Source organism: Halobacillus alkaliphilus (assembly GCF_900113125.1).
In the GTDB taxonomy this organism is placed as follows: Bacteria; Bacillota; Bacilli; order Bacillales; family Halobacillaceae; genus Halobacillus; species Halobacillus alkaliphilus.
This window is the reverse complement of the sequence record NZ_FOOG01000005.1, coordinates 57,672-115,342: the sequence shown is the minus strand read 5'-3', so window position 1 is coordinate 115,342 and position 57,671 is coordinate 57,672. Positions and strand designations below refer to the sequence as shown.

General features: G+C 41.4%; 52 protein-coding genes (1 of these 52 only partly in view). 11 read left to right on the top strand and 41 right to left on the bottom strand.

Annotated features, from left to right (window positions below; genetic code table 11):
• Positions 1 to 196 precede the first annotated feature (196 nt).
• The 6 genes from BMZ06_RS04995 to pgsB form a co-directional block, all read right to left on the bottom strand.
• Positions 197 to 1,078, bottom strand: coding sequence for a COX15/CtaA family protein (locus tag BMZ06_RS04995; protein WP_089750729.1), 882 nt, complete (start codon positions 1,076 to 1,078; stop codon positions 197 to 199).
• Between the two features lie 108 nt (positions 1,079 to 1,186).
• Positions 1,187 to 1,741: a metal-dependent hydrolase gene (locus tag BMZ06_RS04990; protein ID WP_089750727.1), complete on the bottom strand. Its 555-nt coding sequence runs from the start codon at positions 1,739 to 1,741 to the stop codon at positions 1,187 to 1,189.
• A gap of 156 nt (positions 1,742 to 1,897) precedes the next feature.
• On the bottom strand, positions 1,898 to 3,724 hold the full coding sequence (locus BMZ06_RS04985; protein WP_089750725.1) for a gamma-glutamyltransferase family protein: 1,827 nt from the start codon (positions 3,722 to 3,724) through the stop codon (positions 1,898 to 1,900).
• Between the two features lie 13 nt (positions 3,725 to 3,737).
• The gene (locus BMZ06_RS04980; protein WP_089750723.1) at positions 3,738 to 4,994 is read right to left on the bottom strand and encodes a CapA family protein; all 1,257 of its coding nucleotides are present in this window, start codon (positions 4,992 to 4,994) and stop codon (positions 3,738 to 3,740) included.
• Positions 4,995 to 5,007: 13 nt separating this feature from the next.
• Positions 5,008 to 5,457, bottom strand: a complete 450-nt coding sequence (gene pgsC / locus BMZ06_RS04975; protein WP_014644287.1) for a poly-gamma-glutamate biosynthesis protein PgsC — start codon at positions 5,455 to 5,457, stop codon at positions 5,008 to 5,010.
• A gap of 32 nt (positions 5,458 to 5,489) precedes the next feature.
• Positions 5,490 to 6,764, bottom strand: a complete 1,275-nt coding sequence (pgsB, locus tag BMZ06_RS04970) for a poly-gamma-glutamate synthase PgsB (protein ID WP_089750722.1) — start codon at positions 6,762 to 6,764, stop codon at positions 5,490 to 5,492.
• 305 nt (positions 6,765 to 7,069) lie between these two features.
• Here pgsB and BMZ06_RS04965 point away from each other — a divergent pair, with 305 nt between their 5' ends.
• Complete coding sequence (locus BMZ06_RS04965) at positions 7,070 to 7,315, top strand: hypothetical protein (protein ID WP_089750720.1); 246 nt, start codon at positions 7,070 to 7,072, stop codon at positions 7,313 to 7,315.
• Between the two features lie 377 nt (positions 7,316 to 7,692).
• Here the strand turns inward: BMZ06_RS04965 and BMZ06_RS04960 are convergent, their stop codons facing one another.
• The 28 genes from BMZ06_RS04960 to BMZ06_RS04825 all read right to left on the bottom strand — a co-directional run bounded on the left by BMZ06_RS04960 (position 7,693) and on the right by BMZ06_RS04825 (position 34,158).
• Positions 7,693 to 8,532: an ABC transporter ATP-binding protein gene (locus BMZ06_RS04960; protein ID WP_089750812.1), complete on the bottom strand. Its 840-nt coding sequence runs from the start codon at positions 8,530 to 8,532 to the stop codon at positions 7,693 to 7,695.
• Between the two features lie 429 nt (positions 8,533 to 8,961).
• Positions 8,962 to 10,155, bottom strand: a complete 1,194-nt coding sequence (locus BMZ06_RS04955) for a PDZ domain-containing protein (protein WP_245755957.1) — start codon at positions 10,153 to 10,155, stop codon at positions 8,962 to 8,964.
• Positions 10,156 to 10,233: 78 nt separating this feature from the next.
• A complete protein-coding gene (locus BMZ06_RS04950) occupies positions 10,234 to 11,739 on the bottom strand; it encodes a S41 family peptidase (RefSeq protein WP_089750716.1) in 1,506 nt (501 codons plus the stop codon).
• A 475-nt stretch (positions 11,740 to 12,214) separates the two neighbouring features.
• Positions 12,215 to 12,901, bottom strand: a complete 687-nt coding sequence (ftsE, locus tag BMZ06_RS04945) for a cell division ATP-binding protein FtsE (protein ID WP_089750714.1) — start codon at positions 12,899 to 12,901, stop codon at positions 12,215 to 12,217.
• 178 nt (positions 12,902 to 13,079) lie between these two features.
• A complete protein-coding gene (gene cccB, locus BMZ06_RS04940) occupies positions 13,080 to 13,442 on the bottom strand; it encodes a cytochrome c551 (RefSeq protein WP_089750712.1) in 363 nt (120 codons plus the stop codon).
• A 46-nt stretch (positions 13,443 to 13,488) separates the two neighbouring features.
• Positions 13,489 to 14,328, bottom strand: a complete 840-nt coding sequence (locus tag BMZ06_RS04935; RefSeq protein WP_425431752.1) for a YitT family protein — start codon at positions 14,326 to 14,328, stop codon at positions 13,489 to 13,491.
• A gap of 248 nt (positions 14,329 to 14,576) precedes the next feature.
• On the bottom strand, positions 14,577 to 15,458 hold the full coding sequence (gene galU / locus BMZ06_RS04930) for a UTP--glucose-1-phosphate uridylyltransferase GalU (protein WP_089750706.1): 882 nt from the start codon (positions 15,456 to 15,458) through the stop codon (positions 14,577 to 14,579).
• A gap of 125 nt (positions 15,459 to 15,583) precedes the next feature.
• A protein-coding gene (gene prfB / locus BMZ06_RS04925) for a peptide chain release factor 2 (protein WP_139205801.1) occupies positions 15,584 to 16,691 on the bottom strand; the annotation gives its coding sequence in 2 pieces (ribosomal slippage) (positions 15,584 to 16,618 and positions 16,620 to 16,691; 1,107 coding nt in all).
• Between the two features lie 94 nt (positions 16,692 to 16,785).
• On the bottom strand, positions 16,786 to 19,302 hold the full coding sequence (gene secA / locus BMZ06_RS04920; protein WP_089750704.1) for a preprotein translocase subunit SecA: 2,517 nt from the start codon (positions 19,300 to 19,302) through the stop codon (positions 16,786 to 16,788).
• Between the two features lie 159 nt (positions 19,303 to 19,461).
• Entirely contained in the window at positions 19,462 to 19,656 is a 195-nt protein-coding gene (locus BMZ06_RS04915; RefSeq protein ID WP_089750702.1) for a hypothetical protein, read from the bottom strand.
• Positions 19,657 to 19,874: 218 nt separating this feature from the next.
• Positions 19,875 to 20,438 (bottom strand): ribosome hibernation-promoting factor, HPF/YfiA family, encoded by a 564-nt coding sequence (gene hpf, locus BMZ06_RS04910; RefSeq protein ID WP_014644304.1) that lies wholly within the window; start codon positions 20,436 to 20,438, stop codon positions 19,875 to 19,877.
• Between the two features lie 213 nt (positions 20,439 to 20,651).
• Entirely contained in the window at positions 20,652 to 21,035 is a 384-nt protein-coding gene (locus tag BMZ06_RS04905) for a DUF8042 domain-containing protein (RefSeq protein ID WP_089750699.1), read from the bottom strand.
• Positions 21,036 to 21,046: 11 nt separating this feature from the next.
• Positions 21,047 to 21,400, bottom strand: a complete 354-nt coding sequence (gene fliT, locus BMZ06_RS04900) for a flagellar protein FliT (RefSeq protein ID WP_089750697.1) — start codon at positions 21,398 to 21,400, stop codon at positions 21,047 to 21,049.
• Complete coding sequence (gene fliS / locus BMZ06_RS04895) at positions 21,400 to 21,789, bottom strand: flagellar export chaperone FliS (protein ID WP_089750695.1); 390 nt, start codon at positions 21,787 to 21,789, stop codon at positions 21,400 to 21,402. Before fliS ends, fliT begins: the two co-directional genes overlap by 1 nt.
• 26 nt (positions 21,790 to 21,815) lie before the next feature.
• On the bottom strand, positions 21,816 to 23,360 hold the full coding sequence (locus BMZ06_RS04890) for a flagellar hook-associated protein 2 (RefSeq protein ID WP_089750693.1): 1,545 nt from the start codon (positions 23,358 to 23,360) through the stop codon (positions 21,816 to 21,818).
• A gap of 455 nt (positions 23,361 to 23,815) precedes the next feature.
• Positions 23,816 to 24,046: a carbon storage regulator CsrA gene (gene csrA / locus BMZ06_RS04885; RefSeq protein WP_089750691.1), complete on the bottom strand. Its 231-nt coding sequence runs from the start codon at positions 24,044 to 24,046 to the stop codon at positions 23,816 to 23,818.
• Complete coding sequence (gene fliW, locus BMZ06_RS04880; RefSeq protein WP_089750689.1) at positions 24,033 to 24,488, bottom strand: flagellar assembly protein FliW; 456 nt, start codon at positions 24,486 to 24,488, stop codon at positions 24,033 to 24,035. Before fliW ends, csrA begins: the two co-directional genes overlap by 14 nt.
• A gap of 18 nt (positions 24,489 to 24,506) precedes the next feature.
• A complete protein-coding gene (locus BMZ06_RS04875) occupies positions 24,507 to 25,058 on the bottom strand; it encodes a DUF6470 family protein (RefSeq protein WP_089750687.1) in 552 nt (183 codons plus the stop codon).
• A gap of 64 nt (positions 25,059 to 25,122) precedes the next feature.
• The gene (gene flgL / locus BMZ06_RS04870) at positions 25,123 to 25,992 is read right to left on the bottom strand and encodes a flagellar hook-associated protein FlgL (RefSeq protein WP_089750685.1); all 870 of its coding nucleotides are present in this window, start codon (positions 25,990 to 25,992) and stop codon (positions 25,123 to 25,125) included.
• A gap of 9 nt (positions 25,993 to 26,001) precedes the next feature.
• Positions 26,002 to 27,561, bottom strand: coding sequence for a flagellar hook-associated protein FlgK (flgK, locus tag BMZ06_RS04865; protein WP_089750683.1), 1,560 nt, complete (start codon positions 27,559 to 27,561; stop codon positions 26,002 to 26,004).
• A 17-nt stretch (positions 27,562 to 27,578) separates the two neighbouring features.
• Positions 27,579 to 28,079, bottom strand: coding sequence for a flagellar protein FlgN (locus tag BMZ06_RS04860; RefSeq protein WP_245755956.1), 501 nt, complete (start codon positions 28,077 to 28,079; stop codon positions 27,579 to 27,581).
• A gap of 6 nt (positions 28,080 to 28,085) precedes the next feature.
• Entirely contained in the window at positions 28,086 to 28,352 is a 267-nt protein-coding gene (gene flgM, locus BMZ06_RS04855; RefSeq protein WP_089750810.1) for a flagellar biosynthesis anti-sigma factor FlgM, read from the bottom strand.
• A gap of 80 nt (positions 28,353 to 28,432) precedes the next feature.
• Positions 28,433 to 28,843, bottom strand: coding sequence for a TIGR03826 family flagellar region protein (locus BMZ06_RS04850; RefSeq protein WP_089750679.1), 411 nt, complete (start codon positions 28,841 to 28,843; stop codon positions 28,433 to 28,435).
• Between the two features lie 77 nt (positions 28,844 to 28,920).
• Complete coding sequence (locus BMZ06_RS04845; RefSeq protein ID WP_089750677.1) at positions 28,921 to 29,583, bottom strand: ComF family protein; 663 nt, start codon at positions 29,581 to 29,583, stop codon at positions 28,921 to 28,923.
• Positions 29,580 to 30,995 carry an ATP-dependent helicase ComFA gene (locus BMZ06_RS04840; RefSeq protein ID WP_089750675.1) on the bottom strand — a complete coding sequence of 472 codons (1,416 nt, stop codon included), beginning with the start codon at positions 30,993 to 30,995 and terminating at the stop codon, positions 29,580 to 29,582. Before BMZ06_RS04840 ends, BMZ06_RS04845 begins: the two co-directional genes overlap by 4 nt.
• Positions 30,996 to 31,054: 59 nt before the next feature.
• Positions 31,055 to 31,900, bottom strand: a complete 846-nt coding sequence (locus BMZ06_RS04835; protein ID WP_089750673.1) for a DegV family protein — start codon at positions 31,898 to 31,900, stop codon at positions 31,055 to 31,057.
• A 257-nt stretch (positions 31,901 to 32,157) separates the two neighbouring features.
• Positions 32,158 to 32,835 (bottom strand): response regulator, encoded by a 678-nt coding sequence (locus BMZ06_RS04830; protein ID WP_089750672.1) that lies wholly within the window; start codon positions 32,833 to 32,835, stop codon positions 32,158 to 32,160.
• A 183-nt stretch (positions 32,836 to 33,018) separates the two neighbouring features.
• Entirely contained in the window at positions 33,019 to 34,158 is a 1,140-nt protein-coding gene (locus BMZ06_RS04825; protein ID WP_175477801.1) for a sensor histidine kinase, read from the bottom strand.
• Between the two features lie 170 nt (positions 34,159 to 34,328).
• Here BMZ06_RS04825 and BMZ06_RS04820 point away from each other — a divergent pair, with 170 nt between their 5' ends.
• Positions 34,329 to 34,979, top strand: a complete 651-nt coding sequence (locus BMZ06_RS04820) for a YigZ family protein (RefSeq protein ID WP_089750667.1) — start codon at positions 34,329 to 34,331, stop codon at positions 34,977 to 34,979.
• Positions 34,980 to 34,987: 8 nt separating this feature from the next.
• Positions 34,988 to 36,007, top strand: a complete 1,020-nt coding sequence (locus BMZ06_RS04815) for an LCP family protein (protein WP_089750666.1) — start codon at positions 34,988 to 34,990, stop codon at positions 36,005 to 36,007.
• Between the two features lie 141 nt (positions 36,008 to 36,148).
• Here BMZ06_RS04815 and BMZ06_RS04810 read toward each other — a convergent pair whose 3' ends face one another.
• Positions 36,149 to 37,195 carry a glycosyltransferase family 4 protein gene (locus BMZ06_RS04810; protein WP_014644325.1) on the bottom strand — a complete coding sequence of 349 codons (1,047 nt, stop codon included), beginning with the start codon at positions 37,193 to 37,195 and terminating at the stop codon, positions 36,149 to 36,151.
• A 538-nt stretch (positions 37,196 to 37,733) separates the two neighbouring features.
• On the opposite strand from BMZ06_RS04810, the gene BMZ06_RS04805 reads away from it, so the two are divergent.
• Positions 37,734 to 39,194, top strand: coding sequence for an APC family permease (locus BMZ06_RS04805; RefSeq protein ID WP_089750664.1), 1,461 nt, complete (start codon positions 37,734 to 37,736; stop codon positions 39,192 to 39,194).
• A gap of 39 nt (positions 39,195 to 39,233) precedes the next feature.
• Here BMZ06_RS04805 and BMZ06_RS04800 read toward each other — a convergent pair whose 3' ends face one another.
• Entirely contained in the window at positions 39,234 to 42,509 is a 3,276-nt protein-coding gene (locus BMZ06_RS04800; RefSeq protein WP_089750662.1) for an FN3 associated domain-containing protein, read from the bottom strand.
• A 241-nt stretch (positions 42,510 to 42,750) separates the two neighbouring features.
• On the opposite strand from BMZ06_RS04800, the gene BMZ06_RS04795 reads away from it, so the two are divergent.
• Complete coding sequence (locus tag BMZ06_RS04795; RefSeq protein ID WP_089750659.1) at positions 42,751 to 43,788, top strand: LCP family protein; 1,038 nt, start codon at positions 42,751 to 42,753, stop codon at positions 43,786 to 43,788.
• Between the two features lie 118 nt (positions 43,789 to 43,906).
• Here the strand turns inward: BMZ06_RS04795 and BMZ06_RS04790 are convergent, their stop codons facing one another.
• From BMZ06_RS04790 to BMZ06_RS04780, 3 genes are all read right to left on the bottom strand, one after another.
• Positions 43,907 to 44,170 carry a hypothetical protein gene (locus BMZ06_RS04790; protein WP_041601400.1) on the bottom strand — a complete coding sequence of 88 codons (264 nt, stop codon included), beginning with the start codon at positions 44,168 to 44,170 and terminating at the stop codon, positions 43,907 to 43,909.
• 143 nt (positions 44,171 to 44,313) lie between these two features.
• Positions 44,314 to 44,820 (bottom strand): hypothetical protein, encoded by a 507-nt coding sequence (locus BMZ06_RS04785; RefSeq protein WP_089750656.1) that lies wholly within the window; start codon positions 44,818 to 44,820, stop codon positions 44,314 to 44,316.
• A 96-nt stretch (positions 44,821 to 44,916) separates the two neighbouring features.
• Positions 44,917 to 45,126, bottom strand: coding sequence for a YkvS family protein (locus BMZ06_RS04780; RefSeq protein ID WP_014644330.1), 210 nt, complete (start codon positions 45,124 to 45,126; stop codon positions 44,917 to 44,919).
• A 364-nt stretch (positions 45,127 to 45,490) separates the two neighbouring features.
• Here BMZ06_RS04780 and BMZ06_RS04775 point away from each other — a divergent pair, with 364 nt between their 5' ends.
• Positions 45,491 to 48,256, top strand: a complete 2,766-nt coding sequence (locus tag BMZ06_RS04775) for an alpha-amylase family glycosyl hydrolase (RefSeq protein WP_089750654.1) — start codon at positions 45,491 to 45,493, stop codon at positions 48,254 to 48,256.
• 159 nt (positions 48,257 to 48,415) lie between these two features.
• Positions 48,416 to 49,861, top strand: a complete 1,446-nt coding sequence (locus tag BMZ06_RS04770) for an S-layer homology domain-containing protein (RefSeq protein ID WP_089750652.1) — start codon at positions 48,416 to 48,418, stop codon at positions 49,859 to 49,861.
• A 367-nt stretch (positions 49,862 to 50,228) separates the two neighbouring features.
• Here BMZ06_RS04770 and galE read toward each other — a convergent pair whose 3' ends face one another.
• Both galE and BMZ06_RS04760 read right to left on the bottom strand, forming a co-directional pair.
• A complete protein-coding gene (gene galE / locus BMZ06_RS04765) occupies positions 50,229 to 51,275 on the bottom strand; it encodes a UDP-glucose 4-epimerase GalE (protein ID WP_089750650.1) in 1,047 nt (348 codons plus the stop codon).
• A gap of 233 nt (positions 51,276 to 51,508) precedes the next feature.
• Positions 51,509 to 52,357 (bottom strand): glycoside hydrolase family 191 protein, encoded by an 849-nt coding sequence (locus tag BMZ06_RS04760; protein ID WP_089750648.1) that lies wholly within the window; start codon positions 52,355 to 52,357, stop codon positions 51,509 to 51,511.
• A 165-nt stretch (positions 52,358 to 52,522) separates the two neighbouring features.
• On the opposite strand from BMZ06_RS04760, the gene BMZ06_RS04755 reads away from it, so the two are divergent.
• The 4 genes in view from BMZ06_RS04755 to pelF are tightly spaced (each overlapping or abutting the next) and all read left to right on the top strand, a layout consistent with a single transcriptional unit that may run on beyond the window.
• Positions 52,523 to 53,758: a hypothetical protein gene (locus BMZ06_RS04755; protein ID WP_089750645.1), complete on the top strand. Its 1,236-nt coding sequence runs from the start codon at positions 52,523 to 52,525 to the stop codon at positions 53,756 to 53,758.
• Entirely contained in the window at positions 53,751 to 54,677 is a 927-nt protein-coding gene (locus tag BMZ06_RS04750) for a tetratricopeptide repeat protein (protein ID WP_089750644.1), read from the top strand. Before BMZ06_RS04755 ends, BMZ06_RS04750 begins: the two co-directional genes overlap by 8 nt.
• Positions 54,674 to 56,515 (top strand): DUF2194 domain-containing protein, encoded by a 1,842-nt coding sequence (locus BMZ06_RS04745; protein ID WP_089750642.1) that lies wholly within the window; start codon positions 54,674 to 54,676, stop codon positions 56,513 to 56,515. Before BMZ06_RS04750 ends, BMZ06_RS04745 begins: the two co-directional genes overlap by 4 nt.
• Positions 56,512 to 57,671 carry the 5' portion of a GT4 family glycosyltransferase PelF gene (gene pelF, locus BMZ06_RS04740; protein ID WP_089750640.1) on the top strand. Its footprint extends 262 nt past the window's final position, so 1,160 of the gene's 1,422 nt are visible here — the first part of the coding sequence; its start codon is at positions 56,512 to 56,514; its stop codon lies beyond the right edge, outside the window. Before BMZ06_RS04745 ends, pelF begins: the two co-directional genes overlap by 4 nt.

The window sequence follows — 57,671 nt, the reverse complement described above, 5'->3', positions numbered from 1 at the left end:
TCACGGGGGCATTGTAATCCTATTAGCATTTTCATGGCTAAAGACTCAGAAACAAAGCGGGAAATTGAAGGGAGACCATCGTTTCCCTTAAAAGGGAGAATATAATCCTTCTCTTAGCCATGAACCAATAGAAGCTTTTGATTTAGACGAACTCCATTGAAAAAACCTCGCTGTTACAGCGAGGTTTTTTCAATCATTAAACAGGTTTCTTTTGCAGTTTAAACCAGTAACCGCCCAATATACTTGCTCCAATGACCATTGTAACCGTAGATAGGATCATGTGAATGGATGAGGCTACAACAACGTTGCCAGTTACCACAATTACGAATCCTACTACTGCATTTAACAGCAGTGAAAATAGATAGAGCCAGGAGAGCGTTACATGATATTTGAATTTAGATGCGTATATCACAAACCATACAGCCGCTACTAATATTACAATGGTTGCGACCCAGTGAAGAGAATATACCATATTTGCAATTGATTCACTTTTGATAAGATACTCAACTGCCGGAATATCAAGCATCACATTACTCGCACGACTGTGTTTGAAGAAGGCTCCTAAAATTACTTGCATAACGTAGATACTGAAACCTATTAAAAACGTCTTGTAGCTCATGGATATGGTGGACCAGCTTGTCCGCCCCAGCTCAATTTTCTCCTCGTGAAGGCTATAGCTCAACAGTACAAGTACAATTAATAGAATTTGGCTGAACGTAACATCAAGCGTAGTAAAACCTGGAGGCGTACCCAGAAGAACATTGAAGCCTCCAACTAAGGATTGAAATACCAGTAAGCCCAAACTCAATATGGCTAAAATAAGCACGGACTTTCGTTTTCGGTGTTTATATAATGCACCGATCGCATTGATGAACGTAAGCATGGCGAGTAAAGGAACCATTAGCCGGTGAGAATATTCTATTAGTACGTGATAATCAGTAAAATCAGGTATGACTGAACCATTACAGAATGGCCAAGAGGTTCCGCACGCATCCCCGGAATTTGTCGCTACAACAAGATTTCCAAGAATAAGAGCGAGGAACGTAACAAACGTAGTTAAAATTGAAAATTTCTTCATCGTCTTACCCTTTCTCTATATATAATGACGATCGTCAATACATTGTAGCATTCATATAAAATCATATCATGAAAGTCGAATAATAGAGAATGATAAACCCCATCATGCTCATGAACTTTTTGTGAACGAACGCTTTTTTCGGATTTTCTTCACAATTAAATAAACGAGGGAAAGGACAATGAGCAGGGTATTAATCAAAGAGAAGATTCCAGCATAATATTCATTATCCCAATAGGATACCCTGCTTCTGAAAACATATGAGCTGATTGGATAAAATAAAGGGACAGCATCCTCCACATGAGTAAGCAGGTCAACCACAATGTGACCAAGCCAGCCGTACATAAGAGCAGACCATTTTGTGAGCTTGCGGCCCTTCCAAACGAGCACGACAGCGAATATAACAATCCATATAAACATAGAATGACCAGCCTGCCGCAGAATACTCACTACTGGATGTTCAAACAAGTCATGAACAATTCCAAACAGTGATTTTAATGGATCAGGATCATCTATGACCTGAAAAGCATTCCGCGAAATACATAAGTATAGAAACATCACATAATAAACGATATCCGGTAAAATGCTTCCAAATATAAACCAGCCGGTGTGTTTTTGTTTTCGGCTCACAAAAAAAGTCCAGTACCCATGGTGAAGTGTATTCATTTCATCGCCTCCCCTCTTATTAGCTTATAGCACACTTTTTCGTCTGAGTGAGACTAAGAAAAACAGAGGTGACAGGGAAATAATAGTCGACTCTCATAGAAAAAGCCCACCTTGCAACAAAAAGGTGGGCTTAATTGGTTCAGTTACTCTCTATCTTTAATTACCAGAATCATTGGCAATTTTCCATGTTCCGAGACGTCTTGGATCTCCGCCTCCATACATCTGGGTCGTATCCCCGTTCGTACGAATGCCAAGGCCTTGTATGCCTCCATAGAATACAGGAGAATCGTGCGTGATGACAGAGTAGTCCATTTCACTTCTCAAACGGTTTACAGCTCCCTGGTCCACCATGTTTTCCAAGTGGACAACGTTATCTGCCGTATAGAACCTAGAACGGCTGATTGCCTGCTGGAGTGTAAGCTTTTCGCCTTCCTCCGTTACTCCATACTCGTATTGAATAAGGGACTGAATAAGCATAGCAGGAATTCTTGATCCACCCGGTGAACCAATACCTAGAACGGCACGTCCGTCTTCAGCAAAGACTAATGGAGATACGAAAGAACGAGGGCGCTTACCAGGCTCATAGTCGTTCATAGCACCATCTACGGTGTCAAAGTTACTCATTTGATGATTCATAAAGAACCCTTCAATATAACGACCAGATCCAAAGAATTTCCCTAGTGAGTTTGTCGCAGACACCATCATACCATTCTTATCCACTACGACGAAATGAGTAGTGTTTCTGGAATCTGCTTTTTCACCAGGGGATGTAAGAATTTCAGCTGAACTGGTAAGCTCCTGACCACCTACACCAAACTCTTCTTCAAACAACTGGTTGGAATAACTTTCAGATGTTAGTTTCTCCTGGTCCACGTCCACAAACTGAGGATCTCCCAGAGTATGAACACGGTCGGAATAAACACGGTTCACAATCTTATTCACAAGATGAATATAAATATCTTTATATTCAGGCTGGTTGACAACTTCCTGCATATTTTCCGGCATGTTTCCAGCTAAAAATGCAGGAAGTTCGCCATTTTCATTTTCAAATTCTGTTCGCAGAACTTCATCCAGATTTTTTTCTAATTTTTCAAGCATTTGAAGAGCCTGGATAACGATTATACCGGAAGTCGGTGAAGATCCGGCAAAGACTTGCTGACCATTAAAGTTACCAGAAGGCGCTACACGCTCTCCGACTTCGTAATCTGCCAAGTCATTCGGTCCGAAGTTAACCTGCTGTTTAATCTTCTCTGCGATTTCACCTTCATAAAATGCTTCAGGTCCGTTTTCCTGCAGAGTTTTCAATGTGTTAGCCAATTCATCCTGTACAAGCGTATCGTTAATTTCTAACGCACGGCCTTCTGGATAGAACTTATTAGATATAGCGGGATCTTCGTTTCCGCTTTGGATAAATCTTCTGGAGTTTTGAAGTTGTTCATGAAAGATCCGGCCGACTTTAACGCCATCTTGACTATGGGTGACCGCGTCATCCAGCAACGTACTCCAATCCATATTATTTCCGTAATCCTCATAAATAGCGCCCATTCCTTTAACAAATCCGGGCACAGCTATGTCTCTTTCCGGTCTCGCACCACTTTGAGGAGCAGCTTCTCTATAATCATAGGTTTTGGCTCCTTCGCCAGGTTCATGTACAATCATCTGGCCGCCGCCACCCATTCCTGATCCATAAGGTTCGACAACGTTCAGTACAAACGATACAGCGATGGCTGCTTCTGCTGCATTACCGCCTTCATCCAATACCTTCATTCCGGCTTCAACCGCCAGCGGGTGAACAGCACTTACGCCGTAAACTTTAGAAGCATTTTCGCCATCTGCGTTGCTTACTTCCACCGTTTCTGCTCGATCTTCTACCGTATAAGGTTCACGGAACTGGTCGAATTCTTCTTCAAAATAAAAATTCCATCCGACCAGTCCAATAAAGACAATCGCGGCAATGGTGTAGGTGATTTTCAAATAATTCAAGGCACCAGCCCTCCTATCCTTCTATTACTCCAGCTTTTTTCAAATCAATAACTAAACGGTCGTCTTCCATGCGCCAATACTCATTGTCCAACTCCTTGCGAAGGGTTCGGAAAATCCGAAAGTCTCTTAAAGGTTTCAAAAGTCCATTGGTTTCCCGGGGACGCGTATCTGAAATCTGCATGGGTACAAAGGATAGTTCAGCTCCACCATCAGTCAGAAAGTCCATTTGAGCCATAGTCGAATCCCTCGTTCTTGTCCATCCCTGGTCAAAAACGAAGTTACCTAGACTGTTCATAACAATGGCCGTATTTCCATTATCCTGTGGATTGTTAGGGTCGCCTTCCACTTGAACGCGCGTAACAGGCTCAAGCACATGAGGGTGGTGTCCAATAATGACATCGGCTCCCATATCGGTCATTAGGTAAGACAAAGTTTCCTGCTCCTGACTCGTGCCTCCTGCGTACTCGTCACCCCAGTGAGAGTGAACCATAACCACGTCGGCATTTTCATTAGCCTCCCGAATGCGGTTTTGCAAGACTCCCAGTCCGGAGCCGGTAAGTACACCACCGACATATTCGCTTGCGCTATACCCCTGAACGTAAACATCCGTAAAACCAAGCATGGCTATCTTTCGACCATTTGCTTCATAGTAATGAATTTTACCAGCATCTGTTTGGGTTTCATCCTCAGAAAAAAGATCTTCAGAGGGGTCCAAAGCTTTACCGATCCCAAGTAAGTCTATATCCAGGGGCCCCATGTTCTGAATGGTTTCCTCAAGAGATAAACTTCCAAAGTCCATCGTATGGTTATTCGCTAGATTCACAGAGTCGAAACCAGCTTTCGCAACGGCTTCACCTGCTCCTTTGTCGGAATATAAGTGAATAGCTTTATTGCGCAGCTCAAAATCCTCCATGACCTTTTCTACTTCAGGATTATCCGCATCAATAACTGGATTTTCAAAGTTACCTGTTGTATGATCTGATTCTTCAATAAAAGGCTTTACGTATTCAAACACACGACCAATCGGCTCCCCGCTTCTCTCAGCAGCTTCACGGACATGCCGGCCAAGCATCATATCGCCCACCATAGATACTCTGTACTCTACATCGTCAGGTCTTGTATCACCTGGCATCGGCGGTCGATCAATCCACTCATGACCAAAAAAAGGTATAGCTAACAAAGCAGCCATAATGAGGGAGTGGGGGACAGCTTTTTTCTTATGTTTTTTAGTCCATACTTTCATTTTGTACTTTATATCATTCTCGTTCATAAAAAATGCTCCTCTAAATCAGGTTATAAACTGTAATGGCCACGAACGTAAGGAAGGCAATGACGAATGTAGCACTAAAGGTCGGGAGTACTCCCTGTTTTTGAATCGAATTCGCTATAAGTCCTGGAACAATAACCCCGATCCCCCGGAGTTCCATCGTAGGGAATGGGGTGAGCGGATACAGATAGTCCATTGACATCTTCATCAAAACACCCACTGTAAGCATGGCCGCAAATTTACGACGTCCATAAAGCACAGTAAATCTAGAAAGCACCTGTGAAACTATTAAATACGTTAATAAACTAATTAATCCTACTACCAATACATACATAACCTGATCAAAAATCAAAGCTACATATCCAGGGACTACCAAACCAGCTGGTACTACCCCTGTTTTCTCAGAGTATAATAAACTCAACAACACACCTACAACTATTGCAATATATAAATCTGTACCGAACACGACAACTCCAACTCCTTTAGCGGTATTTCACTTTACTTATTTGTTTGAAGGGTTCTTTCTTCATAAGCTTCTTCTGTGATGGTATGGCTTTCTTCTTCTTCCCAACTTGTTTGATAGTCTGATAGAGAAGGCACGATTTCAAGGTCTTGAATCGCAGCTGCCAATTCTTCTCCTCCACCGACAATATTTCCTATTCCATAAATAACACTATTTCCCGGCAGGTCTTGCAAATGTTCTACAATAACTTCTGCAGACTTATTCTCCAAGTTGATCATGTTCGAAGCCGATATGCTGCCATCATTGTAGGCGTTTATAACCGGATCAACGGTTTCCCCCATTACAATCAGGTTATCCATATCAATATGGGGCAGTACTCTTTCAGCAAAATCAATCGTACGTTCGACACGGTCACTACGACAATTCATAATAACAGTTTTTTCATCTGTAGGATAATCCAACTCCTGAATTCGTTCCCAAATGTTTAATGTTGAGGTAATATCATTTGCTGCAAATCCATTAAAGAAGTACTTAGGAGCACGCTTTTTCCCAAATCTATGCACACGCATAGCACCAGGGTCTACAGGCGCAGTCAGCATACCTCGAAGGGCAACTTCCCGGTCAATTTCCAGAATATCTGCAACGGCAAGTGAAAGCGCCGCGTTCTGAGGAAAGATCATAAACGGGAATTTCTTTAAATATTCTTCTTCAAAGAGACTTTCATCCGCAACTACAACTTTTGAATTACGACGTCGTGCTATTTTCTCAAAATATCCTTTATATGGTGTTTCAGGGATTACTACATGTCCATTATGGGGAATGGTGGAACTAAAGGCTTCCGCAATGTCATCCAAAGTTGGACCCATGACATCCATATGGTCTTCGATCACGTTAGCAATCACTGTAATATTTGCTTTCACCAGGCGTTCCTGGAATATCTTTTGATACTCTGGGTTTACTGCCATGCACTCACTGACAAAAGCATCTGCTTTTCTTTTCACTACTCTTTTCGCCATTGTTTTCTGTTCACTGATATTCGGTCCTTGAAGACTTCGGACAATCGGCTCCTCTTCCTCCTGGTCCCAGTAGAACATCCGGGCCGAAGTTCCTGTGGTCTTACCGGCAACCCTTCTGCCATCTTCCTTTAGAATTCCCATAATAAGACGGGTCACCGTAGATTTACCTCGTATTCCATTAACCAGAACCCGGGTAGGGATTTTCTTTAAATTTCGGTCATGAGAAGACTTTTCTCTTAAACCAATGACTAGGACTATCACTGCAAAAATAGCCAGATAAACGATTTCCTCCACTACTTTTCCTCCTTAAATTTCCTTCCTTTAATGTAAGACGATTTTTTATCACCTTATGTAATAAGCTAATATTCTCTATCTACGTCCTTTGAAAGTATAGATAATATTCCATACCCTATTAAACATTTTTCAAAAGGAATTTTCAAAAGTTTAATGATTATTTAGATTGAATTTGTTTTATAAGACATACGTATTCCAAATACCATGTGCAGACTGTAACATCAAATTAACTGTAGTTTCCTCTCCACCCATTTTTTCACATCATCTGACAGGGTAAATGATCTCCACGAAAAGGAGAAGTTTACATGAGCTATAAAGCTGGTTGTATTCGATACTTACTCAGCAAAGATGAACAGGTATTTATAAGCCTCATACTGCTTATGAATACGCACAAAAAAACTGGGATACAAAAAGAAGAAATTTGGTTCTCCTTCAGTAACCCTTGGGATATTGCAGGCGCAGCTTCTTTTGATTTTCATACTGTCCAGCTTAACCACTCTAAGCAGAAATGGCCAGAAATTGGGAGAAGTCCTATCTCACACCATAACTGATTTAAAGGAGGCACCGCAATAGGAACAAGCGATCTGGTGAAAGTCTTGAATCATCAAGTTCTTTCAAGTCATAAAATCTATTAAATCATTTAAAATTTGACCCTCGAATAATTCTATCATCTCTTGTCAAGACCGTTCTCAATTCACTGATCCATTTAAAATAGTTTAACAGATTTAAAACAACAGACCCAAGGTGAATATTTGTTATACACATTTACGTCATCGATGATCGCCTCATTCACGTAAAATCGATACCTCTAACCATCAACATACATATCATACCATTTCCCAACAATAATTCTACACCATTCTACAAAAAGGTGAAACAAAAAAAGCAATGGAAAGTATATTCCATTGCTTTCATTATTTCTCTTAGTTTATCCAATTGATGTCTGGGGAGTTTGCGCTTCCGCCTGGGCTTGCTTAATTAAGCAGCGGCCTTTTCCATGCGGGATACACATTGGTGTACCAAAAAGAGGGTCTTGTCTGACATCACAATTCATTTCAAATACGTGCTGCATTAAATCGCAGGTAATGACTTCTTCTGGCTTACCTTGAGCGTACACCGTCTGATCTTTAACAGCTATAATATGATCAGCATAGCGGCAGGCTAGGTTGATATCGTGAAGGACCATTACTACCGTTCGCCCATTGTCCTGGTTTAAGTCAAACAACAAATCCAGTATTTCAATCTGATGAGTCATATCAAGATAAGTGGTTGGCTCATCGAGTAAAAGGGTGTCGGTATTCTGAGCAAGAGTCATTGCGATCCAGGCCCGCTGGCGCTGTCCTCCAGATAAAGAGTCAACCGTACGCTCTTTCAATTCCATTAAGTTCGTATCTTCTAGTGCTTTGTTAACCGCATACTCATCGTCTTCAGACCAGCGCTTAGCAAAACCTTGATAAGGGTAACGCCCTTGCTTAACTAATTGATAAACACTTAGACCCTCTGGAGTAGTAGGGCTTTGAGGCAGGATTGCCATTTTCTTTGCAACTTCTTTTGTCCGCATTTTTGAAATATCTTCACTATCGAGTACAACTTCTCCTGATTTCGGTTTCAACAGGCGTGCCATAGAACGCAATAATGTGGATTTACCACACCCATTGCCTCCAATGAGTACGGTGACCTTCCCTTTCGGAATGCTGATATTCAAAGAATCTATAACGACGGAATCCCCATAACCCAAAGTCAGGTTGTTAGCCAACAGTGTATCCATAATCTCGAACTCTCCTTTTTCTACCATTACGAAATCTCTATCGGTCTGTTGGTAATCTATATTTTCATAGAACTTAAATATATACGTGTCTAATTTTTCTTTCATTTACTAGTTTATGTGCATTCAAGAGCTCTGTCAATGAATTTGAGAATCATTTTCACTTTGTTTGATGGTTAAATGTATGAATTTAATTAACTTTTCAGACTAAAAAAAGGTCAAAATCCCAGACAAGGACTTTTGACCTTTTTCAAATTGAAAGAACGGATATTAATTATCCACCAAAGTTTGATTGGACTAGGTTTATTCCAGTTAAAACCCATTGAAAAAGTGGTTCCTCTCAATCACTCTTCGGTTTTTAAGAGGATTGTATATGTTTCCCGCCCTCATTAAATCAGATTTAAACAAAACATGGAGAATTGTAAAAACCATTTAATACACACTAACCGACTTCTCACGCCGTGGCGGTTCCACGAAAACCAGACCCAGTTCATAATGCTCCCCTTCATATAGAGGACGCTGAACGTAGCGATTCTCGCCCTGTACATCGTGGACTTCGATTTTGTTGAAAGCCGCATTTTCCTGCAGGGCTTCATAAAAATCATTTTCCGTACGTACTTGTCTGTTATTTACTCTTATAATCAGTTCCCCTGGTGACAAGCCCATTTGTGCGGCAGGGCTTTTCGGAATGATCCCAAGAATGAGAAGACCATCCTGGCTGGCTGAGAAAAATGGCTGCCGCTTCTCACCTGACAAATGCTGAAGCCGAATCCACGTACGTCCTAAAAGGCTAACTACAACGGCCGCTATTGATAAAATCGGCAAGAACAAGCTGCCTGCAGCCAGACTGAGAACTAATAGAGCAAGAAAAAATGTTCGACGGCCCACAATTTTGGCTGCCTTTACAGGCAGTTGACCACGTGCAATCCATTCCCATCCTGTGACAAAGGGAACGAGTATCAAGCCGAAGCTTTCTTCACCGATACCAAAAACAGGCCACCACGGCGCAAACGGTTCAATGGATCCAGCAGGAAACAGAGCAAAAAACGGAATGAGCGCAAGCTTTCTGCTACGGTGCTGTCCAATCCACATCCCTCTTCTACCCATTACACGCTCTGGAAAGGTAGACAGCGAAGACGTTCTTAACATCAGAATGCCTTCCACTAACAAGAACGCACTAATGAGAAAAGGTACAGCTGTAAGCGGCGTGTTTGTAAATGGAGATACCCATGACAATTGTCTTATATTTTCCGGAAAGTACGGAAGGAAATATATAACGAGGTACGTGGCCCCGAGTGTATAGGCTGCTGAGTACCAGTTGGATCTTAAAGGAAGGCTGAGTACCAGCAGCACTCCGGAAACAAGCAGCAATAAAGGCATAGAGAGGACGAGTCCACTGCCTACCGCAAAGACTGACATAAGGAGTCCGGCCGTTAATGATGTTCCCAGGGTACCGCTCCATTCCGAAAAGGCATCATAAATACGAGTTCCAAACTGCCTGCGCTCGCTTTTAATCCTCCGCCTCGTTAAAATAAAACCTATGATAATAGCTATATAAAGGAATGGCTGTGTAAACACCCGGCCTGCTCCTTTGACAATTTCCATAATCCAGACTTCCAAAATCATTCTCCTTTCCAATCTTAACAAAAAAGTCCGCAGTCAAAGACTACGGACTTTACTTCTCGAACTAAGGGGGAGTCCTGCTTACTCGAAGAGGGCCTCCACAGCTTTATCCATTTGACGGTCATTTTCTTCCTTGCGTACTTCTTCTACGATTGCTTCTTCCAGCTTACCACCCGTCTTTTCATCTACATCACCTGTAGCTTCTAGTCCGTTTTCAGCTTGAAAAGCTTCTACTGCAGATTTCGTACCCTGACTGAAATAACCATCCGTCCGTCCTGGCTCATATCCAAGACCTTTCAGCATCTTTTGAATATTTTTCACTTTTTCATTATTATCATTATACTTCAACTCTTCTTTAATTTCGACCGGATTTGTATAGAAGTAGGACGGCTGCTTCACTTCTATTGTAGGCTCCACTCCTTTTTCGTGAATCCAGTTTCCATTAGGAGTCAGCCATTTGTAAAGGGTGAGTTTAATTGTGCTTCCATCCCCCATAGGAATGGCCTGCTGAACCGTTCCTTTTCCAAAACTTTTAGTACCTACAAGATCGTACCCTCCGGCTTCATTCATCGTTGCGGCAAGAATTTCCGAGGCAGATGCACTTCCTTCATCCATTAAGACAGTGATCGGATAATCTTTCTTCTCTTTAAGATCAGAGAAGTAACGGGATTTCTCCCCATTTCGGTCTTCTACTTGAACAATCGGCTTATCATCAGGAATAAATTCTTTTAAAATTTCCTGAACATCTGTAAATAGACCGCCCGGATTGCCACGGACATCAATTACGAGTCCTGCCATGTTGTCTTTCTCCAGCTTAGTTAAAGCTTCATGGAATTCCTCGGAAGTTTTTTCAGAGAAAGAGGTAATCTCTATGATACCGACTTTTTTCCCATCAACTTCTTTTGTATTGGAATACACCGTTTCAAGCGGAATATCATCACGAATGATATCTATGGTTACCGGCTCGCTCACGCCAGGACGATCTACCTGCAGCGTAACCTCAGTACCTTTCTCACCTCGTATTTTTAAGACCGCCTCGTATAAATCAAGGCCTTCTACACTTTCTCCATCTACTGTCAAAATTTGATCGTTCGGTTTCAATCCGGCTTCTTCCGCTGGTGACCCTTTAATCGGGGCCACAATGGTTACTTTGTCGTTTACCATACTTACTTCAGCACCGATCCCTTGAAAAGAGGATTCAATGGATTGATTAAACTGCTTCATCGTTTCCTGATCCATATACACGCTATACGGGTCCTCAAGAGTGTCCAGCATGCCCTGAACAGCACCTTCTATTAATTTATCCTTATCTACTTCACTCACATAGTTTTCTTTAATTGTACTGAATGCCTGCTCTACTTTTTCTAAGTCCGCACTCTCCGACTGATCTTCTGTTGCTTTGTTCTTTTCTTCTCCCGATGTATTGCCGGGACTGTCAGCATTTTGATCCGCATTAGCCAATGATTCTGTCTGGGAGCTCCCCTGCGTCCCTTTAGCGAAGTATTCTATTCCTATGTAAGAACCAGCAGCTCCCAATAGGACCGCAAGCACCATGAGAAGTGCTACGTAACGCGGTTTTATATTCATCGCATTCACCCTTCTACTTTGAATTTCCCTAATGTCCCTATCCTAGCAAACGTATATGTGCACCGTAAAACTGAGTATCCCTTCTGCTTTAAGTTATGCCATAAATCTTACAGGCATGTCTATCTAATTATAGGAAATATTTATACTTTTTTCTACTAGATTCGAAAAACAAAATATACGGTCACTAAACATAACCATACAAATTATTAATTGCAACTTAACATATTTCTCCAATATCGCGTTACATTTAATTTACAGGCATAGAAAAGAGAGCGGAAAACCTTTCTGCAATGATTACAAGTCGCTTGTTCAATCCCTACAGTGTGACCTTGATGGATGAACCTTTTTACTCCACGACGAGTCGCAAATACTTGCTTTACTTGTTGGAGCAAAAATAGTTTACTAACTTTATTCAGCATAAAAAAAGCGCTCCTAGGTTAGGAGTGCTTTTTTATGCTGAACATAAACGTTACAATTAATCATCATATCCGTAATTGCCGCGCATTTCATCTCTTACGACCATTCCATCCTCAATTGCAATGACACGTCGAGGAATGGTGTTCACAATTTCCCGGCTGTGGGTAGCCATCAAAACGGTGGTTCCACCTGCATTTATTTCATCTAAAATGTGCATGATTTCCCAGGAAGTTTCCGGGTCCAGGTTTCCTGTGGGCTCATCTGCAATTAAGATCTTAGGACGGTTCACAATTGCCCGCGCAATGGAAACTCGTTGTTGTTCGCCTCCGGACAGCTCATCCGGTATAAAGCGAGCTTTATTTCTTAAGCGGACCTGATCCAACACTTCCATCACTCGCTGCTTAATGTTCTTTTTGGATTCTTCAATCACTTCCAGGGCAAAAGCCACGTTTTCATAGACGGTTAGATTCGGTAGCAGCCTGAAATCCTGGTACACCACGCCAATTTGACGGCGCAGCATGGGGACCTTCCGCTCTTTCATGGTGGAAGTATTCATATCAATAACGTTAACATTTCCTCTGGAAGGCTTTTCCTCCCGGTAAATCAATTTGGTGAACGTGGACTTACCAGCACCGCTTGGGCCGACCACATAAACAAATTCCCCTTGTTCAATTTGGACATCCAGACCGTTCAGAGCCGTAACTCCATTCGGAAATGTTTTATAGACACCTGTCATATCTATCATATGGCGATCACCTTAGTCTTTTTTTTAGTTCTTCCTGTCGTCTCTTACAAACAACTTTATTATAACATTGATATTCGATAATTTTAGACATAAAATTATTACATTTCTTTTTCAGGTTATTCAATTGCTGCAATATAAAAAAAAGCCCGGAGTTTAGCCGGACTTTTCAACCATTATGTTATTCCATTGTAGCGAGCCAATCCGCAACCGTTTGAGCATCCTCATCGGATACCTGACTTTGAGCTGGCATTTGACCTTTACCATTTTTGATAATATCTACAATTTGGGCTGAGTCATATTTAGATCCAATTTCTGTTAGAGCTGGTCCAAAGCCGCCGCCCAATTCACCACCGTGACAGCTGGAGCAGTTGTTCTGATATACTCCCTCTGCAGCTGTGGTGTCAGTTGCACCGTCCTGCGAGCTCTGATCGGTCTGTTCTTCAGAAGTATTATCGTCAGAAGCACCTTCGTCTCCACCACCGCCGCAAGCGCCAAGAACAAGTAACATAGCGAAGAATAATGAGAGTAGTAGTTTTTTCATTTCGATTCCCCCTCGAAAAATTAAGTATGGGAATATTATAACCTTCCTATCCCGATTTGAAACCCTCGCCAAGTACTTCGGTGGCATTCATTGCTACGACGAACGCCCCAGGATCCACCACTTTTACCGTTTGTGTCAATTTGGTGAATTCATTCTGCTGAACGACACACATGACGACACGACGCTCTTGATCCGTATAACCGCCTGCACCGCTTAAAACAGTAACACCTCGGTCGATTTCCTTAAAAATTGCCTGACGTACGTCATCCACTTCTTCTGTGATGATCATAACATTCTTCGAGGTGTTTAAGCCCACTTGCACAAAATCGATCGTCCGGCTGGTCGCAAATAAACCAATCAATGCGTATAATCCTTCCTCCAGGGAGAACACAATGGCTGAAGTTAACACAATCATTCCGTCCAGTAACGCAACACTAATGCCCAACGGGAAATGAGTAAACTTATGCAGCACTTGTGCAGCAAGGTCGATTCCTCCCGTAGAAGCGCGGCCTCGGAACACAATTCCAAGTCCTAAGCCTACTCCCATTCCGCCAAAAATTGCCCCGAGCAGCGGATCTGGTGTAGCAGGTTCTAAGTTACTTGTAAGTAAGACAAATAATGGCAGTGTAATTGTGCCTACAAAAGATTTAATGCCGAAATTCTTACCTAAAATGACCACTCCTATGATAAACAAAGGAATATTAAGTATCCATTGAACAATCCCTGGTTCCCATCCGAATACACCTTTTGTAATTGTACTGATCCCCGCTACACCGCCAGACGCGATATTATTCGGTAATAAAAATACATTAAAGGCTAAAGCCACAAAGAAAGATCCTAAAATCACGAAAGCAAACTCCATCGTATGCCTCAAGGCTGGTGGCATCGGCTCTCTTCGATATTTTTTCGCCATCATCATCATAATCCTTTTCCCCCTGCGTAATACCTGTTTCAATTCTATAGATTTATTATTTTAAAAGCAGTATCTGAAACGTTTGCATGTACAGCAAACCTTATGGAGTATATCACTGCCTTAACTTACTGTAAATGAGACTGAAATAACGTGTTAATACGGTAAAGGAGAGGATTATTTCATAAAGAAAGCGCGGGGCCTGTCGGCTCCCGCGCGTCTCATTATCCGTGAAAGGATTTCTGCTGTTTAACGATATTTTCGACCAATTCGTAAACGTCATCACGCATATCTTCACGCTCCATTGCTACAGCAAGAGTCGTCTTAATAAAACCAAGCTGATCACCAACGTCGTAACGATCGCCTTTAAATTCATAACCATACACGGGCTGTTCCATATTTAGACGCTCGATTGCATCGGTCAGTTGAATCTCCCCGCCTGCTCCTACATCCTGTGTCTCAAGCATGTCCATAATCTCTGGAGTGAATACATAACGTCCGATGATAGCAAGGTCAGAAGGAGCTTCTTCAATGGAAGGCTTCTCCACAAAGTGCTCCACCTGGTAGCGGCGGCCCTCCTGGTTCTTTGGCGCGATGATTCCGTATCGATTTGTCTCATCGTGCGGAACTTTTTTCACGCCGATAACCGAAGAATGGGTTTCTTCAAATTGGTCCATCAATTGTTTCAAGCAAGGTACATCAGAGCGGACGATATCGTCACCAAGAAGAACGGCAAAAGGGTCGTCACCTATAAACTTGCGCGCACACCAGATAGCGTGTCCTAGTCCCTTAGGTTCTTTTTGACGAATATAGTGAATATCCACATGCGCAGACTGTTTTACCTTTTCAAGAAGGTCAATCTTCCCTTTTTTATATAAGTTTTCTTCAAGCTCAAATGCATGATCAAAGTGATCCTCAATGGCTCTTTTACCTTTCCCTGTAACGATAATAATATCTTCTATACCTGACTCGATCGCTTCTTCCACAATATACTGAATTGTCGGCTTATCTACAACAGGAAGCATTTCTTTAGGCATCGCTTTCGTCGCAGGCAGGAACCTTGTTCCCAGTCCTGCTGCAGGAATAATCGCTTTTTTCACTTTCACTGTTTGGTCACCGCCTTATTAATTGTGTTCACTACCTTCATCATAGCAAACATTCATATAAAAAGGTAGTTCGTCCCTTTTACTCTTATGTTTTAAAAAAGAGCCTTTTTAAAAAGGCTCCTTTCCTAAGATGCATCCATTTTGGATCGCAAGAACGAGTTAATGAATTTATCAAGATCGCCGTCCATAACTCCCTGTGTATTTCCAACATCCACATTTGTCCTATGATCTTTGACCATGGAATAAGGATGAAACACATACGAACGAATTTGGCTTCCCCAGCCGATTTCCTTCTGTTCTCCTCGGATTTCATCCAGTTCCTGCTGCTGACGTTCGATTTCGAGCTGATAGAGTTTGGCTTTCAGCATTTTCATAGCCTGTTCACGGTTTTTTATCTGGGAACGTTCAGACTGACAAGTAACGACAGTATTTGTCGGCTGATGCGTAATTCTTACTGCGGAGTCCGTTGTATTTACGTGCTGACCTCCCGCGCCGCTGGAGCGGTAGGTGTCGATCTTCAAATCCTCTGTATTAATGTCAATATCAATTTCATCATTGAATTCTGGCATCACTTCGCAGGAGGCAAAGGAAGTATGACGACGTCCGGATGAGTCAAACGGGGAAATGCGCACGAGACGGTGTACCCCTTTTTCAGCCTTCAAATAACCGTAAGCGTTGTGGCCTTTAATTAACAAGGTTACACTTTTCACTCCGGCTTCATCGCCCGGAAGGTAATCCATAGTCTGTACAGAGAAACCTTTTCTTTCTGCCCAGCGCGTGTACATGCGGAGCAGCATGCTCGCCCAATCCTGAGATTCCGTGCCACCTGCGCCTGGATGGAGTTCAAGAATCGCATTATTTTTATCATAAGGTTCGCTTAAAAGAATGTTCAATTCAAACTGGTCCAGGTCTTTTTTTAATTGCTGAACCTGCTCAACTAAATCTTCCCGTAGGTCTTCATCATCTTCTTCTTTTACAAGTTCATAAGACACTTCAAGGTTTTCATGCGTTTCCTCGTGTTCTTCCAGGGTATGGACAAGGTTTTTCAGTCCATTTACTTCATCAATAACTTTCTGGGCCGTTTTTTGATCATTCCAAAATCCCGGCTCTGTCATTTCTTCTTCTAATTCAGCAATGCGGGTTTTTCTTTGATCAATGTCAAAGAGACCCCCTGAAGTCAGCTAGTCGTTCAGCTGTATTGTTTAACTCATGGCGTACATCGGCCATATCCATAATAATCACTCCTATAAATATCTACGTGCTTACTTTATTATTGCCTGGTCCTTAAGACAAGGGAAGACACTCTCTTTTGAGAGTGCCTTACTCCTTATTTTCCGTGACAGTTTTTATATTTTTTACCGCTTCCGCAAGGACATGGATCATTTCGACCTACATTGTCTGCTTTCACGTACGGCGTGCGCTTTTTGCTCTCTTTGCTTTCTTCTCCATCGCTGGAAACAGCTTTTGCTCCCTCTGCTACTTCCTCACGTTGCAGATTGTTACGGATTTGCGCTTTCATCACGTAACGAGCAACTTCCTCGTCAATTTTTCCAACCATCGTTTCAAACATGCTGAAACCTTCAAACTGATATTCACGAAGCGGGTCATTTTGCCCGTATGCACGAAGATGAATCCCCTGGCGAAGCTGATCCATTTGATCAATGTGATCCATCCACTTCTGGTCGACAGTGCGAAGAAGAATAACTTTTTCAAATTCACGCATTTGCTCTTCCGTCAACTCTTCTTCTTTTTCATCGTAGCGCATTTTAACTTTTTCAAGTATCAGTTCTTTCATTTCTTCCGGATCTTTACCTTTCAGATCCTTCACAGTAACGTCGCCTTCTTCCAGAAGATTGGCACGCATATATTCAACAATTGCTTCAAGTTCCCAGTTCTCCTCTTCTTCCTCACTGGTATGAACTTGTACATTCTGCTCCACGGTACGTTCAATCATTTGTTCAATGATGGAACGCAGATTATCCGAGGTAAGCACATCATAACGCTGTTTATAAATAACTTCACGCTGCTGGCGAAGCACATCGTCATAGGAAAGGATCGTTTTACGAGCATCAAAGTTGTTACCCTCAACACGCTTCTGCGCTGATTCTACAGCACGGGAAATCATTTTACTTTCGATAGGCTGCGAATCATCCATACCCAGACGGTCCATCATGCTGCGAATATTATCAGAGGCGAACCTGCGCATCAATTCGTCATCCGTAGCCAGGTAAAACTGCGACATACCTGGATCCCCTTGACGACCGGAACGACCACGCAGCTGATTGTCGATTCGGCGGGATTCGTGACGCTCAGTACCGATGACGGCCAGTCCACCTGCTTCGACCACTCCATCTCCAAGTTTTATGTCGGTACCACGACCGGCCATATTGGTAGCAATGGTTACGGCACCTCTTTGACCAGCATTCTCGATAATTTCCGCCTCACGAAAGTGATTTTTGGCGTTCAGGACATTGTGTGGAACACCGGCTTTATTCAAATACCTCGAAATGATTTCCGAAGTTTCCACGGCTACCGTACCAACAAGTACCGGCTGTCCTTTTTCATGACGTTCTTTAATATCTTCGACAACCGCTTTAAACTTTCCATCTGATGTTTTATAAACAAGGTCCGCTTTATCATCACGAATGATTTCACGGTTTGTCGGAATTACAATGACGCGCATATTGTAAATGTTCAAGAATTCTTCTTCTTCCGTCTTGGCTGTACCTGTCATTCCGGAAAGCTTCTCGTACATACGGAATAAGTTTTGGAACGTGATAGATGCAAGTGTCATGCTTTCATTCTGGATCTCAAGGCCCTCTTTAGCCTCAATCGCCTGATGCAACCCGTCACTATAACGGCGTCCTTTCATAAGGCGTCCAGTGAATTGGTCAACAATAACTACTTCTCCTTCATCGACCACATAATCGGTGTCCCGGTGCATAGACGTGTGAGCTTTTAAAGCCTGGTTAATATGATGAATCAGCGAGACATTAGAAAGATCGAATAGATTTTCGATCTTGAAAAAGCGCTCGGCCTTGTTGATTCCCTCTTCTGTAAGCTGCACGTTTTTTGTTTTCTCATCATATGTGAAGTCCTCTTCCTGCTCCAGTAAACGTACAAAAGAGTTAGCAGATTGGTATAAATCGGCTGACTTAGATGCCGTACCTGAAATGATTAAGGGAGTACGTGCTTCATCAATAAGAATCGAGTCTACTTCATCAATGATAGCGAAGTGAAGCGGCCTTTGCACCATCTGCTCTTTATAAAGCACCATGTTGTCACGCAGATAATCAAAACCGAACTCATTGTTCGTCCCATAAGTAATATCTGCTAGATAAGCTTCACGCTTTTCATCTTTGGACATCCCATTCAAATTCAATCCCACGGTCAATCCTAAGAAACTGAAGAGCTCTCCCATCTCTTTAGCATCACGACTCGCCAGGTAATCGTTGACCGTAATGATGTGAACGCCTTTTTCTGTAAGAGCGTTTAAATAAGCAGGCATGGTAGAAGCAAGTGTTTTACCTTCACCTGTTTTCATTTCGGCTATATTCCCTTCATGCAGCGCGATTGCACCGTCGAGCTGTACTTTAAACGGACGCATGCCAAGCACACGTTTGGAGCCTTCGCGAACGACTGCGAAGGCTTCTACTAATAAATCATCTAGTTTTTCACCATTTTGATATCTTTCTTTAAATTCATCAGTTTTCTGACGCAATTCCTCGTCGGAAAGCTTTTCATATTCAGTTTCTAATGCGTCGATATCCTCAGCGGTTTTATCGAGACGCTTCAATTGACGTGAGTTACCATCGCCAAATATTTTCTTTAAAGTTCCTAGCATTGCAACCGCTCCTCTATTGGTTTCGAATCTTCGGTTGGTTAGTTTAATCCATATATTATCATAACACTAAGAGAAGCTGACTGACAATAAAGTACATACCCATGATGAACGTTTTGTGAGGGGGCTTTAGGTGTTATTAAGATGGAGCAAATGAAACTATTAGGACGAAGCCGTAAAAGGGGATCGGTGCTCCCGTATAAACTGATGTTCGACACCAAGCTGTCGCTGATAAAGTTCATGTACCCGACGATTAGTTGCACCAATAATATCCACTAGTTGAGCAATCGTTTCTTCTTGTTGTCTCAGACGCTGATATAAAAAATCACAATCATGACTAGAGTCAGTAGCTTTCATTGATTTTCCTCCTGAAGGTTGAGTTCATAGTCTTTTTATATCATGAAGAGTCAAAAGGAGCGAATGCTCAAATTTAAATTTTTCGAGCTTTGGAAAGAAGATAAACGGGTTTTATGTAGAGAAAAACTTATAAACAGGCATGAATCCTGCGGAAATGTTTAGTATTTCATTCATTTAAAAAGCACCCCTGTTAGAAAGGGGTGCTTTGTCATTTAATCTCAAGTTTCAATAAGGCCATAACGTCCGTCACGGCGTTTATATACAATGTTTGTTTCATCAGTATTCGCATTTGTAAAAACGTAGAAATTATGTCCCAGCATGTCCATTTGCAGGGCAGCTTCTTCACTGTCCATTGGTTTCAGGTCAAAACGTTTCGTTTTTACAATTTGAATATCAAAATCGCTGCTTTCTTCTTCTTTCAACTGCTCCTGCTGAGCTTCACGTTCCAGTTCAGCAAATACATGTTTTGGAGCACCTTCCTGGCGGAACTTACGGTTTACCTTCGTTTTATGCTTACGAATTTGACGTTCCAATTTATCAACCACAAGGTCGATGGCAGCATATAAATCTGTATTGTGTTCCTCAGCACGAAGAAGCAAGTTCTTCATTGGAATTGTGACCTCGATTGTCTGCTCATCATTATAGACACTTAAGTTTACGTGAACCTCAGAAGATGGTGGATTATCAAAGTAGCGCTCCAGTTTGCCCACCTTTTTCTCCACATAATCCTTAATAGAATCTGTCACTTCTAGGTTCTCACCACGAATGGTATATTGTAGCATAAGAAGTGTCCTCCTTTCATCCTTATGTGATATATATTCTATCATACCCTGACCCTTTCCTGCATAAACTATCTAAAAATTTTGTCATTTTTGTGTCGGTAATTGTTGGAAAAGCTGTCACCCCGCACTAAATGCGCTTTTCAGGATGAATATTGTCTGAGCATGCCGACTCTAAGGGAAGATAGAAAACGTATTCTCGTACAAGACTTTTCTTTAATGCACAATGTATGGTTTCACATAGGATTGCATTTGACTTCTCCAGCTCTCAAAGGCCGGTACTACCTTTTCTACAAGCAACTGACGTTTCTCCTCATTCGTTTCAAGCTCAAACCACTGCTGCAATAGCTTCACGACATCATGGAAGTCCCCAATTAATGTAATCAGATTTATGTCTTCATTAAAAAGAGCAACCATCTGTTCGTGACTAGTACTAGCCTTATCAAGGGCCAGCAGCACATCTTGAAACACTTGCTGCACTTCTGGCAGAGCTTCTTTTTTTATGTTCTTTTCTAAGTATTCCAATGCATCACTGATGGTATTTAATAATTGATCATACTCAAATAATAATTGATGCTGTTCGACTGTTAGTTCTGACAAAAAATCACCTGCTACTTTTTATGGTCTACATACATTCCATCATAATTCGACACACTTTGGTAGGGATTTGCGTATCTTTGTTTGGAAGACTTCTGCTTTTTCATATTACGCATGTCCCGTTTTAGACCATCAAAAAGAAACTCAAGCTTCTGATTAATCTTGATATCCTTTTGTAGAACGTCAGCTATCAGCGCCCGCTCCCCCTCACTTTCAGGCTGAGGCAGTTTATGCAGGAGAGCAGATCTCTCAGCTAAAATTTCTTCGACATACGCTACTATTTCACCCCGATTTTTTTCTGTGACCGTCTGGTGAACTTTTTCCTCTAACTCTTGGGTGAGGTCATAAAACTGTTTCCATACGGTCACTACGCTCTGCCGCCCTGACCCTGCTGAACACGTCTCGTCTGAAGAATTACTTCTTTCCATGTATCACGAAATTCTTCGGTAAGTCCTTGGACCTCCTCGAGAATTTCCAAATCATTAGTTATATTAGCCTCCATTAAGCGACGATTCATATAATCGTATAGGGGCATGATGTCTTTCGCAACCTCGTAATCCTGATCCATAGTCACCATCAGCTCGCGAATGATTTTCTGTGCTTTTTGGATATTCGTGTTTTTCCTTTCTATTTCATGATTCTCAATTGCTTTTTTCGCCGTCTTAATAAACTTTAAGCATCCATTGTACAGCATCAAAGTAAGCTCTCCCTGAGAAGCCGTTTCTACTGAATTATTTTGATAGGCCTGAATAGACATCTAACCATCACTCCTCTTTATATAAATCAACCAAAGTTCTGCATTAAATAGGCGGATTGTGAATTCATCTTCTGGATCGCTGATTCCATTGCACCGAATTGCGCCCAATAGCGGTCCTCAATTTGTGTCAATCGTTCCTCGAACCGTTTCATTTGATCGTCCATATCTTTGATACGGCGCCCCAACAAGAAATTATTATCTAAAGTTGTCGATTTACCGGCTTTTCTTTCAATGGACGATATCGTTTCTTCGATACTGTTTTCAATACGGCGGGCGACCCCTGGTTTTTCTTCCGTACCTGCAAAAAGTTTATGTACGGATTCCGGATCAGTAGTAAGAGCTTTGCGAAGCTCATCTTCATTGATTAATAGCTTTCCACCTTCCCGATAATTGGAAGAGGTTGTAATGCCAATTTCCGACATCATTTGGAAGTTTCCATCGTTATCGACAGGTGTGTACCAATTGGTGCGCATACTGCTTAAACCATTTTCTAAAACAGAATCGTTTCTAAGTACCCCACTTTTTGCTTTTTCGTTCCAAAGCTCAATTTCTTTTTCTTCCATATCTTCCTTTTGCTTATCTGTAAGGGGAGCAAAATCCCTATATTTCTTTTCTTCTGTTTTTCCATTCATTTCTTCAATGATTTTATTGTATTTATCGACGAATTCAACGATCTTATCCACGGCTTGACTAACATCATTCTTTACATTCACTTTGATATTTCCATCCGTTACATCGTTAAACGTAAAGTTCACACCGTTTAAAGTGTAATTATTCGAATGTGATGTAATATTCAGCCCGTTATTATATGTGAACTCTGCATCTGTACCGCCTCTCTCTGCTTTCTTCCAAGTACCGGTAGAGTTATCCCCATTTTTAATCCCGAGAGTCGTAGATAGAAACTCATCCGAGCCATTAAAACCAATTTCTGCCCCAAGAAACTCTCCGCTATTCTCAGGATTAAAATTACCTGTTTCTGTTCTTTCGATCATGACTTTATCCGCACTTTTATCATAAAAAGCCCGCACGCCTAAGTCTGAATCGCTGATCTCCGAGAGAATATGATTAAGAGATTTATCTCCTGTTACTTCAAATGTCTTCTCGTTTTTGGTTCCATCTTCATTGTAAGTGGTAACAGAAAAAGACTGACCCAGAGTTAAATTATTTTTCAAGTTTCCTTGCTCAGTACTCAGCTTTGCATCCGGATCAAATGATGCACCCACTTTACTAATCGTACTTTCACTATAGTTATAAGCTGCGGTGGCTGTTTTTTCGACACTAAGGGTATAATCCCCTGTGCCTGCTGAAGCACTGGCCGTAGCTGTAACAGCTGAATTGGAGGATGTTACATTTTTTGAATTAAATGTTCGTTCAAGCTTCATATCAAAAGCGAGTGTATCTAGTTCATTCAACTGTTTATTAACATCGCGATAGGCATCGCGCTGCCAGGTCATCCACTTTTTATCTTGTTCCATTTTATTTAGCGGCTGCCGCTCCGCGCGCATAAGATCATTAATGATCTTATCCGTATCCATACCAGACGCCAGTCCGCCGATTCTCATATCACTCATATGTTCACCTACTTATATTTTGTGATGTACTATTATTTCAAGAGATAATGTCATCGCCTCGAGCATTTTACAGGGCGAATAATCTCTCACCAGGCTGGAAAGTGGAGCTTTGCTTGAAAATGTTAGCGAGGCGAATGACCGGGCACGTCCGCCTACATCAACTCCTGGATTGGTTTCTTACTATATCGGTAATTCCTATTCAGAGATGAAGTGAAAACAGAAAAATCCCATCAAGTAAGAATGGGATTTTCTCTCTTTCCGCTATTTGAAATGATAACTCATCTGCTTCTAATAAAAGCTGCTATGAATCGAGGTGACATAGGGAACACCTACTCCGAAATCTTTTAGCTGAACTGCGGTCTTAAAAAGGAAGCACGAAATGTCTGAACGGTGTTAACCAATGTAAGGTTATAACCTAGCTACTTACAAGCCATTAAGCGCCAGAAATGTTTTGACTATTTATTATTCTTTTCATCTTTCAACATATCTAAAAGACTCTTCGTTAAAGTAGCCGCTTCGGTATTCTCTTCTTGAATGGACGCATAAATTTCCTGACGATGGATGCTTACATTTCGAGGAGCGTCAATACCCACCTTTACTTGACCGCCTTCTACGGAGACAATCTTGATCTCTATATCGTCTCCAATACGGATCGACTCTCCTGCTTTTCGATTAAGGATTAACACGGCGGTCACCGCCTTCCTGACCGTTAACCAATAAATGCCTTGTTTGATAGCTCTGGTCGTTAAGAATCAACTGTTTTGATTTTCTATTTTTCAAGTTAATAATTACAGGAGCCTGCAAGTTCATTGTCGAATCTTTAAAAGGATCGTGCAAGGTCAGAACGTTATAAACAAGCACATCATCCGGACTTGTTAATCCAAGCTCCTGCTTCGTATTTTCATCTACGTCAAAGGCGTAATCTTTAAAAAATATGTAAGGACTTGAGACAATTAAGGCGACTCCAGCTGCTTCAACCGACTGCAGAGCAAAATAAACAGCTGAGTCGTCAACAGGGATTAATGCATACGTTTTATACATTTCAAAACCTGGCAGCCCATTGTGGAATTTCAACAGCCTGGTTTCATCAACTTCTATATGACCAAAGTGTTTCGTTGCGATCTTCATGCTTATCCATCCTTTGTTCTAAACTTTCCAATCAATTTTCATATCGGCGTGCTGTTCTAAATTCACTTCTACTTTCCCAGGTTGATAGGATAAATCGGGGGCTCGCTTAACCGTTTGAATTTTGGGATGGTTGAATTCAATTGTGATAGATGCAGGAGCAGGATCATATTGAATATCAACCAGGTCAAAAGCCGGCCGTCCCCCCGGGATCATGGAAAAATCAAACTGCGCATTCTGTGCAGCATGAGTGGCAATGGGATCACCTTTATTCTCAATTCGCATGAGTTCATCGCCTTCCTGCGCAGTTCTGGAGATTCCATCCATCCCAATTTGCTGAGCTTTTGCAGCTGTTTCTTCGGTCCGTGTGAAAATACTCTTTAATCCAATATTGTTCCACGCTTTCGTCTGATCAATAGTCAACTTCCCAGAACGCTGCTGAATACTTACATCCGCTTCTGACTGTTCAATCGTCTGCTCGGCCTTATACTGGCGGATAGTTTGCGCAGCTGGGCTGCTTACAATACCCAGCCGGGCTTGAGTAGTTTGAATTTGCAGCTTAGGAATCGACATTGAGCACCTCCACTATTTAAAAATAGAGCGGACATCAAACGACCCCACAAATGTGGGGTCAAATTCATCTCAGAAAGTCCATCAGTGTAGGTTGAATGATTCGGGACCCAACACCCAGTGCCGCCCTGTGGATGCTTTCCTGAGTCTTTAAATTCGTTATGACTTTTTCAATATCCGCATCTTCATTATTAGAAATCATTTTACTAGCCGTGACTTCCTGGCTTTCCAGGCGGTCCTCGATCAGATCAACTCGGTTCATCCGGGCACCAAGGTCAGCACGTTCATTCACAATCTGATTGATTTTGTTATCGAATACAGCGATATAGCCATCCAGCTTATTTGAGCCAGTTTCCAAATCCGCTGCAAAAGCTTCAAGATCGTTGAAAAGCCCCTGGTCGAAAACGGGCTGCGGATTTACATTCGCTTGTATCCGAACGCCTTCAGATACGCCGATCTCGACTTTACTCATACTACTGTTTATCGTGAAGATCTCAGAATCTACAGGCTCTTCAGTCGTATTGGCTCCGTTAAATATGTACTTATCGTTCACTTTTGTATTCGCGATATCTGCCATATGCTCTTTCAACTGACGGACTTCCTTGGCGATATTTGCTTTCTGCTCGGTGTCGTATGTACCGTTACTTGCTTGTACCGTTAATTCTCGAACACGCTGCATCGCCTGTGTCGCTTTGTCTAGAGAAGAATCACTGCTGTCCATCCAGTTATGAACCTCGCCGATATTCCGTTTGTACTGTTGAACTTCTGAGAGCTGAGACCGGTAATTAATGCCCTTCATGGAAACCACAGGGTCATCGGAAGGCTTAGTGATTTTTTTGCCTGTTGTAAGCTGCTCCTGGTATTTACCCATTTGTCCATAGCTTTGGCTAAGATTACGAAGCATATTGTTTGAAAGCATATTTTGTGTCACACGCATAGTTCACCCCTACCTCCCTACTCGCCCCATTTGATTAATAACACGGTCAATCATCTCGTCTACCACGGTTATGTTACGAGCTGCTGCGTTATATGCATGTTGAAACTTTACCATATTCGTCATTTCTTCATCCAAAGAGACTGAACTAACTGACTGACGCTGTTCCTCAACTGATTGCTTCAGCGTTCCGGAATTTCCCGCCATACGCTGAATTTCCTGAGTTTCGACAGCCATGCCTCCAATCATTGATTCATAAAAACTGTTTAGGGAGGTATCCCCGCCTAGCAGCTCAAGATTATTCTCCTGTACGTCTCCAAGAGCGAGCGCATTATCTCCGTTACCAGCCAGCGGTTCTGAACTACTTGCGGCAGCAATATGACCGTTATCCTTTTTTATTTCGTTCGTTAAATCAATTGCCCCAGCTAATCCTTCACGGATGCCATCTGCATTCACCGTTGTGGATCCATAAGAAAAGAAAGCTGGCGGCGTATTTCCCGTATTAATCGAATTTAGACTGGCTCCACTTGTTTGAACAGCATTGAATTCAGTTGCAAAAGCCGTAGCCATCTGATCAAGATCTCCCAGCATTCCTTGATAGATCCCCCGTTCCACTCCTTCCTCATCCTTATATCCTCCTGCTTCAATCAGACCTTTAAGCTTGCCCGGTGAGGCAAATTCCTCTGGGGCATAAGACGTGGCTCCCACTTGAATAGACTGAGCCAGCCCCGTATCGTCAGCCGTGTAAGAAACTGATAATTGATTAACTGAGTTGCTCACGCCATCAAGCAGTTGCGAAGCCGGGGAAAGCTTCTGCCCGCTTCCGTTCATTAAGGTAATTGATGCTTTCCCCATAGCTAAAGGACTGGCAGAAGAAGGAGGTTCTTCATAAGACACGCCAATATTTACGTGTCCTGACAGCTGATCGATCAGCCGGTCGCGTTCATCATATAGATCATTCGCTACATAGCCATGGGGCTCCAGTTCAGCAATCTGTTTATTTACATTATTTATTTGAGAAGCAAGAGAATTGATCTCCTTCGTAGTAACATTTACTTCATTTTTTACATCAAGCTGCATGGTATGGATTGTATTGGATAAGTAATTGAATGTCTCTGCTACGGCCTTTCCCCGCTGTCTGACGACTGAACGTGCCCCCGAGTCTTCGGGATTAACAGACAGATCCTGTAGCGACTGCCAGAAACGGTCCATAGTTTTAGCTAAGCCATTTTCAGAAGGCTCATTCATCACTTCCTCCATACGTTCCATCGAGCTTGCCATTACACTATAGTAGCCGGAACGATTATTTTCTCCACGGTACTGATCATCTAAGAATTGAGTACGGACACGTTCAATATTTTGAGCCTGCACCCCTGTACCCATCTGACCAGGTATTTCTGCGCGGTTTCTGGACGCAGCCGGGTAGGGTCCGGTTTGTTCAAAATTAACACGCTGCCGCGTATAGCCTTCTGTATTCGCGTTCGATATATTATGACCAGTGGTGTAAAGAGCGGACTGTTGAGTGAATAGCCCCCGTTTAGCTACTTCAAGTCCATGGAAAGTAGATACCATGATAATTCTCCTCTGTGTTAGGCTTTTGAATCAAAGGTGGATCGCTTCGATTTATCGTTTCTTGTAGGAGCTGATTTCCCCCCATAATTGACACTTTCAAGTGAGGGCTGAAGCATATCAAGCGACATGTTAATAAATTGCAGCGACTGTTTCGTCAGCTGGGCGTTCAGCTGCTCCTGCTGCTTGAGGCTTGAAAGCACAAGAATCATCTCTTCATAAATGTCCTGCAGCTTTACTTGAGAATCTCCTTCAAGATTAGCAATCATGTTGGAAATGGTCGGTTCGTATGTAGAGAGGCCCTGAGCCTCGCTCCAGGAAACAACAGCTTCACCACGTTGCTTTTCCACTTTGTTTATGGCCTGCACGTGTTTCCTCTCTTGAGTAAGCAGCTGCTGTAAACTATTGGTGTTATTCGACTTCAGGGCTTCTGTTTTTTCCCGGGATAAAACAAGCAGGCTTTCATGCAATTGCTTCAAATGATCCATGCACTGGATGACTGATTTTAACGTCAATGCCATTCTCCTTTAGTTTTTGTTCGACCAGAAGTTCAGCATATTTTTTGCCGTTTCTTTTGGATCGGACTTATAATTTCCGGATTCGACTTTTATTTTAAGCTCTTCAATCATCTTTTGGCGGACAGGGTCTGTTTTTTCCGCACTTTGCATTTGTTTCGCCTGACTTGAAATTTCGACTTTATCCTGCGGCTTGATCTGGTTTTTCACTTCAGCCGGTTTGTTTACTTGCTTTGTATAAGGATTAAAATTTGTTTGGTTCGGTCCATTAATTCTCATTCCGCTCACCTCTTTTCGTAAATAATAACGATGGTTTCTTTTAATATCGTCTGGATGACCCAGCATTTAAATCCATCTTATTATTTATTTTTTACCGAGTAATAAGTCCTTTTCTCTTTAAAGTTTTTCTTGCTATCAAGTACCTTATTGCTTTCGTGGCGCTTCAATCCTTTTGTTATCTCCTGTTTACATCTTTCGCAAATACGACCGTCTTGAATAGGTCTTTCGCACTTCTCACACGGATAACTAATATTCGGAAACTGAGCTGGATGTAATCGCTTTTGCTTTACAAATTCCCTAATCTGCTTTTCAGAAACCCTCGTAGCGACTTCAATTTCTGCAACTGATGCCATCCGATTCTGCTTTTTGCGCATAAATTCATAAACCTTTTGATAATTTTGTTCTTCTTTGTTTCTGCATTGGTTACAAACTGTGACACTTCCTGATAAAAAAAGAGCACTACAACGCGGACAATTAGCTAAATTCCCCATAACGTCGCCCTCCTATTCGATATCTATTTCTTATATCGGCATCGAATCTCGAAGTCAAAGGATCTTATACTAAATAATTAACGAAATATAGTAAACGACGTCACGGCCGGGCACCCCGCTTGTTTTAAGAGAGATGCCGCGTGTCTCACGGTAGTGCCTGTGGTGTAAATGTCATCCACAAGCATAACGGGCTGACGCACAGATTGGATAAGTTTAAATGGATTATTAGATGTAATGCGTGCGTACCTTCCTTTTTTAGATTGCTTTTCTGAATTTCTTCTTTCGAGCAATGAGTGGGGCCTTTGATTAAGTAAATCAATGATAGCTTCAGACTGATTAAAGCCACGCTCATAAGAACGCTCTTCACTTAATGGAATTGGAGCAATAATGTAGTCTGAATTCCTCATTCTACTAAAATGTTCCACAACATGCCATTGCAATGCTTCCAATAAAATATAATCGCCTCGATATTTCCAGCGGGCTACGAAATCTTTGGCAAATTCATTGTATTGGAACACAGAGGTATTTTTGGCTAGCAGGCCAGGATGGGTCTGCTCCCACCATTGACAGTCCTCACATACACCTTTTTCACCTTCTCGAAAACAGAGGGGGCACCCTGGTTTAAGAGGTTGAAACATAGACCTACAGACGATGCAAAGTACTTCTTTTTCCGGCAAGCTCCAGAAATTGGTCCACGTTATTTTAGGGATGGTCTCCTCGTGACAAATCAGACACCTCACAACTTCTCTCCCAACCGATTCATTTTCATAATCGATTCACGAGCATCCAGCAGCGGATTTGTTTTTCCTGTATGAAAAAAGATAACTTCTCCATAAGGATCATCGGGACTTCTCCCCGCCCGACCTGCAATCTGAACAAGTGCAGCTTCATCAAACACCGAATGCCCCGCATCCACAACGTACACATCCACGGAAGGAAAGGTAACGCCACGTTCTAAAATAGTCGTAGTAACCAGAATCGGATAGTGCTTCTTTCGAAAAGCCATGACTTTGTCAGCCCGCTTTGGGTCTTCCGCATGAACGGATTCCACAATCATCTTCCACTTCCTCAGATATTCAGCTATCTGATCAGCTTGTTTGACTGATGGCATAAAAATAAGCAACTGTCGATTGGATTGTTGTTGCTGTTTAATTTTTTCAAGTAAACTTGGCGGAATCTTTCCGCGTTTCAAATGGTGAAATAAACTTGGGGTCAACTTAAGCTTGGGGACAGGCAGTGGATGACCGTGGAAACGCTTCGGGATGAAAACCACTGGAAGGGTTTTGTTACGAATACGTTTGTGCTGAGCTTTTCTAGGTGTCGCGGTAAGGTAAATAAGAGAGGAATCTATTTTGGCCGCACGCTTTGAAGCGTAGTGTAGCGCAGGATCCTGATGAAAGGGAAACGCGTCAATTTCATCAATAATCATCACATCAAAAGCATGTGCAAAGCGAAGAAGCTGGTGGGTGGTTGCAATAAGAAACTGAGCAGCTCCTTGTTTATTCGGACTGTCTCCATATAATGCTTCTATCTCAACATTCGGAAAGGCAGCTTTCAGACGGGGCAGCAATTCTCGTACCACGTCAGTTCGAGGGGTAGCAAGACACACCCGCTTTCCAGAGGAGAAAGCTTCCGTCAGTCCCGGGAACAGCATTTCGGTTTTTCCAGCACCGCAAACCGCCCAGATCAGCTTTTCCCCTTTCCCTAGTTGAATCACATTCCTTATTTCATCAGCAGCTGTTTGCTGAGAAAAGGTTAATTCTCCTTTCCAGGCGCATGGATTTTCAAACCTGGGCCATGCCACATTTGGACTGCCGAAGTACAAAGGTTCACATTCCGTAACTCGCCCCATTTGAATACAACAGCGGCAGTAAACACAGTCTTTTCCACAGGCAGCATGAGGGATTTCAGCGAATAGGTGCTGTTCCTTATTTCCGCACCGGCGGCAGCGAAAGCCCCAGAAGTGGTGCTCCAGACCAGAAACTTTTATTAGTACGTTTTGTGATAGAGCAGAAATAAGATGAGGTTCATCAAGAGGGATTTCATAATGCAGCAGGAGTTTACCGGCAAGTTGAGGATAGTAGTGAGGTGTTACTAGATCGGGGAGCCAATCAAAATCATCAGAAAAATAAGTACGCAGAGTTTGCAGCATTCTTTCACCATCCTAATATAAAAGTAGAGCCTGCTTGAGTCTCACAAACAGGCTCTACTTCAGGCTTGACGGTACCACCCAAGTCCAACTGCCCCCTCACCGAGATGCGTGCCGATAACTGGACCAAAATAGCTGACTTCAACCTTTACATTTTCAAACTGCTGTTCAATTTCCTGCTTAATCTGTTTAGCTTCATCCAGCCGATTAGCATGAATAATGCAGGCTTTATAAATTCCGCCTTCTTCAATAGATTCTTCAAACAAGGTTAAGATACGCTTAAGAGCTTTTTTTCTGGTACGGATTTTTTCAAAAGGAACAATTTTTGTATCTACAAAATGGAGGACAGGCTTTACTTGCAGCAGACTGCCTACAAACGCCTGAGCTCCGTTCAACCGGCCTCCGCGGTGTAAATGCGTAAGATCGTCCACCATAAAGTAAGCTTTCATTGACTTCTTCATAATCTCAAGGCGGTTAAGAATTTGCTCTGGAGTCGCTCCATTACTAGCAAGATCGGCAGCTTCAAGAGCATAAAAACCCTGCATAAGACAACTTATTTCAGAGTCAAATACATGAACGTCAATCCCTTCCACCATATCACCAGCTGCTATCATCCCTTGATAAGTGCCGCTGATGCCGCTTGAAAGATGAATTGCTAACACGGCATCGTAATCACGGGCAAGCTCCTCCAGCTTCTCAGTCATTAAGCCGATCGACGGCTGTGAGGTTTTCGGCAGTTCACCGCCTTCTTTCACCATATCGTAAAAATCATCCGCATTTATATCAATCTCTTCTTGGTAGGATTCATGACCAAAAATCACGTTCAACGGTATCATATGTATGTCGTTGGCTCTGCGCGTATCTCTCTTAAGATAAGCCGTACTATCTGTAAGAACCGCTGTTTTCATGTAATCCAACTCCTTGTCTACTGTGTATTATCAAGCTTTATATGTATCTTACTATATAAAAGTATTTATCTATTATTTTACATGAACCCTCACTCAATTGCACCAATAAAGTAGAAATAAGCTGATAGGTGAACTGGTAAAAGCAGGGACCTCAGGTCATCCAAATTATGGATGACCTGAGGTCCCTATTTTACCTATTCTTCATTTAAAAAAGCTGCCGGCCTTAGCCAGCAGCTATAATATTTATAATAATGTGATTAGATAACCTCAACCCAGCCATTTTTAATTGCTGTTACAACCGCTTGGGTACGATCGTTTACGTTCATCTTCTGCAAGATATTGCTCACATGGTTTTTTACGGTTTTTTCACTGATATAAAGGGATTCGGCAACTCCGCGATTGCTGTTTCCGTCCGCCAGAAGCTGTAGCACTTCGCATTCACGACGGGTAAGCAGATGGAGCGGCTTGCGGTATTCAATCGTACGGTAAGCACTGCTGCCTTTATTTTCAGACAGACGACGATATTCTGCGACCAGATTGTGGGTCACTTTTGGATGCAGATAAGAGCCGCCTTCTCCAACCACTTTAATTGCTTCAATAAGCGCATCTGAATCCATTTCTTTTAGCAAGTACCCTTGTGCCCCTGTTTTAAGTGCATGGGTTACGTAGTTTTCATCATCATGAATAGATAAAATAATGACCTTTAAGTCTGGATTTCTCTTAGTAATTTCCGCTGTAGCTTCGACCCCATTCATGCTTGGCATGTTAATATCCATCAGGACCACATCCGGCATATATTCATCAATCAACTGGAGAGCTGAACTGCCATCGTCTCCCTCTGCCACAACTTCAAAACTTGTTTCAAAGTCTAAAATTCTCTTTACACCTTCACGGAATAACTTATGGTCATCAATCAGGACTATTCGTGTCGTCATGATCTTTTCCTCCTATTTCCTTTACATTCACTGGATTTTTCTGCATCCCTATCCTATAGGTCTTTGTAATCTTTTTTTGTCTCTTTTGTCTCTTTTTATCTCTAATTACCTGTATATCGTTGTACCCTAATCCTAACCTCTATTATAAACGATTCACGCCATTTTACATAGTTATTCCTGTAATTAACTATTTATTGGAATATGAATCGTGACAATGGTCCCCTCTCCGGGGCTTGAATCAATGGTCAGATCCCCATCCAGCATATCCACGCGCTCACGCATGCCTACTAAGCCAAATGATTTATCTTTCTTAGATTTAGGATCAAAACCTTTTCCATCATCTTTTATGATAATCATGGCCGAACCTGCTTTTAATTCTGTCTTTACCTGGATTAAAGAAGCACTTGCATGTTTGACAGCATTCTGAACCGCTTCCTGAATCAGCCGAAACAACGCAACTTCAAATTTAGACTCAAAGCGCCGTTCTTCACCGAATAAAGTAAATGAAATTTCCAAATCATTATAATCCTCTACCGTAGCTAAATACTTTTTCAACGTCGGAATTATCCCTAAATCGTCAAGCGCCATGGGACGAAGATCATATATGATACGGCGGACTTCGTAAAGTGCGGAACGAACCATAGTACGAACACTTCTTATTTCTTTCATAGCTTCCTCAACGCCTCTTTCCCGGTAAATCCGGTCCACGAGGTCTGAACGAAGCATCACATTCGCAAGCATCTGGGCAGGCCCATCATGAATTTCTCTGGATAACCGCCGTCGTTCCTCTTCTTGAGCTTCAATAATCTGCAGACCGAATTGCTGTTTTTCCTTTGCATCTTCAAGCGCATCGGTGACATGCTTAAAATCTTCAGTCAAATAGTTCAGCACGACAGATATTTTTCCGCCCAGCGCTTCGGCACGTCCAATCGTTTCATCCAAATTCCTAAGGCGCCTTTCTAAATCGTCACGACGATTGCGCAGCTGCTTTTCCTTCTCGCGTTTCATCGATAAGTCCATCTGCAACCCGTGAGTTTGTTCGTAGACTTTACGTATTTCATCTTCTGAATATTTCTGAAATTGTTTACTCACTTCTGACAAGCGCATACGGGAGAAACGTACTTTCTGCTCCAGTTTGTCTCCCTCATCTATAAGAGAACAAACCTCTCGTTTCGTTTCCTTCAGCTCTTTATCCAGTTTTTCATATTCATTTCGGGATTCTTCACCAATTTGAAAAATTTCATCTTTACTATTAGTGACAGTATCCACCATTTCATGAATGATATGGTCAAGTGCTTTGTCCCCAAATTTCTTTTCGCTCATCATTGTCCCTCCATCAATATTCACACACTCATTCGTTAGGCCTAAGCCGTTTTATGGGGGTGTTTAATTATAAAGTTACTTTTATTTTTCTTTTTTTGATAAAACAACATCCCATTTGCTGAATCACGTCCCCGTCTATATAATTAAGACTTTAGGAGGTTTAACACATTATGTTAGAAAATTATTATACCGTAAAGCCGAATGGATCTGAAGAAGTGACCATACAAAAATCCCGTTTCATTGGATACGTACGACGCTGTGAAACGGAAGAAGAAGCCCAATCATTTATTCAGGAGATTAAGAAGAAACATAATGACGCGAACCACAACTGTTCAGCATATATGATTGGCGAACACGATTTAATACAAAAAGCAAACGACGACGGGGAACCAAGTGGTACCGCCGGTGTTCCTATGCTCGAAGTGTTAAAGCGAAAAGGATTAAAAGATACGGCTGTCGTGGTCACGCGCTACTTCGGCGGTACCAAACTTGGGGCTGGCGGATTAATTCGCGCATATTCCGGCACAGTTTCTCAAGCTATTGAAAAAACAGGCATTGTTCGACGACAGCTTATGAAATCTATGCACGTGAGTGTAGCTTATAACTTGCTTGGAAAAGTAGAAAATGAAGTACGCAACTCTTCCTATACGCTAGAAACGATTAATTACATGGAAAATGTGGAATTAATAATATATGTAGAAAGTGGGCAGGAAGAAGCTTTTGAAAGCTGGATAACTAATTTAACCAGTAATCAAGCTCAACTAACCCGGGGAGATTCATCTTATGTAGAATTTGATGTCAAACCTAGCGAAGGAGCTTGACCCCGTTTATGAAACGCAAAAAACTGAAGATTGCCTTAAGTATAGTTGGCTTTATTCTGTTAATCAGCATTGGTACTGCCGCTGGCTATGCCATTTATTTAACTGATAAAGTCAAGCAAACGGCAACGGAGTCCCACCAGGAACTCGACCGAGGAGGAAAATCCGAAAAGAGGCAAAGTGAAGTAAACCCTGAATATGATGACATCTCCGTATTATTCGTAGGAATTGATGACAGTGAAAAAAGATCTACCGGCGGCAATCGTAATGCTTTGTCGGATGCACTCGTCCTTGCAACTTTTAACGATAATAAAAAATCGATAAAAATGGTGAGTATTCCGAGGGACTCTTACACGTACATTCCCGAAATCGGCTATAAAGATAAAATCACTCATGCTCATGCCTTTGGTGGGATCGATGCAACAGTAGAAACTGTGGAAAAAATGTTTGATATTCCTGTAGATTATTATGTGAGACTCAATTTTAATTCATTTATTGAAGTGGTTAACTCCATCGGTGGTATCACTTATGATGTCCCCTTTGATATTACTGAACAAAATAGCGCCGACAAAGACGGAGCCATTGAATTGGAAAAAGGTTATCAAAAGTTGAATGGTGAGGAAGCCCTGGCTCTCGCCAGAACAAGAAAATATGACAGCGATCTAGCACGCGGGCAGCGACAAATGGAATTAATTCAGGAAATTGCACGTCAAACGATGACGACAAGCTCACTTAATAACTTCGGTGATATTCTCAACTCCATCAACGACAATTTAAAAACAAATTTAACATTCGAAGAAATGATTTCCTTTAAGGACTATTTCTTTGATAAACAAGGGTTGACCTTTGATAAGATGCAGTTGAATGGTGAAGGAGGAAAAGTGGACGGAGTCTGGTATTATCAGGTGAAAGAAGACAGCCTGTCCAATGCAAAAGACCAGCTGCAAGCTCACTTGAATTTACCTTCCAAAAATGATAAAAATTCCAATGCCTTCGCTGAAGAAAAAGAAAACGAAGACAATTCTACGTAAAAACCTGCTTTATCGATAAAGCAGTTTTTTTGCTGTCTTTTGACTGAACATTTCCTGGGAAATATTCAGTTACTGTCGAAAATTATGAATAGCGAAAAAAACTCTACGGAGAAGGTGCCCCTTCCCTGTAGAGTCTCCTAATTACCTACGTGTACGGTAATCACGAATCATATTGAGGATTGGTTTATAATCTTTCCCAATCAATCCGGTCATCTCGACGATTAATTCAATCATCAGAATAAGGGCTGCCATTACAAACATTGCTCCAAACATTGTTGCCTGAGAAAAGATAACAGCTGCCAGACTAAACAGGGCACTAACAGCATAAATCATGAGTACCGTTTCTGGGTGACTGTATCCCAAATTAATCAAACAGTGATGTAGGTGCGATTTATCAGGTGCCGACAGCGGCTTTCGTTGAATCACTCTGCGGACAATGGCAAACAGCGTATCAGATATGGGTACACCGAGAATAATTACTGGAATAATGAAAGAGAATAGAGTTACATTTTTAAAGCCTAGAAGTGAGAGCACACTGATCATAAAACCGAGGAACAACGCCCCTGTGTCCCCCATGAAAATTTTGGCTGGATAGAAATTGTAGAAAAGAAAACCAATTGTGCTTCCTAACATCATAAACCCTGCAAATACGACAAACACATTTCCCATTGTTATGGCCATACCTGAGATCGTCAGTAAAGCAATTGCTGAAACCCCTGCAGCCAGGCCATCGAGTCCGTCGATCAAGTTAATCGCATTGGTTATTCCTACAATCCATAATATGGTGATTGGTATGCTTAAATATCCAAATTCCATTTCACCACCGAACGGGAGGTTAATGTACTCGACTTGTACACCTCCCATAACCACAACAATCGCGGCTACAATTTGGCCCCCAAGCTTTACTTTTGCAGAAAGCTCCTTTAGATCATCCAGGACACCGGTCGCAATGATGATACTGGCACCAATAAACACCGGCCAAGTATAACGACTTTCGGGGAAAAAGAACAATAGTCCTCCTGCAAAGCTTAAATAAATAGCCAGTCCACCCAGTCTGGGCATAACTACTTTATGAACTTTTCTGTGGTTCGGCTGATCAGTCGCTCCAATAGCAACAGCAATTTTTTTAACAACAGGTGTTATTAATAACGAAGCAATAAAACAGAACAACAAGGCCTTATACTCCATAAAGACCCTCCTCAGGTTTAGTATGTCCTCTCCCAAACAACATAAGCTGAAATAATTTTTCCATATTTTTTAGAATAAATGAGTGACTGTTATCTCATAATAATTCTAGATGATTATAGCACAAGAACCTCTGATCAGATATACATATTTCTTTAAATATTTGTTAGCCTATTTCTAACATTTTCAAACACGAAAAAGTCTCTTTTGTCAAAGGAAGTTGATCTTACACTTGCCTTCATGCCGGTCTTTTTATCTTTTAAGCAGCAATTCCCTTTGTGTCTTTGTTTGTAAAATATTCGTAAATCTTCTTTACTTCAATACATAACCACGTACCCAACAGTGTTTCGGATAGAAATGTATGCAACTGGGTGCCTTATACAAAAATAATTCATCTTTCCTACTTCTATATATAAAATAGGGTTTAAGTCGCTCCTCTAAAGTAAATACATGGTTAGGTACAGCTTTACCTTGCAGTATGCTTCAAGAATTCATAAAATAGGTAACGCATGTCAATTTTACTAGGAGGATTTCTTACAACATGGCCACACATGAAAGGAAAAAATTAGAAAGATCCTTAAAACCCCATTGGGTTTGGGCGATTGCATTTGGCTCCGCTATAGGATGGGGAGCTTTTGTACTGCCGACAGACTGGATTGGGCAGGCAGGTCCTATAGGAGTTGTGCTTGGAATTCTGCTTGGCGCTGTTCTTATGATGATTATCGGAGTAAGTTATGGTTTCTTAATAGAAAAATTTCCAGTAACAGGCGGAGAGTTTGCTTATGCTTACATTGGATTCGGGAGAACATTTGCCTTCTTAGCAGGGTGGTTCTTAACACTTGGATACTTATGTATCGTTGCTCTGAATGCTTCGGCGCTCGCTCTGCTTGCTAAATTTCTGTTTCCAGGTTTCGTTCGAACAGGCAACCTTTATGTTGTCGCTGGTTACGAAGTATCCATCATTCAAATCGCGATTGCGAGTATTGCCCTTATTTTATTTGCTATTTTAAATATTAAAGGTGCCAGTTTTTCTGGAAGAACACAATTTGTCTTTAGTATGATATTGGTTTTAGGAATTACATTGTTAGGTCTTGGAGCTATATTTACAGATGGTCCATCGCTCAGTAACATTACACCGGCCTTCAAGCCGGACCAGACAGCGATTGCTTCGATTCTGACAATTTTAGCGCTTGCACCGTTTGCTTATGTTGGTTTCGATAATATACCTCAGGCAGCTGAAGAATTTGATTTTAAACCCAAAAAAGCGTTTGGTTTAATTATTTGGTCTTTACTCGCTGCTGGGCTGGCCTACAGTGCCATGATCCTGATCACCGCAAGCACTATGCCCTGGCAGGATTTACTTGCTCAGATCAATTCAGAACAATCGGTATGGGGCACAGGCGACGCCATTGAAAGTTATCTCGGACGTGCTGGAGTATTGATCATCGCAATTGCTGTTTCCATGGGTATATTTACAGGATTAAATGGCTTTTATATTTCATCAAGCCGATTAACTTTCGCCATGGGCCGCGCACGCATTTTACCAAACGTGTTCCGGAAGCTGCACTCCAAGTATCACACGCCTTATGTAGGTATTTTGTTCACAATGGCTATTTGCCTGATTGCTCCTTGGTTTGGACGCCAGGCTTTATTGTGGGTTGTGGATATGTCTTCTACAGGCGTAGCAATTGCTTACTTTTTCTGTACAGCAACGGCTTATAAATTTTACCGATGGTCCCCGAATCAACCATCTAAAAACAATGCAGACGTAGTATCCCCTGGAAGGAAGTTACTTTCCTTGATCGGAATGCTCAGCTCCATTGGATTCCTGGCGTTACTGCTTCTACCTTGGTCTCCAGCTTCACTGGGCAAAGAATCTTATATTGCCCTCTGTATTTGGATCGTAATCGGAATTGTTTTCTATATCTTTAACTACAAACGATATAACCAAATTGAAGAAAAAGAAATGAATTATCTCATTCTTGAAAAAGAAGAAATTTAAAAAGAAATCCCCGGGTTGTCCGGGGATTTCTTTTTTTAATTAGTTAAAATAGCTGCTTAAGTATTTATTCCAAACACTATAGATCCAGCTTTTAGCCCATGTGTAATTATCTTCTTTTTCCTGTTTTTCGTCTTTCTCACCTTTATCATCTTTGTCTTTATGATCTTTATCGCCGCTGCCTTTGTCATTATCCTTTTTGTTTTCATTTCCTTTGCCTTGATCTTTGTCTTTGTTGCCATTATTTTTAATCATGATCTGAGCTAGTACCGGGTCGTGGTCACTCGCACGACCATCAGCTTCTGAGAAGTCAGAGTTAATATTCACCGTCTGTATTTTCGTCTGCTTGGCAAGATTGTTGCTCACAAGAATGTGGTCGAGCACTTGAGAATTTCCTTGATAAATATAGGTGTACCGCTCTTCTGTCGGAAGAGATTCGATCATGTTGGTTAAAACGTCACCTTCCAGTGTATTAATCGGAGCGGAGAACTGAAAGTCATTTAAATCCCCAAGGACGACGACATTAGAATCATCCATCTCATTTTCAACTTTCTGAACAAAGTTGTTGATTACAGTCGCTTGCTGGATTCGCTGCTCTTCACTGCCGAGCTCCACTGGCTGATCAGCGCCAAACAATCCATCATCTCCACCTTTAGAATTAAAGTGATTAGCTACTACTACCACTTTTTCTCCATTAAATTCGAATTCAGCCGCTAATGGTTTGCGAGAATCGTAAAAGGCATCATTCGTTGGATCTACACGGCCCGGGTTCAAAGTCAGACCATCTTCGTTCACATCTACACCGGTTAACGCATCCCCATCTGGCTTGTCGGTCAGCGTCACGCGATCCGGGTTGTAAATGAATCCAACGCGTATGTTCCCTCCCGGCTGCCCGCCGTCCGTTTTATCCTGGGGAGCAATGTCTGTGAACTCATACTTCGGTCCGCCCGCTTCTGCGATTGCATCAATTAACTTCTGGTAACTTTCATTCGCTTCTACCGTTCCATCATCAGTCGGGCCATTATTATCTTGAACTTCAATTAAACCTACAACATCAGGGGTATTTAGATTTTGAATAATAGATTCCGCAATCTTTTCAACTTTTTCAGGAGATGTGTCTGCAGAGAAATTCTCGACGTTGTAGCTCGCTACTGTCATTTTTTTCTTAAGAGCTTTCAAATCTGCAGATTCCTGTTCAGTGCCCCCGTCTTTAATTTCCGGGAATTCTCCAGTTGGACGGATCTTGTAGTTGCTATAATCGTAATTAACTACTCCGGTGATAGACTCATCAAAATAATCACCTGTTTTTGCGTTAATATCTATTCCATCCACATCGATCAGCACGCGTTCTGGATTGTAGTCGTCCGGGGAAATAAGCAATCCCTCTGCACGGGTAAACAATTGATCTTCGCTCGTTTCTACATACACTGGAAGCTCATCATATTTAACCGGACCGGATACTTGTGATTCTGGAAGTTCAATGAACATTCCTTCCAGACTTTCATAGAAATCAATGCCGTCTTCTGCCGGATCGAATGATTCTAATCCATCGTTTTCAATATTTTCTGTAGGCTGTTCACGATCTTCTCCAATCACAACAGGATCTGGAATATCTGCTCCAGTAGATTTCACATTGACAGTGGAAGCACTAATCTGAGTGGTCAGCAGATCATTTGCATCTGAATATCCATCTTCGCGCCACTCCGTAACTTCTCCGGTAGTCGTTACAACATCACCAACAGCAACATTAGAAGAACGCTTGTAGACGTAAATCCCCTCAGACGTTGCTATGTCTTCATCTGGATTAAGACTTTGCATGTAAAATCCATTGCTGCCATCAAGCTTCGTTACTATACCTTCAACATTTTTTACGACTTCGCCTTCATAAGGAGAAGTATGCGAAGCTCCCTGTATATCATGGATTTCAAGGGAGTCAGCAGCTTTTAGAGCCGTATAAGAAAACGTAGAAACCTCACTCACTTCTCCATTTTCACGGACAGCTGCGGCTTTGATCGTAGTATCCTCCGTAATCGTAATCGGTTCTGTGTATTCTTTGCTTTCAGCTGTAGGCTCACTTCCATCCGTGGTATAATGAATCGTCACGCCAGGCTCAGCGGCGCTAAGAGTAATTTCTGTCCCTGTAATTACAGATCCGGATTCTTTACTTGCTGTAACAGCGAATGCTTTTTGCACAATATCAGATTTTGAACGAGGAACCAACTTATAATTGCTGTAGCTGTAATTCACAACACCTTTTATCTGCTCGTATGTCTCACCCACCTTAAGAAGACTCTCATCAGCCGGGGTGATTAAGAATGTTCCTTCAGCGCCTTGCGCTGTAAAATCTCCATATTCATTCACATTGGTGATTTCTACATTATTCACTTCTACAAACTCGCCCTCAATGGCTTCTCCTTGATCAGCAGAGAATTGAGATGCCGTTACTTGTTCAGGTTCAGGAACGCCCGCTCCTTCTTCTGTCACTTCGACAGAGGCTGAAGAGGATTGTATCTGCTCCATTCCATGAAAATCACCTAGTTCTCCTGAAGCTGTGACTTGATCCCCAACTTGTGCAGTAATACCTGGAGCTCGAACGATGATGCCAGCTGACTCGTCTTGTATGTATAAGTTAGTTTGACCTCCGGATACAAAGGCTGCTGTTGCAATTCCCTGTACACTTACAGTCGACCCTTTTTCACTTTGACGAGCCTCAGCAATAGATACCGTTTCGACAGGAGTGTCTGGAGTGTCATTAACTTCATAAGAACCTAGATAATCAAATGTATCTTTGGCATAGCTGTCCCACTCGGCTGAAACGTCGTAACTGTCCGTTGGATCTGTATCCCCAGAGGTTATGGAAGCTTTTCTAACCAGTGTGACGTCGTTAGCAAAATCGTTATCATTACCCATTTGTCCAAATGAATCGATAATTTCTCCTTCTTTTTTCAAAACGATCGGATCATTTCCATTGAAATTCACAATACCATCAGTTAAGTCTGCCTTGTCTAGAATTTCCTGGGCTGCCTGGCTATAAGCAATGACGAAAGTCTCCCCGCTTGCTAATGTCCCTTCGAGTCCCTGAGTTTCAGTAGCCTCAACGGCTCCATTGGAATAGCGTTCTAGCGTATAACCCGATAAATCAATAGCACTCCCAGTGCCATTATAAAGTTCAAGTGCTTTATTATAACTTGACCCTTCCACATATTCAGAAATAAACAAGTCTGCAGGTGCTTCCGCTGCCTTAACATCAGACATCGGAATCGCTGTAGAACTTAACGTCAGTACCGTTACTAAACATCCAGCAACTACTTTTTTCACTGATAACGCCTCCCTGGTAATTTATGCCTTGTTGGCCCATACTCTTCCAGTATAAAATATCCAGCCTCCAAAATATGTTGTAATTTTGTAAAATTAGATAATTAATTCCAATGTATCAGGATAAAATAACTAATTATGACAAATAATTTACACATTGTCGGACGATAGAAGTGTGCCTTTGGGTTGTTTTCATATATGATAAAATATAAATTTGAGAGGTTAGAAGAATGAGGTGTGTTCGATGAATTCCAGAAAAGTTCGTATTCGAAAGAGAAAAAGAAAGAAGAAAATCAGACGCATAAGTGTATTCCTTTTGATGCTGGCCGTTCTTGCCGGAGGCACGTTTTATTACGTATCGCAGGTCTATACAGCATCGTTTCAGGCTTTAGATAGAGGAGAGAAATCTGACCTTCGCGAGGAAGCTGTAAACATCGGAAATGATCCGATCTCTATTCTATTAATGGGTGTAGAGGACTATTCAACAGATGGTTCAGCAGGACGGGCTGACACACAAATTGTGATGACGCTGGACCCCAAAACAAATCAGATTACCATGACCAGTCTTCCAAGAGATACAGAGGTTACGCTCCCGGAAGAAAAAGTTGGTGAGAAATATTCAGGAAAGCATAAATTAAATGCCACCTATTCAATCGGAGAAATTTCAGGTTATGGATCTGAAAAACTTGCTGTAGAAACCGTGGAAAACTATCTCGACATTCCTATAGATAAATTTGCTACAGTTAACTTTGAAGGATTCATTGAAGTCGTGAATTTACTAAACGGAGTAACCGTAGATGTAAAAGAAGGCTTTTGGGAACGAAGCAGCCAGAATTATAATAAAAAGATTGAGTTTGAAGAAGGGCCGACAGCGATGAATGGCGAAGAGGCTTTAGCTTTTGTGAGAATGAGAAAAAGAGAAGCAGCCCTTACTTACCCCAGAGAAGAACGGCAGCGCCAATTTATTCAAGCTGCAATTGACGAAGCGATCTCTGCCGGCACCATTTTTAAAGCCGGTGAAATTGCGGATGTTATCGGAAAGAACATTACCACGAATCTATCGCCCAGAGAGATTTATGCATTACAGAAAGCCTTTTCTTCCGAGAATTCGGACGTAAAATCATTTACCATCGAAGGTGAAAACAAACGCCTGGAAAATGGACTCTATTATTTTGTTCCAAATGATGAAAGCTTAAAGGAAGTAAAAACCAAGTTGAAGCAGGAACTTGATTTGCCTGGTGCTTCAAGTTCAGCATCTCAAGAGGAATCATCATCTAACTGAGGCGAATATTTTGAAATCAACGCCCCGTTCGGCCATCGAACGGGGCTTTTATAATATACTATTCCTATTAAAAAAGGATCTCCTCACTGGAGATCCTTTTCTTAAAAACATAAACGTACTAAGAGCCCGTAGGCTTAAAAACGAGCACGCCATAGACTCTTTCGAAGGTGTATGGACCATCATACTCGATCAGGGGCACAACATCCTCATTTTGAATGCTGATTTTACTAATCGTCGGTTTCGACACCATAATGCGTTGAAATGTATCTTCCGTTAACTGACGGGAAGGCTCGACCACAATCGTTCGATCAATCCGTACACAATAACGGCCTAAAATGTGTAATTCTTCTCTGTCTAAATATAGTTTTGATAATTGTGCCAATCCACTTCACCCTCTCTGTGTTCTATAAGAAGTGTTTAGCACATCACCCTATCCCTGTATTCATAATATAATAAAATTTCTATAATTTGAAAAGTCTTTAAAGGTAAAATAAGACACGAGAACTACAAAATTCGATGTTTTTCTCAGAACGATCCCTTTACTTCAGCTAAGAGGTTCGCACGCCACTGTTTCTTCGTCTGCCTAAATTCTTCCTTTAAGTCCGTCGCTTTTTTTGCACCGATGTTTTCCTTGACACTTTCATGAATTGTTTGAAAACCCTCATCTGTACTCGCTTCCAGACGATCAGCTGCTGAATTATATTTGCTGAAAAAATAACTGAAGGAAATGTCTTCACCATTCTGCTTTTTAGTCACATACTCTTTTTGAGCTTCTGTAACGATTTCATCCATTCTTCTTTCGGCTTCATGAATGAGCTGTTCATACGAAGTTTCATAGGATTCAATTCGTTCAGCTGGATTCATTTGCTGTCCTTCAGCGCTATCATTTGGCAGGAAAATTTCGTATGCTTCATCTGCTAACTGATCAACTTCCTCATCGGCTGTATCATGAGACTTAATGAAGAACATATATCCAAAATATCCGCCTATTGCTATTATCACTACCACGAAAAGCAAAAGAATTTTTTTCATATTGAATCAATTTCCTCCACTCTCTTTTCTCTTACAAATTATAGCATAGAAAAACCCTCTCCTGCGTTTTAACACAGAAGAGGGTTGGTTATATTTTTATTCTTCTATAATACGATAGTTGGTATGAGCTACAACCGTTCTATCATATTCAAAATCAATTTCATCTAAATTGTCCATAATCGTTAGATCAACAATTACAGATCGCTGGCATTGACTAGGAATCACTTTTCCCGTGAAAGTAATATCGTTTCTCTCAAAACTGACTACTTGTCCGGGCGTCGCGATTTTATCATCAGGTTGTATCATAATCTCTACCCTTTCTCTATCTTTTTTTATTGAATCGATTTTACATAAAATTGACAAACAATTCAAATAAAATCTTTTACAGAATATGTTACTTTATTCGACAAATAATTACAAGCCAAATGCTGTTGTTTTTGTGAAATACCTATTACAAATGTTGCAGTATTGCAAACAGTCAAGAAAGCCATGGTAAGTCAGGCAGAATGAAGCAAATACACCTCATTTTTTTCCTTTTTTATCCACCTCAGGTCATCCAGTTATTGGAATACTAAACGAGCAGTGTAGTCTATTCGTACCATAGACACTTGACGGTCTATATTATATTATGAAAACGGTTTCACTATTATTAGGAAAGAGGGGAAATAATTTGAAGAAATTTTATTGGTTTATAGGGATAGTCTTTTTCTTATTGTCATTTGCGCAACCGTTTGCACTTAACGCTTTTGCTGATGACAAAGTCTATGATACGGTCGTACTCCGAGGAAGCGCCGCTTCTCTTGATTGGAATTCTAATGATCACCCGCTGGCTTACGATTCAGAAGAAGGCGTCTGGAAAAGTGATCCTGTCACACTTGAAGGCGGGAATGAAGTTGAATTTAAATACGTATATGATGGAAACTGGATGCCAGGAGCCAACTTAACTTATACGCCGCCTCAAGATGGCGATTATACTTTCGTTTTTTATCCTGAAAAAGAACGTACAGTAGACGTACGTTCAGCAAACACGTCTTCTGGAAGTGTAACATTAGAGTTAACTGTGCCTGAGGAGACTCCAGATTGGGTGGTGCCTACCCTTGCTTCTAATATGAATGACTTCAATTATAAGGTAAGCCCCCTCAGTAAAGTTGACGAACGTACTTATCAAATTCAAGTGAATGGAGAATCCGGAGAAACACTTTCCTACTTTTACAGTTTAGGCGGCGAGCCTTATAAAGAAGTGCGCGAAGAACCCCGTTCAGCTATATTTACAGAAGGTAGTCAAATTCAAAAAGATACCGTTAAGGCATGGGAAACGATACCCGTAGCCCAGGACGTTACGCACGATTTTAACCACGCCCCTTATACTCCTGACAAAAAAGATAACGTAGCCGTAAAAGTAACGGTAGATCATTATGGGCCTATTGATGAAGGAGCTGTCTACTATACGACAGACGGGGCCACCCCTGTTGGAAAAAGAGGAGAAGTTGAAAACGGGAAAACAGCTGACCTGCAAGTAACCGAAACCACAACGCAGAATAACGGTTTAAAAACATCTATCCTCACCGGGACAATACCGAATCAAAAAAATGAAACACGGGTTAAGTATAAAATTGATGTGTGGAATTCTGCGAGTGAAGGCTCACAATTCGCCGATAACAATGCCCTCACGTCAGAAAACGCCACGGAGTTTGCTTATTATGTAGAGGATTATCAATCGCCGGATTGGGCAAAAGAAGCGATCATATATCAAGTCTTTGTAGACCGCTTCCGTGATGGAACAGAACGAAACAATACCTCCGTTGACCCTTCTCTTCCTTATGGCGAACAACTAAAAGGATGGATGGGCGGCGACCTTCAAGGTGTATTGGAAAAGCTGGATTATATCGACAGCCTGGGTGTGAATACCATCTGGATATCTCCTATTTACGAAGGGCCTTACTCTCATGGTTATCATCCAGCAGATTTTATGAATATCGACCCACGCTTCGGCAGCAACAAACTAATGAAAGAACTGGTGAAAAAAGCACATAAACGTAATATTAAAGTTGTTTACGATTTAGTTCCGAATCATACGTCAAATCAGCATCCATTTTTCCAGGATGCCGTAGAAAAAGGAGAAGACAGCCCTTACTATGATTGGTATTCATTCACCAACTGGCCAAACGAATATGAAACATTCTATGATGTCCAGGAACTGCCTGAACTTAACAATGACAATCCCGAAACTAGAGAATATATGTTAGATGAAGTTGTGCCATTTTGGATGGAAGAGATTGGGGTAGATGGGTTCCGGCTGGACTATGCTAAAGGCCCAAGCCAGAGTTTCTGGGTGGACTTTCGTCATAAAGTGAAGGAATTAAATTCGAACGCTTTTATTTTCGGTGAAGTATGGGATAATCTCGATACGATTACATCCTATACAGGAAAATTGGACGGTGCTATCGATTTTGAAACTCAGTCCGCCATTCAGAATGCTTTTATTAATGATGGCAGCATGAACCAGCTGGCTTCTTCCTTAACAACGATCCACGAAGCTTATAGTGAAGAATTTGTACCAGCTACTTTTCTGGACAGTCATGATGTTCCTCGTTTCTTATATGAAGCAGACGGTAACACAGACACACTGAAAAATGCTGCGTCCCTGCAATTCACTCTACCCGGCGCTCCGATCATTTACTACGGTGACGAAGTAGGACTTTCACAGAGCGGCGATCATAATGCCGTTGATGAATGGAAGGATCGCTATTACCGTGAAATGATGCCTTGGAACCCGTCAGAGCAGGACCTGGATGTGAAAGCTCATTATAAGAAGCTCATTGATATTCGACAGGAACATAAAGCATTGACTAATGGTGACCTGAAAATGGTTTATTCCGATGACGATGTTCTTGTATTCGAAAGAAAATCATCTAATGATCAAGTCGTTGTAGTCATCAATAAAGGAGAAAATCAGCGCCAGCTAGATCTTATTGATCTCTATAATCAGCAAACACCTAATCGTGTCAAGCTGACCTCGCTGATGGATGGTAAGAAATTGAGTAGTCACAAGGGATCGCTTAAATTAAAGAGTGATGCCCACTCTGTTTCCATCTATGAAGTAAAAGGAAAGCTCCGCATGGAGACCCCTGACGAGTATAAGAAGTACTCAAAAGTGGTTTTGCGGGGATCTGAACCGCTTAATTGGGAATCAGACGCCAATTTGTTATCTTATGATGACAGTGATCATGTCTGGAAAAGTGAACCCATCGAGTTAAAGGCGGATGAAACTATCGAATTTAAATATATACGTGATGGAGAATGGCTGGAAGGAGACAATCTAACATTCACTCCTGATATGGACGGAGACTATATATTTACATTCAATCCTCAAGACCAATACGGAATAACCGTCCTCCCTTATTCTGAATCAGCTAATCTCGGAAAAGCTTCATAGGAAAAAAGCCTGCCGCATATGGCAGGCTTTTTCGTATCTATTAAACTATTGCTTTTCCTTCGTTAATATATTATATTACCATTTGTACCCAATTGGGTATGTTACCTTTCGCTAACCGTCCCCTCTGCCACGTTTATCCCTACATACAGGAGGACCACTATGAAAAAACATCTATTGCTTAGTCACCTTGTACTTCTAACAACCTACCTGCTCATATCCGCTTCCCCAGTATCAGCTTCAGCAAGTTTTACTGATATAGAAGAACATTGGGCTTACGATGAAATTAACTATCTTACCGATCAAGAGCTATTAAATGGATATCCGGATGGTACATTTAGACCCAGCCGATCTATCACACGGGCAGAGGCTTCTAAGGTCATTGCCGACCAATTGGGATTGAAATCGACGAAATCCTCAGCTTTTCCAGATACAAGCGGTCATTGGGCAGAATCCTATATTAACGCCATCGCGGAACGTGATATCATTATCGGATTTGAGGATGGAGAATTCAAACCCAATCACACTCTTCGAAGATCCGAACTGGCTGTTATCCTTACACGGGCGTATCAATTGGAAGGAAGCAGTTCCTCCACGTTCTCTGATTTATCCACTAATCACTGGGCTTTTTCTCACGTAAGCGCGCTTTTGGCCAATCATATTACAACCGGATATGAAGACGGAACCTTCCGCCCATCCCGAGATGTATCAAGAGCTGAGTTTTCAAGCTTTTTAGCAAGAATTATGGATGACCGTTTTAAAATTGATTCAGACAATAATGAACAAATGATTCCCGTGCTTATGTATCACAGTCTATCCAAGAACCCTGCGGATTGGAGCTCGGTTACGATATCACCAGACAAGTTTTATGAGGAAATGCTGTATTTAAAAGCATTGGGTATGACTACAATTAGTTCTCAGCAATTAATCGATGCGAAAAACGGGAAAGCTGAACTACCCGAGAATCCTGTGATGGTTACTTTTGATGATGGTTACCGCAACAACTATCAATATGCCTATCCAGTGCTTGAGAAACTCGACATGCAAGCCGTTATTTCCATTATTGGATGGAGTGTAGGACGTACGACTGATTTAGGCGAGGAGCTCGATATCACACCGCATTTCACATGGGAGGAGGCAAAAGAAATGGTAGACAGCGGTCATGTGGATATCCAGAGTCATTCGTTCAATCTTCATAATCCAGGGACTTCGGATAGCTATGCAAAAGGAACACTTCCACTTGAGGGAGAGACAACAGAAGAACATGCTGAGCGTTTTAAAAAGGATACTATAAAAATCCACCAGCTAATCGAAGAAAACCTGGGGTATGAACCGGAGTTGTTCACCTACCCTTATGGCGTTTATAACCAAACTACAGAAAGCGTCCTAAAAGAATTAGGCTATCAAGCAACGCTTACAACTCGTTCCGGAATATCTGATTTAAATAATGGTTTATTCCGTATGAAACGAATAAATTCTCCCGACGATCTGCCAAGTTATGAGCTAATGGATAAAATTGTTCCAGAAGGTGTGCATGTGCCTTTTAGAACAGTACCAACACGTGAAGCGCGGATTGCTAAGCTGGAAGATTATTTAGATATTAAGTAATCCTGTCTTTATAACATCTCCTCACCCTTTAGTCTCTCGGCATGCATGTGTTACCACGTCTTTATGAAGTGTAAGAATGGTAGAAAGAGCTAAGCGAGAACGCACAGGGAGTGAAACGAGCCGGGAGGCAAATTAAAAGGAGGATCGATTAAAACCGCCACGTTGTGTGGCAACGCCGATCGACCCTACATCGCGCACATCGCGCAGGGCGCAGGAATCCCCATTAACCTTAGCCCTCTCTAGATAAAGGTCCCAACTATATCGAAATCGAGTTTTTCAGTATCGGGAGCTTATCGGTAAAATCCACACTGGGACTAATCATTAATAAATCCCACCTTCACATCTATGAAGGTGGGATTTACATATTCTATTCACTATTATCATTACTATAAGAATAGGAACGTTGGCTTGAATAACCATTAGGATTATTAAACTGCCAGTTCCATGCATCTTTACACATGTCTTCAATATCTTTCTCAGCCTTCCATCCAAGCTTTGCTTCAGCCTTTGCAGGGTCAGAGAAGCACTCAGCAATATCCCCCGGACGTCTTCCTTTAATTTGATAAGGAATTTTACGTCCTGATGCTTTTTCAAAGGCATGAACAATCTGTAGCACACTGTATCCTTCCCCTGTACCTAGATTGTATACTTCATATCCAGTCTCAGCTGTAACATACTCAAGAGCTTTCACATGACCCTTGGCTAAATCCACCACGTGAATGAAATCTCTTACCCCCGTGCCATCGATTGTTGGATAATCATTTCCAAACACTTGAAGCTTTGAGTACTCTCCGATTGCTACCTGCGTAATATACGGCATTAAATTATTGGGAATCCCTTTGGGGTTCTCTCCAATCTGGCCGCTTGGGTGGGCTCCTATCGGATTAAAATATCGAAGTACAGAAATACTAAAGCTTCGATCGGATATGTATAAATCCTCAAGTATTTCTTCAAGCATCAATTTCGTTCGTCCATAAGGGTTAGCCGCTTTAAGAGGAGCATTCTCTTCAATGGGGTTTCTTTCAGGCGTGCCGTAGACGGTTGCTGATGAAGAAAAAATCAACTGTTTCACATTAAATTCTTTCATAACTTCACACAACGTGAACGTGCCTGTTAGATTATTGGAATAGTATTTTAATGGGATTTCCACAGATTCACTTACCGCTTTTAGTCCAGCAAGGTGAATGACAGCATCAATGGGATGATTGGCAAAAACCTGAGAAAGCTTATCACGATGTAATAAATCCACCTCATAGAACTCTACGGTCTTTCCCGTAAGTTCTTGAACTCTTCGCAATGACTCGAACTGGCTGTTAGAAAGATTATCAACGACCGCCACTTCATAACCCTGATTCAAAAGTTCTACGCAAATATGACTCCCAATATACCCTGCCCCACCTGTTACTAAAATCATTCTATTTCCTCCTTTTTGGTCCCAAGTACTTTCGTTTAATACCTTCCAAGTAATTAAAATTTTTCCCCAGAAGAAACCTGAACTATTAACAAAAAAGCAAAACTTAACGATAAAAGAACAAGAGACTATATTTTCGACAACCTCTTTTTCGTCATTATATATAATTACTGTAAATTATTCGAATTTTAGAGTGAAAAAAGTATCATATTTTAAATGTTTTTGTATAATAGTAGTTACCAAGAATTATAGTGATCGGGTTCATGGTAGTGGATAAATCCATGCAATTCTGCATAATTAGTACTATTTGTTTCTTCTGAAAATGAAACGGTAAGAATTTGAATACCCGCTTGATTTCGAAGGGTTTCCAGGTCTTTAATACGATTTTGAGACCATTGATCATTGGATACTGTAGAATAATTATAGTTTTCCCACATGATTCCATCTACATAGGGAAACGTCGCAGTTTTCAGCGTATCAAACCCCCAATTTTGGATCATGGATAACTTCGGATGTTTTTCTTGGATTTTCTGTAATAAGGAAACCAATCCATTCCTTTGTTCTTTCAAAATATCCTGGCTATTCCAATGTTCGTTATCTATATTTCCAACTGTATCCAGAAAAATACCATCCAGGCCCTTAGCAGATATCTGAGTGGTTACTTCGTTCAATAAAATCTCCCGATAATGGATAGAAGTAATATCCATTAGATATGAATCCCATTCAGGATAATACACTCGCTTCTGATTACGGTAGAAAAAATCATTCTCATTCAATTGGTTGAACAACTCTGTATTCCATTTGTCTGCTTCCATTATATTAATATACCCATAGACTTTTGTACCTGACTGTTGAATCACCTGAATTTGCTCTTGAGAATAAAAAACCGGCTCAATCATAACAGCATCTAACTCTTGCATTTTCTCTAATAAGTCCGGGGTTGGACTGTCATAATAAATTTTGTATGTTTTGACTTTAGCCAGAGGGTTATCAGATGCAGCGCATGCATTAAACGGCAGCATAAAAGCGGATAAAATCACAATAAATGAAGATACTAAGCTCTTTTTTTTAGACATTTTCCACATTTGTTGGCCTCCATATATAGGAAATAGTGTCAGGATGTTCAGGCTGATGGAAGCTACTTCCATAACCATCTCTACTGAGCCTTTGTTCCTGATTAATTTCTACGTTATTATAGCATAATTTAACAAAAATATAGTTTTTTTATTAAAGATCCTCGAGGTGATGAAATGATTTACACTCAGACAAGTACTTGGCGAAAATTTACCGAGCTGTTCGTTATTATGTTAATTGCAGCTCTTCTGGATCAGTATTTTGAAATGAATATGACTCAATGGACCTTTAGCCCATTTATTATTATCGTTCTATTTTTCTCTCTACGCTATGGTTTGACCCTGGGGTTAGCCGCCTTTCTATTGACAGTGATCTATCTAATCGTGTCTGTAAAACTGAACAACGAAGATCTCTTCCTATTATTTTATGAATCTGACACCTACACAGCGGTGTTATTCACCTTGCTGATTGCTGTTATAAGCGGCATTTACAGCACATCATTCAAAGAAAGATATGAGAGTCTTACATATTCTTATGAAGAAATCATGGACGAACGTAACGAGCTGAAGAAGACAATTGAATTGATGAAGGAATCTCAAAGAGTTATGCAGGAAAAGGTATTAGATTCGGAATACACACTTTCAAGAATCTATCAGGTAGGCATAGCATTAGACCAGCCGACACCCGATTTGATTCGTAATGAAGCCACAACCATTATTTCTAATTTATTTAAAGCTGAAGAAGTTGGAATTTACCATCTCGATTCCTCTCGGAAAGCCCTGCGGCTGCATGTGAGAAACGGAGAATCCAAACGGCTGCCTCAAACGATGTTTATTGATGAACATTCATTCTTTTATAAGAGAGTCTTCCAAAATAAAACGGTAACCATTCGCACCGTGGATGACGATGAAAATACTCCGCTTGTGGCTGGGCCAATCGTTTCAAATAACGAAGTCGAAGAAGTTGTAATCATTGATCAACTTGATTTTTCCCGGTTAACAAAGTATGAAATTCAAATTATGTCACTTGTGCTGGATTGGATGTCTAATCGAATGGAGCGCGCCAAAGCAGCTAAGCTACAAGAAGACAAGAAGAATATGTACCAGGGGACCCGGGTTTACTATGCAGATGTATTTGAAGATCTGGTTGATGTGCAGAGAATGAGAAAAGAGCATTATAATGTTCCCTTCAGTGTGGTGTCGATAGATTTAAGTGCTCAAAAGAATCTATCCGTTATCGAAACAGAGATTATTCTTAGAGCATATTTACGTGAGCTTGATGTGATCGGATTTAATCAGGAAACTCACACCTTCTATTTCCTTCTTCCAGGTACTGAGGAAGCAAAAGCAGGGATGGTAGAGAAGAGAATCAAGCAGGCGCTGCGGACGAAAGGCGTGATCCCTATTGGATAACCAATCGCTGCCTCTCATTCTCATAACCTTTTATTTAATACATGGTGTTCTGATTGCTTTCTCCTCACACTTTTTAAACAAACTCGTCAAAAAGGAAGATGAAGGAGTAATCAGCTGGATTTGTGTAGTAAGTTTCTTCATCCCTATAGCCGGCGAAATCTTTGGATTGATTACCTGGATGATTTCTAAACACTTTGGATCGAATCAGATGCTCGACGAATACGACGATTATATTAAATTTGAACCACTCAACCTTGAGCAGCTGCGCTACCAGGCAGAGGAAAACATGGATTTGCTCCCCATAGGTGAAGCCATACTATCCGATGAATCTAAGGACCATAAAGACCTGATTCTGCGATTGATCAACTCGAACATTACGAATAAAGGAAAATATTTAAATTTAGGACTTACTAATAATGACTCAGAAACCGTACATTACTCTGCGACTACACTTAATGTTTTAAATAACCGGATGGAAAAGGAACTGGAACAGGCAAAACTCACCTTTGACCCGGCGCACCCAGCTACGATTCAAAAACTGGTTCAGGTTTATGAACGCTTTATCAATAGTGGTCTCCTGGAACAAAATGCTCAAAAAAGGTTAGAAGAAGAATATGTGGACGTTTTGGAAAGAGAAGTGAAAAATCTCCAAGAAGCCCCTTGGCTTTATTTTAATCTTGGGAAAATCTATAAGCGGACCGGTCAGGAAGACAGAGCGATTCTGGCTTTCAATTCCTTGATCGAACATTTCCCAAACGAACCCGAAGGATACCTGGAATTAATGGAAATCTACTATGATAAGCGTAATTGGTCCTCCCTTAAATCGTTAACTGGAAGATTATATGAGCATGTGCCGGAAGAAAAAATACCAGAAAAACAAAGGTTCATCGTTCGTCACATAGGAGGTATCGGGGTATGAAAAAACGGACACTATTCACGGTCAGCGGTTTATTTTTATTACTGTCGGCGACTATTTTATTTTTACAATTTATTCGTCTAGATCTTCTCCACCAGTGGTTTCCAGCAAAAAGTGCTTCCTTATCTGATACGGAGACGATGAGCGCGGCTAAGGAACCACTTTCAGGCCAAGAATTAAACATTTATATTCACCGTAACGACAGCGATTTATCGCAAGGGGCGATCGATAATATACAAAAAGCTATGGATTATGCGAAGGTTCGCTATACCGAAATCTCTGCATCAGAAATTAAAAACATCTCCCCTTCTCCTTATAACGTGCTGGTTTTAGCAGGAGAACATTCAAAGAACTGGCCGCTTGAGAGAATTAAAGTCTTTGTTGAAAACGGAGGACGCTTGTACATAGGGGCAAGGTTTATTAATGCGGAATGGAACGAATTGTTAGGTATTACTGATGTGGGTGATTTTAAAGATGGTATTTACGGCCTGACTTTTGAAAAAGAACTGTTCCCTGGTTATATGGATCTTGACCAAACCTCTAAGCTTTTTTCTCATAGCATTGCCGATGTAGAGCTTTCAAAAGAGTCAGAAGTATTCATAACGGCACAGCATGAACCGATCTTATGGTCTAATCGTTATGGAGAAGGAAAAGTAATGGTGTGGAATACAAGCTCCGTGACGGAGAAAAACTCCAGGGGGTTAATGCTTCAGGCTCTTTCATTTTTACCTCCTGCCTTTGCCAGTAATCAAACAGGTATAAAGGTTATGCACATTGACGATTTCCCTTCTCCAGTCCCACCTGAATCCTCTCAAGCGATTCAGGATCACTACGATCTTTCTACACAGGATTTCTATACAGATATCTGGTGGGAAGACATGAAGGACTTGGCACACAAGTATGATCTTAGTTATACAGGATTTTTAATTGGCACTTATGAGGATGAAATGAGATTGACAGCTGAAGACCTCATTTCTGAACGGCGTTATCCTATGCTGTATTTCGGAAGGAATCTTTTGAAGGAGAAAGGTGAACTGGGTCTCCATGGATACAATCACCAGTCACTCGTGACAAATGAAGAAACCATCGATCCATCACTTAATTACAAGCCATGGGACAGCCAAAATCAGATGGAGGAGTCGTTAAAGAGATCCGTCCAGCTTTTTAATTACTATTTTCCTGCCGAACGAATTGAATCTTACGTACCACCTTCTAACATTTTAAATGAAACAGGTCTGGCAGCCCTTCAAAACGCTTTGCCCAATTTAAAGACGGTGGCTGCTCTTTATACAGGGACCGAATCGGAGGGAAGTTTCATACAAGAATTTGAGCAGGACGATAAATATCCTGGCCTTTATCATTTTCCGAGGATTTCAAGTGGGTACGCGGAGACGGCAGAAGATCAGTTCATCCAAGTGGATGCGATTGCAAACTTTGGTATGGTTTCGCACTTTATCCACCCCGATGATGTACTGGACAGCCAACGGAGCGGTGATAAGGGCTGGCCAGGTCTTAAAGACGGCTTTGCCTCTATGGCACGTTCTATTCATCAGACATACCCCTATTTAGACAATATGGTGCAGTCGCAGGCTACTAATCGAATGAAACAGTATCAAGCTTCCGATATTCAAGTAACTTATGAACCCGGCCACATTAATATTAGAGGAAAAGAGATGCTGTCCCCCTCCCTCCTGTTTCTTAGGGTAAATGAGGGACAGCGTATCGAAACAGGAACGTATTCTTTCGGGGTTATAGAGCGATTTAGTGAAACAGAATCTCTTTATAAAGTTACATTAACTAAACCTTCGGCAAAAATTAGCATAAAGGATGATGCATCATGAGAATTGGAATGGTCGTCGAGGGGAGTTACCCCTATGTGAGCGGCGGGGTGGCAAGCTGGGTACAGATGATTATTACTCAGATGCCCAAGCACGAGTTTGTTATTATTGCGATTACTCCAAAAGAGATGTCTGTTGAGGATTATCGATATGATTTACCTTCCAACGTCATTCAAGTAGAGGATCTGCCTCTTAATCTTAAACAAAAGACAAAAAAGCGAAGGATGCCATTGACTGAAGCTGATCAGATTAGCCTCACCGAATGGATGATGTTTAACAAGGTAGAATCACAAGCGTTAGATGTCTTCAGCCAAAAATTGGGTACAAGGGAAACGTTTTTTTCGAGTGAACTTTTTTGGAAACTGGTACAGGAAAGCTATCAAAAAGAAAACCAGTCCGGTTCCTTCATTGATTATTTCTGGATGTGGCGTGGAATGTTTACACCCATCATTGAATTGCTACAGTTTCCTTTTCCAGAAGTTGACCTTATCCATTCAGCGTCCACGGGTTATGCAGGACTGGTTGCTGCCTCAATAAAAAGACAGCAGAACGTCCCATTCCTTTTAACGGAACATGGCATTTATTCCAGGGAACGCGAGGAGGAAATCCTGCAAGCCGGTTGGATTCCGGATTATTATAAAAAACGCTGGGTTACTTTTTTTCACCATCTATCCAAGCAGGCCTATAAAGATGCGGATGATGTTATTACCCTTTTTGAAAGAAACAGCCTGTTGCAAAAAGAAATAGGAGCAGCTGAAGAAAAACTTTCGATTGTACCAAACGGCATTCACTTCGACCGGCTTTCCACCATTCAGAAACTTGATAAAACAGAAACTAAACTAAGTATTGGTGCTATTGTGCGCGTTGTCCCTATTAAAGATATTAAAACTATGATTAACGCAGCTAAGATTTTGGATGACAGTAAGGTCCCTTTTGAACTCATTATTATGGGGCCACTCGATGAAGATAAGGATTATGCAGAAGAATGTCAGCGAATGATTACACAATTAGAAGTAGGGCATCGCGTAGTGCTTGCTGGTAAGGTCAATATTATGGAATACTTACCTCAATTTGATGTTTGCTTATTGACCAGTATCTCTGAAGGGCAGCCGCTTGCTGTTCTTGAGGGAATGGCTGCAGGCGTTCCTTATATAGTAAG

Coding starts and splice junctions, on each gene's coding strand:
- BMZ06_RS04995 (WP_089750729.1), bottom strand. CDS start 1,078: ATGAAGAAATTTTCAATTTTAACTACGTTTGTTACGTTCCTCGCTCTT.
- BMZ06_RS04990 (WP_089750727.1), bottom strand. CDS start 1,741: ATGAATACACTTCACCATGGGTACTGGACTTTTTTTGTGAGCCGAAAA.
- BMZ06_RS04980 (WP_089750723.1), bottom strand. CDS start 4,994: ATGAACGAGAATGATATAAAGTACAAAATGAAAGTATGGACTAAAAAA.
- BMZ06_RS04965 (WP_089750720.1), top strand. CDS start 7,070: ATGAGCTATAAAGCTGGTTGTATTCGATACTTACTCAGCAAAGATGAA.
- BMZ06_RS04960 (WP_089750812.1), bottom strand. CDS start 8,532: ATGGATACACTGTTGGCTAACAACCTGACTTTGGGTTATGGGGATTCC.
- BMZ06_RS04955 (WP_245755957.1), bottom strand. CDS start 10,155: ATGATTTTGGAAGTCTGGATTATGGAAATTGTCAAAGGAGCAGGCCGG.
- BMZ06_RS04950 (WP_089750716.1), bottom strand. CDS start 11,739: ATGAATATAAAACCGCGTTACGTAGCACTTCTCATGGTGCTTGCGGTC.
- ftsE (WP_089750714.1), bottom strand. CDS start 12,901: ATGATAGATATGACAGGTGTCTATAAAACATTTCCGAATGGAGTTACG.
- cccB (WP_089750712.1), bottom strand. CDS start 13,442: ATGAAAAAACTACTACTCTCATTATTCTTCGCTATGTTACTTGTTCTT.
- BMZ06_RS04935 (WP_425431752.1), bottom strand. CDS start 14,328: ATGCCACCAGCCTTGAGGCATACGATGGAGTTTGCTTTCGTGATTTTA.
- secA (WP_089750704.1), bottom strand. CDS start 19,302: ATGCTAGGAACTTTAAAGAAAATATTTGGCGATGGTAACTCACGTCAA.
- BMZ06_RS04915 (WP_089750702.1), bottom strand. CDS start 19,656: ATGAAAGCTACTGACTCTAGTCATGATTGTGATTTTTTATATCAGCGT.
- hpf (WP_014644304.1), bottom strand. CDS start 20,438: ATGCTACAATATACCATTCGTGGTGAGAACCTAGAAGTGACAGATTCT.
- fliS (WP_089750695.1), bottom strand. CDS start 21,789: ATGTCTATTCAGGCCTATCAAAATAATTCAGTAGAAACGGCTTCTCAG.
- BMZ06_RS04890 (WP_089750693.1), bottom strand. CDS start 23,360: ATGAGTGATATGAGAATCGGCGGACTGGCGTCTGGTATGGATACGGAT.
- fliW (WP_089750689.1), bottom strand. CDS start 24,488: ATGAAGATCGCAACGAAACACTTTGGTCATATAGAAGTTGATGAAACC.
- BMZ06_RS04875 (WP_089750687.1), bottom strand. CDS start 25,058: ATGTCGATTCCTAAGCTGCAAATTCAAACTACTCAAGCCCGGCTGGGT.
- flgL (WP_089750685.1), bottom strand. CDS start 25,992: ATGCGTGTGACACAAAATATGCTTTCAAACAATATGCTTCGTAATCTT.
- flgK (WP_089750683.1), bottom strand. CDS start 27,561: ATGGTATCTACTTTCCATGGACTTGAAGTAGCTAAACGGGGGCTATTC.
- BMZ06_RS04860 (WP_245755956.1), bottom strand. CDS start 28,079: ATGGCATTGACGTTAAAATCAGTCATCCAGTGCATGGATCATTTGAAG.
- flgM (WP_089750810.1), bottom strand. CDS start 28,352: ATGAGAATTAATGGACCGAACCAAACAAATTTTAATCCTTATACAAAG.
- BMZ06_RS04850 (WP_089750679.1), bottom strand. CDS start 28,843: ATGGGGAATTTAGCTAATTGTCCGCGTTGTAGTGCTCTTTTTTTATCA.
- BMZ06_RS04840 (WP_089750675.1), bottom strand. CDS start 30,995: ATGCTGCAAACTCTGCGTACTTATTTTTCTGATGATTTTGATTGGCTC.
- BMZ06_RS04835 (WP_089750673.1), bottom strand. CDS start 31,900: ATGAAAACAGCGGTTCTTACAGATAGTACGGCTTATCTTAAGAGAGAT.
- BMZ06_RS04830 (WP_089750672.1), bottom strand. CDS start 32,835: ATGACGACACGAATAGTCCTGATTGATGACCATAAGTTATTCCGTGAA.
- BMZ06_RS04825 (WP_175477801.1), bottom strand. CDS start 34,158: ATGAGCGAAAAGAAATTTGGGGACAAAGCACTTGACCATATCATTCAT.
- BMZ06_RS04820 (WP_089750667.1), top strand. CDS start 34,329: ATGTTAGAAAATTATTATACCGTAAAGCCGAATGGATCTGAAGAAGTG.
- BMZ06_RS04815 (WP_089750666.1), top strand. CDS start 34,988: ATGAAACGCAAAAAACTGAAGATTGCCTTAAGTATAGTTGGCTTTATT.
- BMZ06_RS04810 (WP_014644325.1), bottom strand. CDS start 37,195: ATGGAGTATAAGGCCTTGTTGTTCTGTTTTATTGCTTCGTTATTAATA.
- BMZ06_RS04805 (WP_089750664.1), top strand. CDS start 37,734: ATGGCCACACATGAAAGGAAAAAATTAGAAAGATCCTTAAAACCCCAT.
- BMZ06_RS04795 (WP_089750659.1), top strand. CDS start 42,751: ATGAATTCCAGAAAAGTTCGTATTCGAAAGAGAAAAAGAAAGAAGAAA.
- BMZ06_RS04785 (WP_089750656.1), bottom strand. CDS start 44,820: ATGAAAAAAATTCTTTTGCTTTTCGTGGTAGTGATAATAGCAATAGGC.
- BMZ06_RS04780 (WP_014644330.1), bottom strand. CDS start 45,126: ATGATACAACCTGATGATAAAATCGCGACGCCCGGACAAGTAGTCAGT.
- BMZ06_RS04770 (WP_089750652.1), top strand. CDS start 48,416: ATGAAAAAACATCTATTGCTTAGTCACCTTGTACTTCTAACAACCTAC.
- galE (WP_089750650.1), bottom strand. CDS start 51,275: ATGATTTTAGTAACAGGTGGGGCAGGGTATATTGGGAGTCATATTTGC.
- BMZ06_RS04760 (WP_089750648.1), bottom strand. CDS start 52,357: ATGTGGAAAATGTCTAAAAAAAAGAGCTTAGTATCTTCATTTATTGTG.
- BMZ06_RS04755 (WP_089750645.1), top strand. CDS start 52,523: ATGATTTACACTCAGACAAGTACTTGGCGAAAATTTACCGAGCTGTTC.
- BMZ06_RS04745 (WP_089750642.1), top strand. CDS start 54,674: ATGAAAAAACGGACACTATTCACGGTCAGCGGTTTATTTTTATTACTG.